This is a genomic window from Vibrio scophthalmi LMG 19158, from assembly GCF_000222585.1.
GTDB classification, from domain to species: domain Bacteria; phylum Pseudomonadota; class Gammaproteobacteria; order Enterobacterales; family Vibrionaceae; genus Vibrio; species Vibrio scophthalmi.
The window spans coordinates 1-57671 of the sequence record NZ_AFWE01000210.1 but is presented as its reverse complement, the minus strand read 5'-3'; the positions used below and the strand labels follow the sequence as shown (position 1 = coordinate 57671).

Genomic DNA, 57671 nt, shown 5'->3' with positions numbered 1-57671 from the left:
CTCCAGCTACCAAAAAGTGATCTCTCATCTGCGAGAACTAAATCCCGGGATGAAGGTGCTTGGTTTAACGGCGACGCCATACCGCTTAGGCGTAGGCTGGATCTATCAATATCACACCCGTGGTCAAGTACGCAGTGAAGAACCACGCTTCTTTCGTGATTGTATTTTCGAGTTACCCATTCGTTACTTGCTTGATGAAGAATTCCTCACGCCCGCGAAAATGATGGATGCGCCCGTTTTAAGTTACGACTTTTCACAGTTAAAACCCGCTAGCACGGGGCGCTATAAAGAAGCGGAAATGGACATGGTTATTGACCAAGCTAAGCGTGCCACACCGCAGATCGTCCAACAAATCATACAGTTTTCCGCCGATAAACAAGGCATCATGATCTTCGCTGCAACGGTGCGTCACGCACAAGAAATCTTCGGTTTATTGCCACAAGGACAAACCGCGATTGTGATTGGTGACACCCCGACACCAGAGCGCGATGCGATTATTCAACGCTTTAAGCAGCGTGAGATTAAATTCTTAGTCAACGTGTCGGTATTAACCACTGGCTTTGATGCGCCACATGTTGATCTGATTGCTATCTTACGCCCGACCGAATCTGTTAGTTTATATCAACAAATTGTTGGCCGAGGTTTGCGTTTGTCACCGGGAAAAACAGAATGCTTGGTGCTTGACTACGCGGGTAACAGCTACGATTTGTATCAGCCAGAGGTGGGCAATCCTAAACCAGATTCCGACAGTGAAATCATCACCATTCCCTGCCCTGCCTGTGGTTTTAATAACAACTTTTGGGGCAAGTTGGATAACAACGGCTTTTTAATTGAGCATTTTGGCCGCCGTTGCCAAGGCTATTTTGAAGACGACGACACTGGAGAGCGTGAGCATTGCGGGTACCGCTTCCGCGCCAAATATTGCGGCGAATGTGGCGCAGACAATGATATCGCCGCGCGCATTTGCCACGAGTGTGATGCTACCTTAGTTGACCCAGATAAAAAGCTTAAAGAGGCGCTGAACCTAAAAGATGCCTTAGTATACGAATGCCTTGAAATGGACTTTAATCTATTTAAAGACGACAAAGGTAAGAACCAACTCAAAGTGACCTACCGTGGTGAAAACCAAGCTGCGGTGCACGAGTTTTGGTCACTCAATACGCCGAAGCAGAAACAGACATTTTTAGCGCAGTTTGTTCGCCCTCATCTCGCGGATAAACATCGCCCCTTTACCGAATCATCACCGAGCAAAGTCATCGCCAATCAGCACCGTTTCCGCCCGCCACAGTTCGTGATCGCGCGTAAAGTGGGACGTTTTTGGAAAATGCGCGATAAAATCTTTGCCGATGAGCTCACTGACGGTTAATACTGACAGTGGAAGGCTGCACGCAGTGGATCTTGATGATTCACTTTGTGTTCATGTTGCATTATTTATCATACCCAGAAGAATTTGCGCAAAGGTAACGCTATGTTTAAAAAGCTCATTGTCGGCTTAATTACCGTGACAGGATGCAGCCTGCTCTCGCTACCCAGCTATGCCGATTGGCACAGTGGTGACAGTAATCACGGCGACAAACATAATGATGGCCATGCACTGGTACGTGACGTCGAAAAGCCCGGCGCAAAGATTGAATTTGAAGAAGACCAAGACGAAGTCTACGAAGCGGTGCAAAAAGGCTATATTCGCCCTTTCTCTGAAATGTATGCCGCAGTCGAACGCGACCTGCGTGGCCGCATTATTAAGGTTGAGTTAGAGGAAGATGATGATATTTGGATTTATGAACTCAAGATCAATTACAACAATAATATCATCAAGGTTGAGTACAACGCGCAAACGTTAGACATGATCGAAATCAGTGGTCGACATTTGAAGAAAGCCCTCAAAAACACAGAAGAATAAAATAATGAAAATATTAGTAGTGGAAGACGAACCTCGTCTTGGCGAACAGATTATTGAAGCATTAGAACAAACGGGCTGGGTGCCAGAGCTGTCGACCGATGGCATCGATGCACTCTACCGTGCCACTTCTGAACAGTGGGATGTGATAGTGCTTGATTTAGGTTTACCAAAAATTGATGGTTTAACGGTATTAAAAGGTATTCGCGACGAGAATATCAATACGCCAGTGGTCATTTTGAGTGCGCGTGATACCCTGACACAACGTGTAGAAGGCTTAAATGCTGGTGCTGATGACTACCTAACCAAGCCATTTGAAATGGTTGAGTTAACCGCACGTATTCGTGCTCAACTGCGCCGAGCTTCAGGTAACGCATCACCAGTTATGCAAGTGGGTAACCTAAGCCTTGATACCCGAACATCAAAAGTGATGTGGCAAGGCTCAGCAGTAAGCTTAACTGCGTTGGAATATAAAGTGGTTGCCTACTTTATGCATAACGCTGAAAAAGTCATTTCACGAACCGAATTAGTTGAGCATATTTACAAGCAAGATTTCGACCGCGACTCCAACACCATCGAAGTATTCATTGGTCGTATCCGCAAAAAAATCGCTCCGAATGTCATCAAAACCGTGCGCGGTTTAGGGTACCAGTTGAATGCGGATTAATAAGCTACCGTTTATTAAACGCCTTAGTCTCAAAAGCCGCCTTGTATTGGCGGCGGTTGTTTGGCTTACCGCGATGATCATTGCCGCTGGCGTGACGGTTCCTTCGCAAGTGTTCAACTACATGGTTACCGACACCAAATCTCAGCTTTCTCTGTATATGGATGAGATCTCGGGCAATTTAGAGGTCGATAAAGCGGGGAAACTCACTCTTTCAGCACAACTCTCCGATCCGCGCTTCTCTCAACCTTATAGTGGTCTCTATTGGTACGCATCTACTGCAGACAATGAACTGCGTTCGCGCTCGCTGTGGGATCGAAATATCGAGTTAAAGGATAAACAAACCGAAGCGCTCGGCGCTCGCGGTGAAAAGCTCATTTTTGTTCACTCTAATCTCTATTTTCCTGAATACGATGGCCCAATTACCGTTTTAGTCGGGGTCGATGAACAGCCAATCGAAGATACGGTACAAAAATTGATGGGTGAGCTTTGGGTGATTCTCGTCCTACTCTATCTTGGCGTGTTAGCCGTGATCTTAATTCAGATCGCTTGGTCTTTAAGCCCATTGACCAAAATGCATAAAGAACTCAGCGAATTGCGCAGTGGTTACAAAACCAGTCTAAGTGGTGATTATCCCAAAGATATCTCGCCATTGGTGTACGATTTGAATGCGTTGTTATTCCACTATCAAGAATTGTTAGAACGCGCTCGCCACCATGCCGGCAATCTTTCTCACGCACTAAAAACGCCTTTATCAGTACTCAAAAACGAAGTGCAACACTGTGAACCAGAGTTAAAAGCCAAGTTGCAACCACCTGTTGATCAAATTCAAACCCAGATTGACTACCATCTTGGCCGCGCCCGCATGGCGGGCGCAAAAAACATCTTGTCAGTTAAAGCCTCACCGGCCGAGCGAATTGATGCGATTTCAATGGCCTTTGATAAAGTCTATGCCGCTCGTGAGATCACGTTGATCAATGAGATTGATGACGCACTCGACGTCTCCGTTGATCCGACGGATCTGGATGAAATGGTGGGTAACTTGCTCGAAAATGGCTATAAGTGGGCGAATTCAATTATTCGTGTTCACGCCAGTCTGATCGACAAAGAAAATGTCTGCATCATTGTGGAAGATGATGGCCCAGGTATTCCTGACGATCAACTCGAACATGTCGTAAAACGGGGAGTTCGCTTAGATGAAACCACGCCAGGAACAGGACTGGGGCTGAATATCGTCAGTGAAATGGTTCACAGCTATCGGGGTAACCTCTCACTCACTCATAGTGCTATGGGTGGTGTAAAAGCGATGTTAACCATGAAGCTGAGCCATTAGACTCTTGTCTTGCGCCCATTGATGGTGTGTCTAACCACACAACGCCAATAACAAAAAAAGGCTTGCCACAATAATGGCAAGCCTTTGTTTTTCATCCTTTACCGATTCAAGTCATGCAAGGATTAGCTAGCTTGTTGCGCTAGCTTCAACTTATCTGCTCGCGCTTCGTTTAAGACGAAATAACTCAGCAGTACCAACGAACACAGCGCGGAAGTAAGGCAGATATAAAACGCCCAGTAGTAGCTGTACAGTTCACCGACAAAACCGACAGACAAACTGGCAAACAACATGCTCACTTGCATTAGGTTAGAGAACAACGTAGACGCCGTCCCTAATCGATCGTGCATCATATCTTGAATAGCGACCATACCCAGAGTTGCCGTGACACCGATAAAGACACCGTTCAACAACTGAATCGAAAGTAATTGCCAAAACTCGGTCACATTCAACATCGCAACAAAGAATAAGCAACCGCTGACTAAAGACAATGCCAGTAGTTTCATTGTGCCAAACTTGGCGGCCATTCTTCCGACTTTAAGCATGATTGGAATTTCACACAACGCAGCAAAACCAAACATATAACCCACCCAACTGGCATTTACCTTTAGCTCTTGCGTCAAATAAAGCGGCATCGTAGTGACATATAAGTTATTGGCACTAAACATGAAAACCAAGGCTATCGAGAATAAAATCACGGTACGGCTAAAAGGCCCTTTGCTCTCTTCGACGACTTTCTTTGCTTTCATGACGCTGCTTGGCAAATACATAAATGCCAGAATAATGCTCAATAGTGTCGCGACAGCAGCCGCAGCAAACGAAGCACTAAAACCAAAAGAGGCTTTTAAGATAAAGGCAATGGGCGGCCCAACCACCCAGGCAATGGCAATACCCGCACGCATCACCGCCAAAAACGTCGTACTGTCTTCAATATGTTCGTCGGCATATTCACGCCCAAGGGCAAATAATTGGCCAAAAATCGAGCCACTTAAACTACCAAATATCACTGCAATACCGACAGCTAAGTAGTAATTGCGGATAACACTGAACGCTAATACCGTGATTAAGTAACAGCTCAATGCCACCAATAATACAGTTTTACGATTCCAACCTTTATCTGACTTGACCGCCATAAACTGAGACACCACAACGGCGGAGCATATCGACAAAATCATATACGCGCTTAGCATCGCAGGACTCGCGCCCAATGCTTCTATAATAAATAAACTCGATAACGGGTAAAAAAATGAACCACATAATCCCGAAACAAAAGTCATAATCAAAAAAATCAAGGCTGTTTTTTCCTTGAACATACACCACTCCTAACCTGTTTTAATTGTTGTCTGGCCAGACCTAACTCAATGCCCTCAGTCTACTCAAAATAGAACAAATCAATTAATAACTTGCCGCCGACTAATAATACTTTCCCTTCATTTCTAGGTTTTTTTTTGACTGATTTTACCTAGCCAAGTAATCTAGTCATCAGCACAGAAAGGAATCATGCGATGAAGCCAACAATAGAAAATGTATTAAATAACAATCAGTTCAACTGGCAATTCAAAGAATATCATTGTAAAAAAAAGACTGAGCACTTCTCTTGCCCCTGGCACTACCATTCTGAGTATGAGTTGGTGCTTTATCGCGATCCAAATCATGTCTTTCAAGGCACTTGCTTTGCAGGTGACAGCGTGACGACCATCCGACGCAATAGCTTATTTTTGTTTGGTCCGGGCTTACCTCATATGGTCTCTGGTACCATTCATGATGATAAAGACCAAGGCCACTATTCGATGATTTTGTGGTTTCGTCATCAATGGATTGAGTCATTGGTTGAAAGCATGCCTGAACTTAAATCCATTAAGAAATTTCTCCATAGAGCAGATCATGGGGTGATATTTAGTGACGAGACCACTGAGAAAATTTTTCATACCCTCAATGATCTTGAAAGCTATGAACCACATCATCAGCTGCTGCGCGTATTGCAATCGCTCAGTTTGCTTGCTGATGATGTAAACGCCAGTAAACTCTCGGTTAATCCCTATGGTTTACACGTTAGAAATAGCGATGAAGAATCAAGTAAGCGAGTTGAAGCGGCAAAAAACTTCATTGAACAGCGCTACGCAGAACCCATTAAGATCAGTGATTTGTGCCGCTCCCTGCACATTAGTGAGAGCTCCGCCTATCGACTGTTTGAGCGACATTTTGTCGAAAGTTTTTCTGATCATTTAAAACGATTTCGCATAGGTAAGGCATGTGAAATGCTGCTCAACTCAGAACTTTCAGTGGCTGTTATTGCGGAACTGAGCGGCTTTAATAATCTGTCTAATTTTAATCGTCAGTTTAAAACCGTGAAAAACATGACCCCTTCCGATTTTAGGTCCCAATACAATTAGACTGCAGCTACCCACCTATGGCCGAGATAAGCTAACAACAACTCACTTGTTCTCAAGAGCGATGAGATTGGATGGAAAGCAAGCTCTGCTCTTGAATCATCAAAATTCGACCGTCGGTAGAATAGTCATGCTCATCATCTTGTCGACGCGGCTTTGATAGCGGTTGTAATAAGGTGAGATGGTGAGGCAATAATCGAGTTATTTGTGCCGCTAAACGATCACGCTCTGTGTCCACATTAGGATCAATACTGTGCAAGACCGTAAAAATGCCCGAATACGGTGTGAATTGTAATCCATTATCATAACTTAATGCCCCAACCCACATCGGTTTTTCCGTGGAGCCATCAATCCCTACTTGCCACCAACGAATATGGCTACGATGCATTAAGTCCCCCGGCAATTGAAAAGCCATTTCTTGCGGTAACCCGTGCCAAAACAAATCAGATACAGGTGGTTTTTTGTCCCGTAGCAAACGTAAGTAGTCTTTAAATTCGATGTCATTACGTGAAAAAGTTTGATTTTCTATCCAACCCAACTTCTTCATCAAGCTACGGGGGTTTTCACCAATATAGACAACGTTGATCGCCTGAGCATCAAATACGCCGGATTTACCCGGGTAGGCTTTGAACAGCAATTGATTGGCATCCACCACAACCTGCTTATAGCTTTCGTCTTTAGACTGCTTTTGAAAATCATCAGCAAACCAGAAAAAATGACTGTAATTTGCCAATAACATCAGTGAAAAGGCAAATAGGGTTGATTTAGCGAAGAAAAATCGCCAACGTAACTTGCGACCAAAATAGAGAAAAACAATGCAACAAATCAAGATGAGGAGCAAATATTGATGTTCAACCAATACTGCCTGAGCTTGTGTTAAAAGAGGGAACTGATCAACACCAATGGCCAGAAGATAACCCCACATGACGAACTGCCCTCCCCCCAGAAGAACACCAACGAGATCAAACGCTGCAAAACGTCGCCATGAAATTTTGTTACTGCCGGCCATAAAAGGGACGACCCAAGCAATTGGACCAAGTAAACGAGCGAACGTTAATACATAATTGCCTTTCTGGTGCATTAACCGGCGGCAACGGGCGATAGGTCGACGTGTTTTTGGCAGCCACGCACTCAGCTTTCTTTGAGCGCGCCCCCCTAAATAACGACCAATAAAATAGCTAATATGATCGCCTAGTATTGCGCCTACGAATACCGCAATAAGCCCGCTCCACACACCTTGCTGCAATTGATACCCTGCAGCGAGCAAAAATGGCTCGCCAGGAACAAACAAATTGGGGCCAATCAGCGCATCCAGCAATGCGCCGATAAATAGAGCCTCTCCTGTCAACAACATCCTCTAACGTACCGCCTTCTTATTGCTGCGGTTCGTTATAGTGACCGAATTTATATTCCATCTCGTTGTTACGCATCTCACCAAAAAAGAAGCGGCGCACATTCGCTTTTAGGTAAGTGGCCCCCATTTTAAAGATGCCATCTTGATCAAGGCGACGCGGATCAAAACCAAACGTCAGATTTAAAAAACGAAAGCGCCAAGTTTTACTCGCACGTTTCACATAGTCACAATCTTCGCAAAGAGTAATGTGTTCATCAAAACCACCAATACGTTGGTGTACCAGTTTGGTGGAAAAAATACACGCCCCCACTGCAGTCGGAAAAGTAAATTGGGTCACAAACAAACCTAGGTTAAACAGGCCATAACCAAGTTTATGGATCAGAGGTAATGATTGAGCGCCCATATAAACACCGGCAACTTCGAGCTGTTTTTGCTCTAACTGCTCAAGCGCGCAAGTTAAAAAGGTAGGGCTAAGACGAACATCGGCATCGAGAAACAGCAAACGCTCATGCTGAGCTAAACTGGCTCCGGTATTGCGGCCTAAACTCACTCCGCGTTGTTCCATTTTATGGACGGTTAAAGCAGGCAACGCACTCTGATATGCTTGCGCGACCTCAATCGTATTATCATCACTACTTGAATCGACGACGATAACTTCAAACTGTTGGTGTGTTTGTTGGCTAAGATCTTCTAATAAACGGCCAATGCGTTTTTCTTCATTCAACGTAATTACAACAATGCTTACTGGGCTCATAACTTACTCCTAAATCAGTCACGTATTTTGGAGCTAGATTACGATTGTAATGCTTAACCTATCGTGACATATTCGTTCAGATAGCGTTCATATAAACCTGATGTTGTTCGGCTATTTTAAATCAACAACAAATAAGAGATTACCGTTGATTGTCGGTTAACTAACCAATTCACCCAAAAGCCTTTTTTAACGCTTAGAATCTCACCACATAGACGCCAAAGGTATTGCTCAAATTGGGATAGAGTGCTAGTATCCGCGCTCGCTGTTAGAGTTACCATTTGGTTTCCCGCAGCGTATACCACGACACGAGGTCGCATCGTGTTGTGAAATCTATATTAATTTTACGAGAGTAATACTATGAAATTTGAAGCAGTAGTACGTACTGAACTAGGTAAAGGTGCGAGCCGCCGCCTACGTCACGCTGGTAAATTCCCTGCTATCGTTTACGGTGGTTCTGAAGCTCCAGTATCAATCGTTCTTAACCACAACGACATCGTTAACCAAATGGACAAGCCTGAGTTCTACGAAGGTATCGTTCTAGTGATCGATGGCGCTGAAGTTAAAGTTAAGCCTCAAGACGTTCAACGTCACGCTTTCAAGCCAAAAGTTGAGCACATGGACTTCATCCGTATCTAATTTCCTTTACCGAGGAATTAGTTGGATTAAAAGCCAACCTTTTGCATATAAGAATATCGGCCTTACCATCCGAAAATTCTAAAAATTCGAAACCCCAGAGACTTACCACCTCTGGGGTTTCACCGTTTTTGGAGACAAAAAAAGCGAGAAGCGAGAAGCGAGAAGCGAGAAGCGAGAAGCGAGAAGCGAGAAGCGAGAAGCGAGAAGCGAGAAGCGAGAAGCGAGAAGCGAGAAGCGAGAAGCGAGAAGCGAGAAGCGAGAAGCGAGAAGCGAGAAAAGTTTGGCTTGATGGCTGCGGGTTGTCAACGCCCCAGAGGCATACTACTGCTCAGCCATAAAATGGTGAAATGAAAATGTTAGAGGAGAACGATTGGTGTACTACGCGGCGTTAGCCCGTAGACGAGCAAAATAAGCTGGGTACTTATTGCGAATATGACGCTGCTGCTCAACCATATGTTTAAACGATGGACCTTTATAAAGCTGAATAATCACTTCGTTTTTATCGAAACGCAAAATTGCTCCTTCTATCGGCACTTTGCAATCCACACTCAAACTCAGCGTTCCCGTTAGAGAAAGCCCTTTGTATAACGTGGTGAGATTATTCATGATCACACGAATACCCTTTTCCGACACTTCGCTAACATGAAATAATTCATCTTGTATACGAACAACTGGCATCGCTCGGCTAGGATACCTCAATCGGTAATACTTGCGCTTCTGCACTTCGTCGTTCATAACATCGATCCTTTGCTCTTATTCATCGCGAGAGCGACTTTGCTACTTATGGTTTGCCTAATTATAACCATCGGCTATAGAAAACAAAACTTTAGCGTTCATTTTTGAATAAATCAATCCACATCCAGTAAATAATTGAGCCACATTCACTTTCTATCCAACTGTTTTTATTGATAAAAGTTTTCTTCTGTCGGTAGAAAAATCTATTGCTTTACTTCGGATTAATTAGGCATAAAATTGCCGCCTGTTCTACACACTCATCAACCAATATGAACGATTCTCGCTTCGGTAATAGCATGGCTGCACTCTCATTTGCGCTATGGGGCTTACTACCGCTTTACTATCAGTTCCTACCTAATGCCGCGATGGATGAGCTACTCGCCTTTCGCTTAATGGCATCAGTGCCTTTTGCTGCACTGATGATCATCTTTACCCAGCGTAAACGGATCGACTTGAAAACGATTTTCGCCGATAGAGCCTCACTATCTCGCGCATTTATTGCTAGTACACTGATGTGTATCTCTTGGACTGCTTTTACATGGGCAATGACCAACGATCGTGTCATCGACGCCAGTTTAGGCTTTTTTATTAGCCCGCTCACGATGGCAGCTTTAGGCGTATTTGTTCTCAAAGAACAAATTAGTGCCGGTAAAAAAGTCGCTCTAGTTCTTGCGACTGCTGGCCTCAGTTATCAAGTAATGCAATATGGACAAGTCCCTTATATCGCACTAACCATGGCCATCTTTTTTACTCTTTATGGTTGGTTTAAAAAGAAAATCAATTACGACTGGGCAACCTGTCTTTTTGTTGAAGTGCTGCTGCTTACCCCCTTTGCGCTGAGCTATTTGATCATCAAACAAGCCACCGTAGGAACGGTATCGTTAGAATCAGGCTGGCAAACGCTACTGCTTTATATCGGCTCGGCACCAATAACATTACTACCTTTGATTTTTTATTCCATGGCGATTAGATTAACATCGATGTCTAACGTTGCTTTGATGCAATATATTGAACCGAGTTTACAATTTGTTTTGGCCGTATTCCTCTTCGGTGAAGTATTTGATGAAGTGAAATTGGTAAGCTTTAGCCTGATCTGGGCGGGGTTATTGTTCATCATTATCGAGACATTAGTAAAACGCAGACCACTTGCGAAACCTTGATTCGGCAGTCGAAGCAACGTCCAAAGCAAACTAACAAAAGCCCCAGCCATCGTGCCGGGGCTTTTCGTAACACAGGGTTCAACCTAGATGAATGGTGAATAGAGCGGAACTAATTGAGCTCTAGTGAATAGAACAACTCAGTGCTCACGCCCTGATGGATTAGAACCAAAATCGACTTGTTGATAAATGTCAGCTAATTTCTTCGGCGATTTCACGCCACTCTTAGGTGTTGAATTAGGACTAGAATAGGATTGCGCTTGTAGCGCCTTTTGATGTGCTTTAGCGGATTGTAAATATGCAGAGTCGGCCATCGCCTGTTGGCGTGCATGGTTTACGCGTTCGAGAGTTTCCCACAACATACCTCACCTCCAGTTACTGTGTTTATACACAGCATAGCTTTCGTAACGAGAATGTCAACAAAATTACTGTATAAACACACAGCTCTTTTTTGGGTAAGTTAACTCACTGTGGTTTGCCAGCCTCTAATGTTTGCGTTAAGTGTCACCCCTAGAGTAATTAGCCTAAGCACAAAATTCCGTGCGCGAGGTCAATAATCGGATGTGAATTAGCTCGAATAACATTTTTAAAATCGTACAAAGCGATAAATTCTTAATCAAGCCATGGTAGTGTCTTCTGACACATTTATAAGTAGTTTGAGAGCCCAAAGGATAGCTTGTTAAGTTAACAAGTTACCGAGATGCTAAATGAATAACATCGCGCATAAAATAGTCGAAAGAGTAGACATCAAGATTCTGATTCGTATTGGTTATATTATTGCGATCAGCCTGATTTCATATACATTGATCATGGAGCATGGCGCCGTCGGTTGGTCATATGTGTTATTTCCGATTGGCATGATCACCGCCCTATTTACTCAATCATTAAGACGCCGAAAAATATTAGCTTTTCTCTCCTTCACTCATATTCTTGTCGGTGGATTAATTGAGCCTTTAGAACTCGACGCAATTGAAGAAGCTTTCCTGCTTCTTCCTTTATGCTATTTAGTGTTATTCCCAGCGACGATCTGGCCAGTATTTATCGTTCTTTCACTCGTCGCCCACTATTTTTTTACCACCCCAACCGAATTACTGCCTGAACTAATAGAAGACGCTATCGAACTATTACTGATCACCGTCTTTGCCACCATAATGACCTATTACAAGCGCAAGTTTGATGAACAACTCAAAGTCTATCGTAAAGAAAGCTTAAGTGATTTTTTAACCCAATTACCCAATAGGCGAGCATTTTATGAATATGTAAACGCTTACGCTGATACCAGTGTCCATAATCGTGATTTTGTATTATTAAAGATCGATGTCGACAACTTTAAAGATGTTAACGACTCTTTTGGCCAACATCAGGCGGATAAGCTGTTAAAGTCCATCGCTGAAAAACTCAAATATATCGTAATTGATCGGGCACAATTGTTCCGTTTAGAAGGCGATGAATTTGTTATTCTTCTCTGCGAACGAGCCAATATCGAACATCAAGTCAGCGGTATGGTTCGCGAGTTGATGCGTTCCGAGCAGTTTCAATTTGAGCTCGAGCGTGGCTCATATCAAGTGACCTTTTCTGTTGGGGTATCCTCACTGAAAAAAGCAGCGAACAATCATGATATTTGGCTGAAAAACGTTGATGTCGCAACGCTCAAAGCGAAAACAACCGGTAAAAACCGCGTACGTTGGTATGATGAGTCGTTATTAGATGAGACCATTCGTAGCCATCAAATTGAAGCGGAGCTAGAACAAGCCATCAAGTTGGCTCAATTTGCTTTGGTCTATCAACCTAAGGTGTGTGTCGAAACACAGTGCGTGACTGGCGCAGAAGCGCTGATTCGGTGGGAGCACCCTAACTTAGGCACAATAAGCCCATTTGAGTTCATTTCCATTGCCGAGCAAACCAAGCAAATTATTGCGATTGGCCGCTGGGTGATTCGAACCGCTTGTCAGCAAGCAAAACAATGGGCAGACGCCGGCACGCCAATTACCATTTCCGTCAACGTTTCAACGGTTCAGTTTGCCCACGACGACCTTTTCCCTTATATCCGCCATATACTGCGTCAAACAGGCTTAGCTCCGAACTTATTGCAAATCGAAATTACCGAAACCACCTTAATGAAAGATACTGAGCGCGTGACCAAGATCTGCCGTCGTTTGCAAAATGAAGGGGTGACTATCGCGATTGATGATTTTGGTGTCGCCTATTCGTCGCTCAATTATCTGAAACACTTGCCGATTGATGTATTGAAGATCGATAAATCGTTTGTTGATGATTGTGTTAACGAGCATAACGACCACATGTTAGTCAGAACCATTATCCAGCTTGGTCATAACATGGGTAAAAAAGTGATTGCCGAAGGCGTAGAGTATGAAGAGCAACGACTATTATTGCATAAAGAAGAGTGTGATGATTTTCAAGGCTATCTGTTTTCTAAACCGATTTCGGCCAATGAATTTACTCACCGTTTTGTCGAGCAGCGTTGCCCTGCCTAACATTTAGTGACGTATCCTCATCTCATTAAAAACATAAAGGGAGCTAAAGCTCCCTTTATGACCAATGATTGAGTGTTCAATCGTGTAGCCACTATCTATTATTGTAAGTAAGCATTGAGCATCCACATTAGCTTTTCTTGCTCACGAATATAATCCCCCATCAAGGCCGCAGTACCTTCATCTTGTGCTTCACCAGCAAAGGTAAGAATTTCACGCTGTTTAAGGAGTAATAAACTAAAACCGTTAACGAGACCTTGGACACACTCCTGACCATTACTGGCATTCACATGCTCTTTTAGCTCACTTAATTCAAGGTAACGCGTAAAGCTATGATTGGGTGTTTCACCCAAAGTTAGAATGCGCTCGGCAAGTTCATCGATCTTTGTTTGCAGATCAGTGTAAATTTCTTCGAATTTCACATGCAGTTCAAAGAACTGCTGCCCTTTAATATTCCAGTGATAGCCACGAGTGTTCATATACAACACTTGATAATGAGCCAACAATTGATTGAGTTGCTGAGAGATCTGTACAGATTGTTCGTGATTTAAGCCGATAAGATTAACTTGATTAGACATAATGCAATTCCTATTAAACTGAGTAATGAATCGTGCGCATAAATCGCGATATTGCGCTCTTTCGTTTCAATTGTTTCGTTTCGATAAGGCTAGATTACCCCTCTAACGCTAATCAGGATATTTGCTTAAATCTATTATTTTAATCGATGTCACCTATCAAAATGGGGTAGTTCGTAGTTCTAATCAACACTAAATAGCGTTAAATCCAATGCTATCGGCTCACCAAGCCAGTAAACATATTCAGTGTGATCACGATAGTCATCTTCGGTAACGGCATGCACCAAAACCGAGTGACCTTGACGTGCGTTATCCAGCCAATCAATCACCTTATCAAACTGCTCGCGGTCGAAATCAATCTCAAAACTCCACTGAGTATGTGGGCCAACTAAACGTTGGTTGAAACGACCGACAAACAAACCTAACGTTTGATGGATTTCTTCACGGATTTTGGCCGCATAGTCACTGCTTAATTGATCAAAATAGAAATGCGCGTGATAGTTTTGATGCTGATTAATGGGAAAGGTCATAATTTTTCTGCTGCTGTAATTAATGCGCTTATTCTATCCTTTTCTAGGTCACACCTCAGCCATACTTACATAGCTTACATTTGTGTGACCTGACTCTCTGAACGTTCGCTAAACCCAAGGCGCTTGGGTATATCACTATTCAAAAATCGCATTTTTATGGTATTAATCGACAATAAACGTCATTTTAGAGGTATCAATGGCAACAATAAACGATGTGTGCCGGATCGCTGGGGTTTCAAAAGCGACGGTATCACGAGTGATTAATGGCACCGGTCAAGTACGGCAGAGCACCCAAGATAAAGTTAAAGCGGTCATGAAAGAGCTTAATTATCGACCAAGCTCTGTCGCTCAAGCACTGGCAAGCCAAAGCAGTAATAGCATTGGTTTGGTGATTTCTGACTTTACCGGCGGCTATTTTGGTAGCCTTTTGAAGCAAGCGTCGGTCAGCGCAGAACAAATGGGTAAACAGCTCCTGTTTGCTGATGGCCATAACAATGCCGAAGATGAACTCAAAGCGGTTTACTCTCTGGTTGAAAAAAAGTGCTCACTAATCATTCTTTATAGCCGTAAACTCTCATGTGAACAGGTGATTGAGCTAAGCCAATTAATCTCGATACCAATTGTTAACGTTGGTCGCTCTCTGCCTGCAGAAGCTGGGTTTTCCATTACCTTCGACCAAGGTAACGCTGTCGAACTTGCTGCCCAGCATTTAATTGAATTGGGTCATCAACACCTAACCTATATCGGTCCAAAAGCCACTACTCCCACGTCTCGTCTTCGTCGTCAGGGCTTCGATGACCTGATCGCCGCCAATCAAATGAAGGGCGTCATTGGCGACTATTGTGAATCAGACTTTGGCTTTGAAGAAGGCTACCAAGCCACCAAGCAGTTTCTTCGTCAACAACCTTTTGGCAGTGCCATCGTTGCCGCGGCCGATGATATCGCCATTGGTTGCATTAAAGCACTCAATGAGCAAGGGATTCGTGTGCCGCAAGAGGTCTCCGTAGTCAGTATTGATAACGACCCTTGTTCAGCCTTTGTTTCACCGCCGTTGACGACCGTTAACATTCCAATTAAAGCGATAACGAAACGCGCAATGGACGTGGCGAAACATTTGATTGAAACCGGTATTGCCCCGAAACCCGAAGTCGTCCAAGGCGAATTACTGATCCGTCAATCTACCCAACGTATTTAATCCTCCTCACCTTCTCTATGTCGCCAGTCATTCAATACCTCAATGACTGACGACATCGATAGCAGTTTCAAACACGACCTCCCCTAAGACACACAAATAACGCATCTGAGTCGTACGGATAAACACTGAACAAAATTTGACCTAAACAACACTAATGACTCCCAATTCCCTAATTCTGTGAACTCATGCGCAGCAATGTAACCGGTTACAGAAACCGGTTTCTTTTTTGTCTACATTGGTTATTAACTAATCAACACACTTTCAAACAAGGAACAAGAATATGAAAATTTTTCTTTGTTGTGCTGCTGGAATGTCGACCAGCATGCTTGTCACCAAAATGGAAAAAGCGGCGGAAAATAACGATATACCATGCCAAATCTCGGCGCACTCAGTCTCTGAATTTGAAGAGTGCCTTGCAGAATGTGATGTCTGCTTGGTCGCGCCTCAGGTCAAATTTAAATATGAAGAGTTCAAACGTGAAGCTGATGCGGTTGGCAAAGGCTGCGGCCTTATCGACATGATGAATTACGGAATGCTCAATGGTGAAGCGGTACTAAACCAAGCTATCTCACTGTACGAGTCGCGTTAAACAAGGATAGAGGAATAACCATGTCTATATTCGATACTACTATGCGCTTCGTCGAAAACGTCGTAGCACCCATTGCGGGAAAAATATCCGCGCAAAAACATGTCATTGCGGTGAAAGATGGTTTCGTGGCAACCATGCCCTTTTTAATTGTTGGTTCACTGCTGTTAGTACTGGCCTTTCCGCCATCTGACTCCGGTTTTTTCTTTGAAGGTTGGCATTCTCTGATTAATTCAATCGGCCAAGATAATATCCTCGCCCCTTTCAACGTCAGTATGGGTATCTTTGCTGTTTATGCCGCATTTGGAATTGGATTTAGCTTGGCAGAATCATACAAGCTACGACCGATGAACACCGGTATGTTATCGATGTTTGCTTTTGTGCTAGCTGCCGCCCCCATGACTACAGTTGAAATAGGTGGCGTATTACCGGGAGCATTTCTAGGTGGTGCCGGCGCATTTACAGCCATTCTTTGTGGTTTATTAGTGCCCGAAATGCAGCGTTTACTGATCAAGTACAACATTCGCATAAAGATGCCAGAAGCAGTGCCGCCTAAAATTTCAGCTTCGTTTGATTTACTGATCCCAATCGTGTTTATCTCCGTGATCATAATGGTTATGAACACCTTGTTGGCGCAACACGGCCTCAAAATTCCTTCTGCCATTATGGAATTGTTCAAACCATTGGTTTTAGCGTCGGATTCCTACTTTGCTGCCCTACTCGCCGTGATGCTGATTCAACTACTGTGGTTTAGCGGCATTCATGGTGGCTCGGTGGTGGGTGGCATTATCGCGCCAATGCTGCTGGTCAACCTTGGTCTGAACCAAGAAGCACTCGCAGCCGGCGAAGCACTACCAAAAATTTTTGTGAATCCATTGGTCGACTTCTTTGTTTTCGTCGGCGGCGCTGGCGGTACATTTGGCTTGGTACTGCTTATGATGCGTTCTAAAGCAACCCAACTCAAAACCATTGGCAAAATGTCGATTGTCCCAGGCATGTTTAACATTAATGAGCCGGTGATCTTCGGTACCCCAATCGTCATGAACCCAATCTATTTCATTCCTTGGATTGTCGCGCCATTTATTAACACCACAATTGTGTGGATGGCTTTCAAAACGGGCTTTGTCGCAAAAATCATTGCTCTACCACCGTGGACAATGCCTGCACCAATTGGCGCAGTGATGTCGACCAACTCAATCACCGCAGCCGTTGTCGTCTTAGCCTGTCTTACCGTCAGTATGGTGGTGTTCTATCCATTTATGAAAATTCATGAAAAACAGTTATTGGCCGAAGAAAAGGCAGCTGAACAAGCTTCTTCCCCAAAACCAGCAAAGCAAGGAGAACTCAATGCCGCACGTAACTAAGCAAGATGAAGCTAAGCCAGATGAAGCTGTGTTTGGCTCAACGGAAAACACCAACGAGTTTTCAAGCTGCGATCCAGAACTGGAAATCACCGAAGAGTTCCTGATGACCCTACTCTGCTATGTTGGCGCTGCACGATCTGCTTTTATTTCAGCAATGCGCTCCGCTCGCAGCGGTAACTTTGAGCTCGCCACGCAGCAAATTGCCGAAGGTGATCAAGCATTAAAAGATGTCCATAAGTCACAAACTGAGCTTATCGGTTATGACCAAGGCTCTGGTAAGGTGCAGATGACACTAATACTGACGCATATTCAAGACCATATAATGACCACCATGCTATGTCGCGAAGTCACTGAAGAAGTGATCGCGATTCATCAAGAGTTAAAAGGACTGAAATCGTGAATAAACGTATTTTTGATTACACTGCGGAAGACTTTCGTTTAGCAAATCGCGAACAGCTAGTGCAAGCGATACGCCAATCCGAAGGGCGTACTCTCATGGTAGAGAACGTTGTCGCACTCACACCGCCGATTGATATGGTGTCAGGCCCAGAATTAGCTGCTGCGTTTGGCGCGGATATGATCACCCTCAACTGCTTAGACGTGTTTAATCCTAAGATCCGTATTCTATCTGAAGATCCTGATGAGTTCATGACGGTCGAGCAAGTCAAAAAGTACACTGGTCGATTAGTGGGATGCAACCTTGAGCCAATTCCTGAAGGTATCACTCACCTCGCGGTTGGGCGCACCGTGACGCAAGAAACCATTAGGCGGGCGGTAGAAATTGGTCTTGATTATGTCATGTTGACCGGCAATCCAGGTAATTGTGTCTCGCAAGAAACCATCCTAAAGGCGATTGGTTTGGTACGCAGTATTGCCCCTGAAATGCTTATCGTCGCAGGAAAAATGCATGCTGGTGGTGTTGGTAATGACTACAACCTCAACATTGTGCCCGCCTTCGCCGAAGCAGGTGCTGATATCATGATGTTTCCTGCTGCCTATACAACGCCAGGCGTAAGCCCTGAGCTTGCACAGCAGATGATGGCAGCGGTTCATCAAACCAACATGCTGGGCATGTTAGCGATTGGTACATCACAAGAGGGCGCCAGTGAGAGCTATATCGAACAGGTGGCTATCACAGCTAAAGCGGCAGGAGCTGATATCGTACATATTGGCGATGGCGGCTACAGTGGCATCGCACCACTCGAAAATATTATGCGTTTAGGTTTAACGCTGCGCGGGCGACGCCATCAATTTAAGCGAATGGCCAATCGCCGCTAAAAATATCACCTTTGGATTGAGCATAATAAACACGTGTTATCGCTCAATCCTTTTCCTTTGTTATCAAGAGTCAACCCAACTGAGATAACAAACTTGTCCTCCTTACAGAAGCGGATTTAGCTGTGCCTCTCATCGAATAGATAGAGGCTTTTTTTCAACTTGCATTGATTAAATAATCCCCCTTTCCACCGCGTATTTTGCCAGTTCAGCAATGCTGCTCAATTCAAGTTTGTGTTTGATATTTTGCCGATGAGTTTCTACCGTTCGATAACTAATATCGAGCAGTGAAGCGACCTTTTTACTACTGTGCCCTTGCGCCACCAGCTTTAGCACCGCCTCTTCACGACGGCTAAGTGGATTCGGTTTATTCGCCACCGGAATTTCACCATGAGAAAACAGTGTTTGTGTTACTGACTCACAAAAATAAGTCGATCCCTGTTCAACCGTTTTGATCGCTTGCACCATTTTTTCCGAAGAAATTTCTTTTAGCATGTATCCGACCGCGCCTGACTGCATTACCTTCATGATGTACTCTCGATTATCATGCATGGTGAGCATCAACACTTTAACATCGGCAATTTCATCTTTGATAACTCGCGTTGCATCGATACCATTCATCACTGGCATGCTTACATCCATGAGTACCACATCTGGCTGGAGGTTTTTCACTACTTCGATCGCTTCAACGCCATTACTTGCCGTACCGATCACTTCAATATTGGGCTCTAGGCTCAAACGCGCCATAAACCCATCCAGCACCACTTGGTGATCATCGACAATCACCACTTTGATTGGTCTATCCATACACTAACTCATCCAATTGCAGTAAGACGGTGATTTCCGTACCTAAACCCGGTTCACTTTCCAATTCAAACTCACCGCCAATAAATTCAACTCGCTCACGCATATTGCGCAGACCGATGCCGGTTTTACGTAACGTGGTAGCGACCTCAAACCCGACTCCATCATCACGAATGATCAGCTGCAAGCAACTGCCCATCTGTTGCAAAATCACGTTAACCGTCTTAGCCTGTGCGTGCTTTTCAATATTGGTTAATGACTCTTGCGCGACGCGATAGAGTGTTGTAGCAATTTCTGACTTCAGCTTCACATCCTGCCGATTAAAGACAACTTCCACTTGTATACCCGAGTGAGAACGAAAGTCTTGCAACAGTGTATTAAGAGCCGCTTCTAACCCGATGTCATCCAATGCACTTGGTCTTAGTTTGTGCGAGATATGACGCACCTCATTAATCGCCATCATGATTGACTGCTGTGATTGGCTCAAATGCTGCTTTTGCGTCTCATCATCCAGCTTGTTACCCAGTAATTCCAAATGACATTTACTCGATACCAACAACTGATTGATGCCATCATGCAGCTCACGTGCAAGATGCTTTTTCTCATCTTCTTGGAACATCACCGTTTTATGCGCCAGCTCTTTTAAACTTCGGTCGGCAATTCGGTGTTCATGTAAGTTAACCGCTAAAGTCACCACGACAATCACCGCAACCGTAATGACCACAATCACCATCATCGAGAAGAAGGTGGTTTCGATGTTCTTATCGACCGCCCGTTTAAGATTCGTCACTTCATTGCTGATATCTTCAATATACAAACCGGTGCCAATCATCCAACCCCATTTATCCAGCCAAGCGGCATAACTCAGTTTCGGGACGGTTTCTCCACTGGAAGGTTTTTGCCACAAATATTGGTGAAATCCACCACCTTGCTGGGCTTTTTCCAACAACGTTTTAATCAGAAAGTCGCCATTCTCATCTTGAATATGGCGTAAGTTCTGCCCTTGTAATTCAGGCATAATCGGATGAACTAAATTGGTACCATCGCGATAATAAACAAAGAAGTAACCATCTTTGCCATAGCGCAGTTTGGCGATGATCTGCTTCACTTGCGTTTGAGCGGTTGACTCATCAAGACTGGCGTCGTTGTATACATGACGAATCGCATCGAAGGCCAAATCGACGCTGTCTTTTAAGGCGGTTTCTTTTGATTGGATGAGGCTCGAACGAATGATCTCGACCTCTTTATCACGCAGCGCTTGAGATTGATGAACTGAAATCCAGCTGATGCTCACCGTAACCAAGAGTAACGGCAGTAAGCTCAGTAGTATCAATTTGACTTTAAGAGGCATCCTTGCTCCCACGCAAATTAGGCAGATTGCTTTGCCTGCAATTAAATACAAGGCAGACAAATAAAAACGGCTTACCTGAGTAAGCCGTTCACTGTAACATTTACACCACGTTAACAAAAATCACATGATCACATTCCGTAAAATTCTGGGAAAACCAGTAACGAAGCGAGCACCACTATCTGTATCGCGATAAATGGCATAACCCCTCGATAAATATCTCGCGTCGTGACACCGTTTGGTGCGACACCTTTCAAATAGAACAAGCTAAAGCCAAATGGGGGTGTTAAGAAGGAGGTTTGCAAATTCATCGCGATCAAGATGGCAAACCACGTCATGTTGATCCCCATCAGTTCTGCCACCGGAGCAAGGATAGGAACAATGATGAAACAGATTTCAACGAAGTCGATGAAGAAACCCAGCACCAAAATGACCAGCATAGTAATGATCAAGAAGCCCCATTTTTCACCCGGTATTTGCAGCATCCACTGCTCAACAAGGTGGTCGCCACCTGTATAAGTGAACGCCATTGAGAATGCCGTCGCACCCAGTAAGATAGCAAACACCATTGCCGTGACTTTGACGGTCTCTTTAGAAGCGTCGTAGACCATTCTCCAGCTAAATTGTTTGTACAGCACAGCCAATACAATCGCACCCGCACCACCTAAGGCCGCAGATTCAGTGGGTGTTGCAACACCTGCGAAGATGGAACCTAATACAACCACAATCAGAGCAAGTGGTGGAATAACCGCTTTGAGCGCTTTGAACACTTCCTCAGAGCGACTCACATTTTCATCTCGTTCGATAGGTTGCGCTGCGTCCGGATTCATCTTGGCATAGATAAGGATATACACCACATAGGCTCCCACGAGCACTAATCCCGGCCAAATCGCAGCTTGGAATAAGTCGCCAACGGGAACACCCAGCACATCACCCAGCAATATCAAAACGATAGATGGTGGAATGATCTGCCCTAAAGTACCTGATGCACAGATGGTGCCACAGGCTAAACCTTTATCGTAATTGTATTTCAGCATGACTGGCAGTGAGATTAGCCCCATCGCCACCACTGAAGCCCCAACCACACCGGTTGAAGCGGCAAGCAATGCACCTACCAGTACCGTCGAAATCGCGATACCGCCACGCACACCACCAAATAATTTGCCCATAGACTCAAGCAATTGCTCAGCTAAACGGGTTTTTTGTAACACTAACCCCATAAAGACAAACAGCGGCACCGCCATAAGAACGGTATTTTCCATGATTGACTGTATGCGATATGGCATAAAGGCAAACATGTCAAAACCTTCGGCCCAAACACCAAAAATTAGTGCGATACCACCAAAGGTAAAGGCCACTGGGAAGCCTACTAGCAACGCAAGTAAGGCAACAAAAAACATAACTATACCGACCATTTTTCGTCTCCTACTTATTCGCTTGGGCGTGCATCAGATGCGGGTTAACAATTCTATTTAGCGAGTGCAGCATCAGGCCAATGCCACTCACCGCCATAAAGAGAAATGAAAGCGGGATCATACCTTTAATGATCCAACGGTAAGACAGACCACCGGGATCACCCGATGTCTCGCCAAGCACATAGCTTTCTTTGGCGAAATCAATGCCATACCATGCAACTAACAAGCAGAAAGGAAGGAGGAAAAATACCGTACCAAGCAAATCAATAATGGCTTGAGCTTTGTTAGATAGACGTTCGTAGAACAGGTCAACTCGCACATGACCGCCCGCTTTTATCGCGTACGGCACACCAATGAGAAATACCGCCGAAAATAAGTGCCATTCCATTTCTTGAAAAGCAATCGACACATCATTGAAGGCATAACGCATCACGACGTCATACACGACGTTGATCAGCAGTAGAATAAACAAAATACTGGATAACCAGCCAAGCCAATCGCCAAAACGATTGAATAGCCGCTCGATATAGATCAGTCTTCTCATTCCTAACTCCGTGGAACTTTAAAGGTGCTCCGCTCGACAATGCCGGCGGAGCTTATTGTTGTAATATTTAAGGGGGACTTGGGCTTCCAGTGACAGAGTCACTGTTATTTTTCATACACAATCTTATTTTGACGCTTGGGTTTTATTGATCCGTACATCGCGATTGCGCTTAATTTTTATGACTAACTACTGTGCTTGGCTGTTTAGGTATGCACGATGAGAAATATTTGACCATGGACGAACTTGCTCAATGTAAGCCGCTTGTGAAGCTTGAATTTTCTTCGCCAGATCATCCTTTGCTGCATGATCACTGAGCAAACGGTCGTTAGCTTCACGCAATGCCGCAATGACTTCTACAGGGAAATCTTTGACTTGAACATTTGGGTACTCAGATTGAATCGATGCCCAGTTCTTGCCACTTTCGTGCTTAGATTGTGTGTACATATCGTAGGCTGCTGTCTTCATCGCCGTTTGCAGAATCGATTGTAGGTCAGCGGGTAGGCTATCCCAGGTACGTTGGTTAACTAGGAACTGAAGCTCGGTCCCTGGCTCATGCCAACCGGTGTAGTAGTAAGGGGCAATTTTATGGAAACCCATGCGTAAGTCTAGTGAAGGACCCACCCACTCTAGCGCATCGATCGTGCGACGCTCTAGCGAGGTGTATAGCTCACCTGGGGCAATATTGGTTGGCTTAGCGCCAATCTCCGCTAGAATTTCTCCCGCGAAACCCGGAATACGCATTTTCAGGCCTTGCAGATCATCAACTGAGTTGATCTCTTTTTGGAACCAGCCACCCATCTGCGTATCGGTGTTACCACCAGGAAACGACAGTAGGTTATGAGCTGAATACACCTCTTCCATCAACTCCATACCACCACCGTAGTAGAACCACGCATATTGCTCTGTCGGCAGCATGCCAAATGGCATGGACGTGAAGTAAAGCGTATTAGGCACTTTACCTTTCCAGTAGTATGACGCCGAGTGACCCAGATCATACTGACCCGATTTCACCATATCGAACACACCTAATGGTGCTTTGTGCTTGTTTGAGGAGTCAATTGTGATCACCAGACGACCGTTCGACATCTCTTCTGCCATCTTCGCCATGTTTTTCGTCGCATCACCAAAAATTGGGAAGTTTGGTCCCCAAGTTTCAGCCAGCTTTAACTTATAGACTTTTTCAGGTTCGGCTTGCTTGGCGGTATCCGCTTGCTTCTCTTCACCACAGCCCACTAGCGCAACCGATGCGGCTAATGTCGCGATGCCTAACTTCAATTTTCCATCAAAAAATGAATGTAATGCTCTCATTATCAGGTCCTTTGTTTCATGGTGCGTCTGAATGTGACACTTCCTGTTTCGAGGACAGCATGCAGGATCCAGCAACCGTAAAATATCAGCGAGAACACGGAGAAATTAACAATACGGTTGGAGCTTCCATAAAACCCACTACGTATAAGTACGTAGGAGATCAATTAGAGCAATATAAAAGACATTTAAATTAAGAGAATTAGTATTTGACTGAACAGAGCAAGGGGCTGATCTATACGTACGTAGTAACGCGGCGAGGATTTTGAGGTTATTTTAATTTTTGTGATACAACCGTTTCTATTCTGTATCATTTTATCGTTACAACAAAAAAGACCTCGACATAGTCGAGGCCTCAAAAACAACGTTTGCGAACTCTTTAAAGAGCTTTATAGATAACTTTGTTGCCCGCTAATTGTTCTTTTACTACTAGGTTTTCGTCTAATAGTTTTTTCAGTGCGCCCGTTGCCCAAGATGCAGCTTTAGCTTCTTCTTGACCAGCGGCAAGGCCGATACCTTTAGGGTTGATACCGTCAGCATTGCTCACAACGATATCAAGAACTTGTTGTTGCTTAGGAGTCAGTGCAACGTCAACTTGTTTTGCTACAACTTGTTCTTGTGCAACTACTTTCTCCGCAGCTGGTGCTACAGCGACTGTCTTCTCAACTACAGGCTTAGCTTTTTTAGTTGCTGGTACATTTGCAACTGCCGCTTTGATGTGCTTTTGTAGTTTCTGTTGCACTTTGCGCTTATGAGCAAGTCTCATCGAGTATTTCTCCATTTCACTGCATACGGAGCAGTGGTGAAAATTTGAAGCGCGTTTTATACCAAAAATTTGCCATTAATGACAGGGTATCTCGGTGTTTCTGCGACAAAAATAAGCGAACGGTTGCTATAAGTCTACAATTTAGACAATCTTAGATATTTGCAATTTTGCGACTACTGAATATATACACAGATATTGAAACCAACAGGAGCGTTAACTAACGCAAAGAGTTTGATATGCCCATGAGATTTGATATGCCAACTCGCCACCTTTCAAATCAACCGACTGCTCTACTGGCGTATGCCAATGTATGGAAGGGAGCAATCGTGTGTGTCGCATTGGGAGGATTGATCTGGTTTACCAATCAATGGCAACAATTTGTGGTGGGCTTATTAGTGCTAATCGCCCTATTTTATGCCGCTCAGTGGCTACTCAAAACCAGCATCGTCGCTTACACTTTAACGGCAACTCATTTTCAACAGCATTTCTATAAAGGTGGTTGGGTCTTAAAATGGCGTAACATCAGTAAAATAGATATTTGCCAATGCCAACACGAAGGCTGGTATCAGCCCCTACCCTGGGTCGGGATTCGGCTCAAAGATTATTCGCCCTATCTCGACAGCATCTGCCCCCGTATTACCACTGAGATATTGCTTAGCCAACGACCGCTACTTTATGTCGGCTTACAACAGCAACACAAAACCACCCAATTTGAAGAGATGGTTTTAGACCCTAAACCTTACACAACGGCTGATGGTAAACAATACACTGGCCTACAAGCCATGCTGGCAAATAGGATGCACTATCAAAGGCAACTCTTTGGCTATGACGTATTCATCTCCACCAATGATCTAGACCGCCCACCCGATGAGTTTGTTGGGTTAATGCGCCGCTATTTAGCTGCATCACAAGAGGTCGAGCATGCTCCGATAGCAAGCAAAGAGCGATGTACAGATAGGGAATCTGATCGCGACTAGCTCTCCTTACCAACGACTATTTCGCACCGCGTTCCCAAAAAACGGATACAAAAAAAGGTCGCTATCCGCGACCTTATTTATCAATACCAAATTGATAGCAACTTGTTTTAATAGTGCTTAGTAAAGGGGCATTTCATCGGCAACAAATGGATTACTTGCTCTTTCACGGCCAAAAGTTGACTCAGGGCCATGACCAGGAACAAAACGCACATCATTGCCAAGTGGCCACAATTTGTTTTTGATCGAGCTAATTAAGGTATTGAAATCACCTTTAGGGAAATCGGTACGACCAATAGCGCCGTTAAACAAGACATCCCCTACAAAAGCAAGTTGAGCTTCTTTACTGAATAAAACCACATGACCAGGCGTGTGGCCTGGAGTATGGATTACATCCATCGTTTGGTTGCCGAAAGTGATCACATCACCGTCATTTAGCCACTGATCAGGTTCAAATGCTTCTGTTAACGGAAACCCGAACATTTGGCTTTGACCTTCAAGGCCTTGTAACCAGAAGTTATCTTCTTTATGTGGGCCTACAATCGCTTTGCCACCTAATAATCGCGCTAAAGCTTCGGTGCCACCAACGTGGTCTAGGTGACCATGTGTCAGTACGAGGCTTTCAACATCAACACCGAGTTCTTTGATCAGCATCGCCAGTTGTTTTTCATCACCACCGGGATCGATCACAATGCCTTTCATCGTTTCATCGCACCATACGATAGAACAGTTTTGAGAGAACGAGGTGACAGGCACAACCTGATACTTCAGAGACATAGCTAAACCTTTTAAATATCGAAACTGGCCGAACTATGACACGATAGCCAACTAAGCTCAAGTGAGTTAGCTATCGTGAAAAAGCCTATGACCAGTAGCGTGCAGGGCCTGTATCAATGTGGACAAAATTACTACTTGGGTAGTAACCAACACCACCGACTTTCATCTCTCTTGCGATATCACGAACTTTCTTTAGTGACACACCATCGAGACGGAAATCAATCGCTTGACCAAGCATATGGTAGCTCTTCTTGGCTACGCCGCTAGAACTTGCTCGCAACGCTTCATTGGTCGCAGGCGAACGATAACCCGAGATAATCTGCACCTCAGCTTCTACGCCTAATTCTGATTGAATAAGAGAGATCTGATCGAACAAATGCTTGTCCATTTTGTGTGTTTCATTACGTCTGAAATCACGACAAATTTGATCAATTCGGCCCAGTTCTCTTGGAATATACTCGCTGCCATCGAAATAACGTGTTTCGAGTGCTTCGCCAGTATGGACATTGCTCATCGCTAATGAGCGTGAAAGATCGGGATAAGAAGCCAGTGCCACACTCGGGGCGCAACTCGCAACTACCAAACCACTTCCTGCCAACTTAAAAAAATGTCTACGTGTAACTTGCACTCTATAAACCCTTCACAATCCGATACGATTATCGTGTCGAAGCCGACACTACCTAACTCTTTTGTGAAGTGCAAATGCATAAAGCGTGCTAGAAATGTGACAAATTATTTCCGCCATAGATTAATTATTGAACTAATTAACAATTTTATTTCATAAGGCAAATTGCAAATTTTTCGTAAAGATCACGCTTTGCCGTTTAATTGCCGCCTCTAGCGATCAAAACGGTAAATATCGTCCCGATATTGCACCACGCCATCCTCTGCCCATGCGGTTTGGTAGATGATATGCACGGGAATGCGCTTGCGTAATGAAACCGCTTTATTGGCTTCATCAGGGGATACATCCAACTTTTCTAAATCGACACCTTGGTTCTCTAACAGCAAAGAGGCAAAGGCATCGGCGTGCTTAACCCGAATACAACCGGAACTAAATGCTCGGCTTTCTTTACTAAACAAATGCTTACTTGGCGTATCATGCAAGAAAATTGCGCGCTTATTCGGCGTGTTAAATTTATACAGGCCTAACGCGTTATAATTACCCGACATTTGGCGCATTCGATAGGGAAACGCTTTAGGGTTAAGTGTTGCCCAATCAATTTCTGATGGGTCAATTACCTGATTTGATTGCCAATTTGCAATTATATCGATGTTTTGTCGACTGAGGTAGTTAGGATCTGATTGCATATGTGGAATAATATCCTCTACCATGATTTTCCATGGCACATTCCACGTCGGATTGAGGATAACTGAGTCCAATTTAGTCGACATCACTGGCGTTTTGCGAGCCTCACGGCCGACGACAACGCGAGATTGAAACATCGATTCGCCACCATACCAATACTCCATTTCAAAGCTAGGCACATTAACGACAATAATCGTATCACGTTGCTGTGGCCACATTCGTTCACGCTCAGCATTCACAGCAAGCATGGTTAAACGTTCGCGATTAGCGACATTCAACCATTGAATAGTTCTAGGTCCAATAACGCCATCAGGCTTTAATCCATGCATTGCTTGAAACTGCTTAACCGCTTTTTCAAGTCGCCCATCATAATAGCCTATATTAAATTTAACGTTTGAGAGATCAACGTCAACGACTTCTAATCGGTCAAGCAATGCAGGACGTGCCTCTAACAGATCGCCTACTCGTTTCAACTGGGTATCTTGATGATATTTCGGCAGCTCTTCCTCATGCGAATTAGCAAGGTGAAGATAGGCACGAACAAGCGACTGGTAGTTTTCGTTATCCGGCGTATAAGTCTCAATTAACTCACCCAGTTGTTGTGATTCAATCGAAGCGTGTAAGGCATCAAGCGCGGATAAAGTCGGGGGGGATAAAGGCTGAGTGAGTTTCGTCTCAAAATACCACTCTTTACCCATATGCTTCGCTTGTTCTGCATAACTCATGTAGGTAATCATGGCATCGGTAGCTAGGATATCGTATTCAAACCAACGATTACTATTGCGATAAAAACGCAACTGCTTGAGCTGGCGCGACAGAAATGGACTGACATTCGCTTGCTGAATCAACTCGAGTTGAAACTCCAACTGACTACTTTGTTGAAGATCGAACCAAATCAGCTGTTCACCGTTATCACGGTAAATATCCTCAACTAATGACGGGTATTGCAGTTGGGTGACCGCTTGGCTATTGGGGCTAACCCAACCAATATCTTCAAAATATGATAATGCCCATGAAGGCATGGGCATTAATACTAGTGTTAGCAGCGCTGCATTGAATTTTAACATTTATTGACACACTTATTACGCTCTCTTTGCAATAAGTATGGCAGAATTTTCACTCAACGGCCGACTTGTTTTTGAGAAATTATATCAATAACTTAATGATATACTGAGAATTTACACAATAGCAGACCAGTGGTTATCCCATTGTATTGTCGAACGAATCGAACTTTTTTGCTGTGGTTTTATTTGAGTGATCACCGAACCAGAACCTGAACTGATACGAAACCCATCATCGAACACCACCACACCTGATGCATCAGGCAAGGGTGACAACTCCACCAACTCCAAGCTATTTTTTGACCAAATGCCAAAGCAATTACCCCTTGGTGAGGTGGCTAAAATCCAATCTTCAGTCGCCGCAATACTGGCAATATAGTGGTCAAATCGAGCCCACTGCTCAGGCTCAGCTTGCAACTCAATCAACCCACCTCCTTGAGTATGCATCGCTAACAGTGCTGGGTTATCTTCAACCTCGCCACGATACTGTTGACCACAAAGCACGGTTTTCTCGCCATCATGTGCCAAGTGGCGAATGCTGAGCTTCTTATCGACCAACTCTACTTGATCAATTAATTGCCCTTGCGGTGACAAATAGCTCAGACTTGGCTGCATGCTCTCAAGATTCACCGGCTTCCGGCCTTGGGTATGAACACCACCAACACCGATTGCAAGCGAGCCATCTGGCATCATAATGACTTCATGGGGACCTAAGCCAAACCCGCTGAATTCATCTCGCTTTTGATAGCCAGTAGCAACCTCATAGACGCCGATAATGCCACGGCTGCTGTTTCGCTCACCTTCGGTCGCATAGAGCCATTGCCCATCCGGTGAATACACGCCATGACCATAGTAATGACGCTGACGATCCGCTTGCCTCAATTGAATCATGGCACCGCGTTGATAATCAAACACCATAAAATAATCCCCCGGACGACGGGCAAAGGCTACCGCATGGTCAAGCACAGGGTGAATCGCTACCCCGTGTCCACGTGTAGGCAAAGGCAGTACTGAAATGGGTAAGCCTTGCTGATCGGCAACCACAACATTAAAGCGTTTACGACCAGACAATGAGCAGCCAATCAGAGCTGGCGAACGAGATTGAGATGAGGCGATGGAACTGCAACCAAAAGGCAGTATGGGAGCCGTAGCACCAAATAACGCCGCCTTAAGCAGCGTTCGTCTTGTTTGATCAGTCACCATCGGTTGCGTTAAATCCTATCACTACACCAAGTTCAATCGCGACTTCTTCATGGATGAGATAATTGAGATGTTCTAGCTTATTGAACTGTGCTGTAACCAATTGATAACCCGCTTTGCTCTGCAACAGTTCAAACAGACTGCTTTGTTCTGGCCAAGTTTCCAGAGTCATATCAAACTGATAAACAATGCGATCCGCTAGTGACTCTCTCCCCCGCTGACGCAACAGATGATCTAAACCATCACCATTGGCGAGATAGAGCGCTTTTAGCGCAGCCACATTGTGCTTCAGATTCGCCATCGATGTTTGCGAGCGCCATGACTCAGCGAAATACGCTCGAGGTTGGCCGACTTTTGCCATCGGACGAGAGAGCTTCTTCATACTGTAATCAAGTTGATTAGACAACAGAGCAATGTACTCCGCGTTCCAAGCGCTTTGATCTAACGTCAGCCAAGGATTCGTTTGCCATGCCGCAACAATCTCGGCTGCGTTGTTGGCTAAATTATCGCTGATTGCTGCTCCTAATTGGCAACTGTTTGATGCTGTTTTGAAATCAGACTTCGGATCATAAAGTAACCATTCAATCGCGCCTAATCCCTGCACGGTAACACTCTGCTGCGAAATTTCAGCGGCCGTCCAAGGCTTCTCTTGTTTGACTAAGCCACTCATCTTACGACCAGTGGTGTTTTTTTTATCTGGCCAAAATTGAACATTCCAACTCTGTTCAAGTGCAGACTGTGGGCCACGTTCTTGCCCCTGCAACGCCATCCATGCCTGCATCGTGAGTTGCCAATTTTGATCTAATTCAACGGTACTCTCACCCACTTGACAGTAACGAGACATCGCCTGATTTAACCACTGCGCCTGTTGATGAAATTGTGCTGCCGATGCAAACTCAAGCTGATAAACCGCCGCACTAATATGGCTTGATGTATCGGCTGAATAATCGGAATTTGTCTGACCTTGGCAACCTAATAACAATGCCGTTGCGGTAACGGCCAATAAAGCTTTATTCATTCGCTTAATCATGAACACCACCGTTATAAAGAGTTCAAGAAGGCAATCAATGCCTCACGCTCATTAACATTCAGCTTAAGCACTTTCTGCTTGCTCATTTCTGCTTCACCACCATGCCACAGAACTGCTTCCATCACATTACGAGCACGCCCATCATGCAATAAATAGGTATGTCCATTGACCTCTTCGGTGTAACCGAGCCCCCACAGCGGTGTGGTGCGCCATTCTTGCCCATTGGCAAGATATTCAGAACGACTATCGGCCAATCCTTCGCCCATATCGTGCAGTAACATATCACTGTATGGATGAATTATTTGATTGGATAACGCTGGCAACCCTTCACGTTGCGCCGTTTGAATATTGGTTTTATGACAGCTCTGACAACCAATATCGTTGAATAGCGTTTGACCTAATTTTACTTGTGGGTCTTGGACGTTACGGCGTACCGGAACCGCGAGGTGCTGAGAGTAAAATTCAACAAATTTCAGAATGTTATCACTGACTTCATGCTTGCCACCGTTAGGTAATTCATCACACAGTGTTTGTGCACTGGTACAGTTTTCGTTTGGAAATAGACGACTGGTTAAACCGACATCGCCATTAAAAGCGGCGGCATTTTGCTGCATCAGTGTCGGTTGGCCCGCTTTCCAGCCGAATCGACCAATCGCAAAATCCTGCTTTTGCACGTCCCATACTTTATTTACTTTGCCTGAAATGCCATCATTATCTTGATCCGCTTCGTCACTCCATGCTTGTAAGGTTTCATCGGGAATGCTTTCCAATAAGCCCAACCCAATCATAGGGGGCGCTACGCGGGCAGATAACATGGTATCTGGATGCATAGGCCCGTAACCCAAATCCGTAATTTCCACTTTTGGTTTGCGCAGCACGACTTTTGTGCCATCAGCAAACGTTACTGGGACATCACTGTAGGTAATTTTAATCGTTCCCTCTGGGGTTTGATCTTGCAGGGCGAAATCTTGTAGCTGACCACCGTAAGTGGGTTCAGGGATCACGCCATCTTTAATGTAAGCTTTTTTCTGCTCTGCGCTCATTGCCGGAATGCTCAAGCGCACCAGCATTGACACTGCATGCAAATCATTTCCTTCCGGTGGATGACCCCGACCATCTTTGACGTGGCAATTTTGGCAACCGTTGGTATTGAACAGCGGCCCTAGCCCATCGCGTGCATCGGTCGACGCAGGCGCTTGTACCCAAGGATTACGGAAAAAACTATTGCCGACACTAAAATCAAGTCGCTTTGACATCGGTAGATTAGCGGCAGGTAAAGAAAACGCGTTTGCGCCCTCTTTTTTAACGGATGTGTTGCCACCCGATTTAACATCGCTAGCCACAACAGCGAAAGAAAAAAATGAGATTAGCAACCATGCTAGAGAGGATTTTAAGTACAGCTTCATTCCAGTGCATCCTACAACAACCGAGGCTTTTAAAATTAGTTATGTTTACGCTCGGGGAGATTGAAAAACAAAGGGCTCTTAGTCACCGAGCCCTTGCAACAACTCATATCAGATCAAATTCATGTTTAGAATTCGTGATCAGCGGTGTCTGGATTTAGGCTGGTAATCCCAATCACGTTCGCTGCACGTTCAATTGATGCTGTTTGCGCAACCAGTGAAAGGATCGTTTCATTGACCAAAGCGTTACCCTGAGTGTTACCTGCAGCAATCAATTGATCGAAGTGCTGATTGTCTTTCTCAGCAGATGTCACTAACTGACCCACTTGAGCGCGTGTAGCGTCAAATTGCTTCTGAATTTCGTCCGCGGCTTTTTGATCTTTCTGTGCAACTAGATTATAGATGCTTGGACCTTCTACTTTACCGCCATCAACTTTTTGGTAGCTACCGGTGTAAACGTTGTAGATGCCTTGCTCGTTATAGAAATGAGAGTTATGTGTGTTGTCAGAGAAACAGTCATGCTCATCTTCCGTTGAGTTGGCTTCAAGTGCCACTTTCATGCGCTCACCAGCCAATTCGCCTAAAGACAATGAGCCCATACCAAACATCATTTTACGCAGACCATTTTCCGCTGAATCGTTGAGCAACACTTGGCGATAATTGTCTGTTTGCTCTGAGGACCACTGCTTTTCCATCCACTCAAGATCTTGCACTAGCAGATCCGCAGCGGCGCGAAGATAATCACCACGACGATCACAATTGCCGTTTGTGCACTCTTTACCAACCACAAAGTCGGTATAGGCACGTTCACCGGCACCAGCGTTAGTGCCGTTCAAATCTTGGCCCCAAAGTAAAAACTCAATGGCGTGGTAACCCGATGCCACATTCGCTTCAGAACCGCCAACTTCGTTAAGATCCGCAATCAGTTTTGGGGTAATTTTTGCAACATTAAGCTTATTCGCACCGATAGTAAGCTCTTTGTTCGCCACGATATTAGCAATCGCTCCTTCGTTACCCAACTCGTATTGATAATCCGCATCAACGTAGTCAATCAAACCTTCATCCAAAGGCCATGCGTTCAGCTGCCCTTCCCAATCATCAACGATTGCGTTACCAAAACGGAATACTTCAGACTGTTGGTATGGTACGCGAGAGTCGAGCCAAGCTTGTTTTACATCAGCGAGTGTTTTTTCTGATGGCGTGTTGAGAAATGATTCGATAGACGTATCGAGTGCTTGTGCTGTAGTCAAAGCATCAGAAAATACCGCGTGGGCGATGTCGGCATAATGTTCTACCACTTGCTGCTTGGTGACGTCCGCAGCGAAAACTGAACCACTTGCGAACACAAGAGTGGCGGCAATGGAGCGCGCCAAAGCTGATTTTACCTTCATGATTAAAGTCCTTGTTGAGCTTGAAGTTACCTTACTTAATTAACTTACGTATCTATTTTATAATTGGTAGTGCTAATTATTATCATTAACACTTAGATTGCGAATAATACAAAGTTACATTTTTTTTGCAAGGTAAAAACAAAAAAACCTCATAAAGATGAGGTTTTTATCGCGTCATGTTAACAAGGCTTTAGAATTTCAGCAGATGTTTACCGTGTGAGACCTTGGCTTTAAGGTAACTTTCATTACCCTCTTTAATATGCGCTAAGGTGTTCACTACTTCGGCAATCTCAATTCCGTGCTCTTTAAGTTCTTTGACTTTCTTCGGATTGTTGGTCACTAAGCGAATTTTGCCAACACCCAATGCTAATAACATTTGTGCCGCTTCTGAAAAATCACGCAGATCATCGCCAAAGCCGAGGTGATTATTGGCTTCGTAGGTGTTCATACCCTGACTTTGTAGACGATAAGCATCAATCTTATTGTACAAACCAATGCCACGTCCTTCTTGACGTAGGTATAGGATGATACCGCCGGACTCCCCCATACGCTCAACCGTTTCATCAAGTTGCTCGCCACAATCACAACGAGAAGAATGGAATACATCGCCAGTCAGGCACTCTGAATGCATGCGCACAAGTGGGATATCTTGGCTTTGATCGGCTTGCTTAAAGATAACCGCAACATGCTCTTTGTCCGTATTTAATCCCTTAAAAGACAAGATCTCTGCGTCAATTTTACTTCCAACACCGACTTTAAATTCTACTCTGGCACGTACTTCCGCCATATCAATACTCACTCGAACTCTTTTAATATTTATTGACTATCGCAATCAAACGACCGTCCTTTGTAACTAACTATGAGGACTCTTACTCAAGAATTCAATGGTTAGATCACTATTGTTATAATATAACAATTATAGTTCATAAAGATAGAGGTTGCTCGTCGAGGATTTTGTTAAAGATTTGTCCTGGTTTAAGACGTGACGAAATGACATGACTAGAGACTAAACCGGCAAAGGAACTGATGGCGTCGATAAAGATTCGATAATGAAATAAACAATGAAAGGGTATGATTGTGTTCAATAAAGAGAACAATGACACAACGTGGGCATTTGCCCCGGGTTGTGGGATTACCGAGGCGATATAGTAGCAGGATGCAGCTTAAATTAGGTCGGTTAATGCGCTTGTGAGCGCTGCCAAACAGAAAGCTCAACCCAGACGTGCTCAAGCTCTTTTAACTCGTCATCGGTAAGAACGCTTAATGTTGGTTTACTTTGCGGAAGCGTATGAGCTTGCAACGAACTAATGTGTGAGTAAAAGTCCTTTCTTAATTGTAGTAGCATCGTTTCCACAGCGCATTCCTAATATTCTAACTAAAACAAAAGTTTAGCCATGACCGTATATGGCATCCATGTCCTTATGATAACAAAAGCTTCATTTTGCGCACAATTTAATCAATTATTTTGGAGTAATATCACACAAAATAGAGTTGCTTTGATTTTAATTTTAAGATCCATTTTTTGATCATTTTGTACAAAATAAAACGGGTTGATCATTTGACCAACCCGTTTGTCTAATTTTTGCGTGGAAACTAATCGCGTTTGCCCAATTTTACCTGACCTTTGTCATCAAACCACAGTGCTTCTGTACGGCGGCGGCCAATCAAAAAAGGACCGTCATCGTAGAATAAGAAGTTCTTCCAATATTTCTTGAAGATACTCCACTTGGTTTCGAGGATGTTGTACTTTTCATAACAAAAATAAACAGTTACATCATCTTGCCAGTCGATAAACTCTAAAATTTCAGCGGGCAATTCTTCTTCATCAGATTCCCAAGCCGTCATCCAATCAACACTATTACTCCAATTTGGCGCTTTCATTGGCCAATCACTAGAGGCGAGTCGGTCAGCATCTGGACTCTGCGCGCTGATGTTATCTTTCCACAACTGGGCGGCACGGGCTTGATCCATTGGTTTGATCGCTTCAAGATCTTGCTCTGCTACCGGCATCGACTGATGGGTAAAAATCCATTTTCTTTGGTACTGGTCCAAAGGTAAATAAGACATCTATGTTCCTCAATTAAGACTTCAACCAACCCTTTTCGCTGGCTTCTTCAATTAGTTGCTGGGCTTTATGCCACAAAGTAGATGAACCATCTTCAATTCTACGATTCACCGTTAATGCTTGCTGCTTAGTTACATTGTGTTCTTGCCAACTTTGACCACCATTATGGTAGTTCAAAAGCATCGGAATAATCCGATCGAGTGCCTTAGCGTATTTTGCTTCGGCGGTTTGGGCCTGTTCAAACTCTAACCAAATATTTTTTAACTCTGTCGCCTGATCGCTCGGTAGCAAACCAAACAATCGCTCTGCGGCGGCACGTTCTTTTTCTTCTTGCTGCGCTGATGCAGCGACATCGTAAACAAAGGTGTCACCAGCGTCGATTTCAACAATATCGTGCAACAGCAGCATTTTCATTACCTTGCTGATATCAACCGGTTGATTGGCATGCTCTTGCATTAGCACTGCCATCAAAGCGACATGCCAACTATGCTCCGCACTGTTTTCCAATCGACCATCAGCACTTTTAACCCGAGTACGGCGAAGTACGCTTTTGAGCTGATCTAATTCGATGATCAAATTCAATTGCTGCTCTAATCGTTGCATTACTTCTTTACCTCACGCCATTCAGAATTGATCAGCGCCGTCAGAACGTGGTCTCGCCATTGGCCATCAATCAATAAATAATCCTTAGCGTAGCCTTCTCGCTCAAAACCTAATCGCGTTAATACCGCTTCACTGCGTTGGTTGTGAGGCATGTAGCTGGCCATAATTCGATGCATGTTTTGCTTAGTAAACATGTAGTCGAGAGCCATTTTTAGCGCTCGCCCCATCACTCCTCTTCCCTGTGCTTGTTCAGCCAGTGAATAACCAACATGACAAGCATGAACTGGAAAGCGGGTTAAATTACTAAAGGATATCGTACCCAACATTTGATCGCTGTGACGATCAATAATCAGTAAATAATACCCTAACCCGAGCCGATGCAGATCACTGAGTTTGATCAGGCGTTGTGTCCAGCCTGGTAACGTAAAAAATTCCGCTTCCCGTTCGGGCTCCCACTGCTTTAAGTGACTTCGGTTAGTAATAAAATACTGACTAATTTTATACGCGTCCGTTGGCTCAGCGGTACGCAAAACGATATCCTTATCCACCTCATACACTTGTAGAGGGGTACTCACTTTCGACATCAACTTTTACGAATTCCATATTCACGTAGTTTGTTCGCGACCGAGGTATGCGAAACGTTCAGGCGCTTAGCGAGCTTACGGCTTGATGGGAACGATTGATAGAGTCTATCCAACACTTTGGATTCGTAATCTTTCATAATGTCATCAAGCGAACCATCAAGGTTGATCGAGCCCCCACTTGAAACCGAGGCTTCAACCTGAGGTAGATGGAATAGCTCAACTGTCAGTCGCTCACTTTCCAATTCAGTGAGAGCACGTAGAACCATGTTCTCTAACTGGCGCATGTTACCCGGCCAGTTGTATGATGCTAACTGATCAACAAGATTGTCATCAATTTCAGGCTTCATCATACCCAACTGATTAATGTACTTGGCGACAAACAGTTCAAGTAATGGTGCTATATCATTGGAACGATCGCGTAACGATGGAATATTGAGCGTCAGTACATTCAAACGATAGAAAAGATCTTCTCGAAACGCGCCCGATTCAGCTAAATCGGCCAAGTTATGGCGAGTTGACGCAATGACGCGCACATTAACATGTACTTCGTGCTCTTCACCAACACGGCGGAAGGTGCCATCTTGCAATAAACGTAGCAATTTGATTTGCAAATGCGGGCTCATCTCGCCGATTTCATCGAGAAATACCGTCCCGCCGTTGGCTTGTTCAAAGATCCCTTTATTGCCTTCTTGATGATTAAAACTGCCCGGAGCATGACCGAACAATTCGGTTTCCGCCACGTCATCAGGCATAGAAGCACAACTTAATACTAAAAATGGAGCACCCGCTCGATGTGAGCGGCTATGGCAAGCGCGTGCCAACATCTCTTTACCTGTGCCCGTTTCGCCTTGAATTAGCAATGGTTGTTCAAGATTCGCCAGCTTTTTCGCTTGCGTAATAAGCGCTTTATGACGATTGGAGACACCGACAAAATGCTCAAAGCCAAGATTGTTCTGTAAAGGGAGAGTTTCTTTAAGCAGCGGCTTATCTTGCGCTGAACGGATAATCATCACCGTACTGGCTAAGATCGATTCTTTACTCTCAGTCGTGATGTAAACCGGCATGATTTCCATGACGTAATCAAGACCGCTGATAACGATATTTTCACGCTGGCGAGTAATTTGCCCTTCAGCCCATTTACTGAAGTTAAAACTTGGAATCAGCTGACCAATTTGATGAGCGATCACTTCCTGTTCGTCACGCTTAAATAGATTCAACGCAGCATGGTTGGCCATGTCGACGTTGCCTTTTAGGTCTATCGCTAATACCGGTTCTGGAAGATTGTTGAGTAACGAAATAAGCTCGGTGTTATGCCTTTCCATCGGCATAAACTGAATTTTTCGAACATCTTTTACACCCGATATACGGCGAATCTCCGCCATTAATTCACTGAAGGTATCGAAATCGATGTCCGGACAATTTAGATAAATAATCCCAGAAATATCAATTTCGATGCCTCGTAAATCAATGCTTTTAGAGGCAAGGATATCGAGTAGCTCGCGTGTTAAGCCGAGTCGGTCTTCGCAAAAAACTTCTAGACGCACTGAGAGAGTCCTAAGTTAAGGTGTCAGGAAAAGTTGACAGTAGTTTCCCCTAAGCCTAGATCCTCGTCAAGCAAAGCGATATCACTTGCTTCACATTCACGCTATTTGACCGAGATAGACGCGACTTTCGCCACAATTTGCTTGCGAATTGATGACAGTTTAACCGCTCGCTCTGCTTGCCAAGGCATTGGGCGCAATAAAGATATTGCCTTAATGCCTAATCGAGCCGTCAGAATCCCAACTCCAAGCCCCTGCCCTGCCCGTGCTGACAGTTTGCCAGCCAGATCCATCGAGAGTAAATCCATACTCGCATCAATCGCTAACTCACTCGCGCCTGCTGCCGCCATATTGACCAATGTCGATTTGAACAGTTGTAAACGCGACCAGTAACCCAGTTCAATACCGTATACTTGAGCCAAACTATCAATCATTTTGAAATTGCGCCAAGCCACCAGCAACATGTCTGCCACTGCCAGTGGACTAATGGCCACTAATGCCGCCGACTCTGTTGCGTGTTTCGACACGATCTGAGTCGCGAGTTTGTCTTGTTCCGCTATCACCATGGCATCATACATATCCAGCACTTCAGCATCACTGTGAGAGCCATTGACGGAATTAACCCAACGGTCATAACTCGGTGAGTGCGGTTGAATTCCACCTTGTTTCGCTAGCTGCTGACAAAATGCTTTCCCTTGCCCCACACTGTCACTGGCCAACAAAGATTCACTCTGTTCTTGCACTGAAAAGTGATTGCGTAAGCGACGCAGCTTCCACAACTCTTTCGCCATGGCACCAATGCCCAATGCCGCCAACGTTGAGACAAAGCCAGCCCAACCGAGTGCCAGCCAATCTGCGGTTTGAATTGCGGTAATAACTGTATCGATTGCTTGCCAGCCGACCAAGGCAGAAAACACACTGAGTAAGCCAGCACTTAACCACTTTCGGCCGGACTTTGGACGAATCACATGATCAAGCTGTTGCTCTACATCCGCGCCTTGCGGCTCTTCTATCTCGCTAGGCACAAACTTTTCTGATGGTTGGAATTGAATTTGCGCCGTTAATTCTTGTTCTGGCTTTGATGCTTGGTTTAATGGTTGATCAAAGAGCTGTTTAGATTTGAATTCGCTCATTTTAGTTTGTCTCCAATCAGCAATTCTAATGCTTTATCAATGCGAATATGCGGCAGTGGCTCATCTTGATGCGTGACCAATGGTTTAAAGGCGGTAAACTCAAACCCCTTTTGTTGCCAATACGATGCCGACGGCAGTTTTCGCGGTACTTCGCCGGGATAAACCGTGATGGCTTGGTCATTCATTGTTGTCCCTTGAATCGCGGGGATTGATTGTTCCCCTTGATTGATAAAACCCGTTTGTGTCGCTTGTATCGATGCCATGCTGATACAGCTCATTTCAATATTCTCAAATGAGGCGGTTTGCCACGCTGGGTGAACCATCTGTTGTAGCAATGACACTAAGTTTGGATGCTGATCAGGGGTAATATGATCGGCCTTAGTGGCTGCAAACAAGATTTTATCAATACGCGGCGCGAACAGACGCTTTAGCAACGAACTGCGCCCATAACGAAAACTGTGCATGATCTGCTCGAGGGCATTACGCATGTCCATAAAGGATTCGTAGCCAGCATTCAGTGGCTGTAAACAATCCACCAAGACAATTTGGCGATCAAATGTAGCAAAGTGATGTTTATAAAACGCTTTAACCACTTTGGTTTGGTATTCATGATAACGCGCTTTTAGCATCGCCAAATTACTGTGCTTGTCTGCTTTTACATCGGCATCAAAGCGACATGGAAAAAACTGCAACACTGGTGCGCCTTCCAGTTCACCCGGTAAGACAAATCGTCCCGGCTGGACCCAATGCAAACCATTGTCTTTACAATCATGCAGATATTGAGTGTAAGTTTGTGCAATCGACGCTAATTGACTTTCGCTCACTTCAGCACTTAAATCGAGCGTTTCCAATTGTTCTAACCATGGTTTAGCTAACTCTAAACGCAACCCTTTTAAAGCACTAAATTGGCTTTGACACCAAGCCGAAAAGTCCATATCCAGTAAGGGAAGATCAAGCAGCCATTCGCCCGGATAATCAATAATATCGAGGTTTAATGTCGCGGTATTGCCGAACAATCTTTTGGTCTTCTTACTTGGCTTATATTTGAGTGCTAGGCGAATTTCACTGACATCGCGAGTCGGTTCAGGCCAATTAGGTTGTTCACCTTGTAATTGCTGCATTGCCTCATCGTAGGCAAAACGTGGCACCATCATGTTAGATTGTGGTTCGCGCTTAGCGCCTACTAAACGCTTATCGCGACTGGCACTGAGTAAAGGTAATTGGCTGTGAGTCGAGGTATGAAGTAACTGATTAACCAGTGAGGTGATAAACGCCGTTTTCCCCGCGCGCGATAAACCCGTGACAGCAATGCGCACATGCGAGTCCATACTACGGTGTAAAAAATCGTTCACTTCTTGCTGAATATTCTTCATTGAATCTCTCGTTAACGGATAACCGTACCTAGGGTAACCAATACAACATTAATCTTGGATGAACAAAAAAACCTCTGAGGTTCATCAGAGGTTTAATGTATATCATAGTCGCCCGAAAGGCGCAGTGTTGTTGACTAATTCTAGAGCGGATTAATCATCTTCAATCAGTTTATAAATGACAAACAGTGCGATTTCGAGCAAGACAAACAACACACAAGTGATGGTGACGTACTTAACGTCGAAGATGCTGATGCCATGAAGGATCAAATCGTAACCAACAAACGCACCCACCACGGCTGCAATGATGATTTGTAGAATTTGGATAAAGCGAGGCATTGCGCTCCCCCTGTTATTTTGTCTTATGAATGTTGATTCCCAAGTAGCTTCGAGATGCTTGGTTGGTGAAAAGTTTCACCGACTTGCCTCTTGGAGTTACTTGGTCATAGATAGTATATAGACAAAAAGTGCAGCTTTCGCGGCACTTTTGTCATTTTTTGGCAACTTATTCAGTGTCTTGACTTAATCAAGTTCCATTTCTTGGATTTTTACTTTCCAAGTGTCAGGGCCAATCTGGTGTGCATTGGCACCATTTGAGTCCACAGCAACCGTTACCGGCATATCTTCTACTTCAAACTCGTAGATCGCTTCCATACCCAAATCTTCAAACGCTACTACGCGGGCTTTTTTGATCGCTTTCGCCACTAAGTAGGCCGCACCACCAACTGCCATTAGATAAACCGCTTTATGCTGTTTAATCGATTCCACGGTTGCTGGCCCACGTTCCGCTTTACCAATCATACCCATAATGCCCGTTTCATTAAGCATCATGTCGGTGAACTTATCCATGCGTGTCGAGGTTGTAGGGCCAGCTGGACCCACCGCTTCATCGCCTACTGCGTCAACAGGACCAACGTAGTAAATAAATTTACCTTTAAAATCGACACCTTTCGGTAAACCTTCACCGTTTTCTAGCATGCCCTGAATGCGTTTATGCGCCGCGTCACGTCCGGTTAGAATTTTACCTGAGAGCAAGACGGTCTCGCCGGTTTTCCATTCTTCTACATCCGCTTGCGTCACTTCATCAAGATTGACACGACGGGTGTTGGCGCCCGCTTCCCAAGTGATGTCTGGCCACTCTTCAAGTTTTGGTGGTGTTAATTCTGCAGGGCCGCTACCGTCGAGCGTAAAATGAACGTGGCGCGTAGCTGCACAGTTTGGAATTAAGCACACCGGCTTAGAGGCTGCGTGTGTTGGTGCGGTTTTGATCTTCACATCCACCACGGTCGTCAACCCGCCTAAACCTTGTGCACCAATGCCAAGTTTGTTCACACGATTGAAAATATCTAAACGCAGCTCTTCTTCCGCATTTTGTGGACCACGATCGATAAGCTCTTGAATATCGATATGTTCCATCAATGATTCTTTGGCCAGCACAGCAGCTTTTTCCGCCGTCCCACCAATACCAATACCCAGCATGCCCGGAGGACACCAACCTGCTCCCATTAACGGCAAGGTTTTTTCTACCCATTCAGCCACATCATCTGATGGGTTGAGCATCACCATTTTGGTTTTATTTTCGCTACCGCCGCCTTTAGCCGCTATTTGAATCTCAACATTATTCCCCGGCACCATATTAATGTGCACAACCGCAGGCGTGTTGTCTTTGGTGTTAATACGTTTACCCGCTGGATCCATTAAAACAGAAGCTCGTAATGGGTTATCTGGATTGGTGTACGCTTCACGTACGCCCGCATCCACCATCTGCTGAACCGTCATATCGGTGGAGTCCCATTGAACGCCCATACCAATATTCACAAAGCAAGTAACGATGCCTGTATCCTGGCAAATTGGTCGATGACCTTCCGCCGACATACGAGAGTTAATCAAAATCTGGGCGATCGCATCCTTTGCCGCCTGACTTTCTTCACGATGATAAGCTTTTTCCAGCGCTTGAACGAAATCGAGCGGATGGTAGTAAGAAATATATTGCAGCGCATCAGCAACACTGCTGATCACATCCTGTTTGCGGATTATAGTCATTACTTGCCTCTTATTTGCTTCCGTTTATTCCCACTTTATTTAAACGTTTGCTATCGCGCTCTGAGTACGCTTCGCCATCAACCTTTATTCAAAGTAGCGGGTTATGATTTGGTTATGATACTCTTGCTTTCCTCAACGCGCCACGAAGTGAACGATCTCTTTGTCACAAATTAAACAAATGAATAACAGTCAATCAAATTGCTTACAAATCAAACAGATTTCCTACTCTTCTGATCTAGCTTGCCGCCTGTTCGCCCCTATTGCCCAGCAACATTGGGTGATGTTACTGCGCTCAGCATCTTCGCAACATGTCGACAGCCGATACGATATCTTAGTGGCGAATCCTCTGGTGACATTGACCACCTTTGGAGAGACAACAGTAATCACTGAGCAAGATGAACAAACTCGTTCTGAACAAGACCCATTTCGTTTGATTGAGCAAATACAGCAAACGCATTTGGGCGCTTGTGATTATGAGGGTGATTTACCATTTGTTGGCGGCGCGTTAGGTTATTTTTCTTATGATTTAGGTCGTCGAGTTGAATCAATTCCGGCGTTAGCCGAGCACGATATCTCTTCGCCAGATATGGCGGTGGGTATTTATGATTGGGCCGTTGTTATTGACCATCTACAGCAACAAGCTTGGGTCGTAGGTAACAATACCGACCAGCATTGGCAATGGCTACAGCAACAAGCGCAGCAGTATGATGAGCAACGGTGTACGCCATTTGCACTGCAAAGCCCATGGCAGTCAAACCTGACCAAAACTCAGTACCAAACTCGCTTTGAACAAGTGCAGCAATACCTTCTTTCTGGCGACTGCTACCAAATTAACCTTGCTCAACGTTTCAGTGCACAATACCAAGGTGATGAATGGCAAGCGTACCAAAAACTAGAGCAAGTAAACCAAGCGCCGTTTTCTGCCTTTATTCGTACCGAGCACAGCGCCATTTTGAGTGTCTCCCCTGAACGATTCTTGCAAGTGAATGACAACGTCATTGAAACCAAACCTATTAAGGGTACACGTCCGCGTTTTGTCGATGAAACTCTCGATAGAGCCTCTGCTCTCGAGCTCTCCTTAGCCGAGAAAGACCAAGCCGAAAACTTGATGATTGTCGATTTGCTGCGTAATGACGTCGGTCGCGTAGCAAAACCCGGGACCGTGCATGTACCAAAGCTATTTGATATCGAAAGCTTCCCTGCCGTTCATCACTTAGTCAGTACCATCAAAGCAGAATTAGATGAAAACTATACTGCCGTTGATTTGTTGCGCGCCAGTTTCCCCGGCGGCTCCATTACAGGAGCACCAAAAGTGCGCGCGATGGAAATTATCGAAGAGCTAGAGCCACACCGACGCAATGCCTATTGCGGTAGTATTGGTTATATCAGCCGTCATGGGCGTATGGATACCAGCATTACCATTCGCACTCTGGTGGCGGAGAAAGGTCAATTGTACGTCTGGGCAGGCGGAGGCTTAGTCGCAGATAGTTTGTGTGATGCGGAATATCAAGAAACCTTCGATAAATTGAGCCGCATTTTACCGGTGCTAGAAAACGCGTAACGGCTTATTTCTGCTCTTGACCGCGAAACATAAATAACAATTAGTAAGTAGCGAGAAACGTAAGTCGCGACAAACAAAGCAATGGATCTGACGCTCGTTAGATCCATTTTTCTATCATCAATTTCAAATCTGCAGCGGTATAGGGCTTGGTGAGGATATCGTCCATACCACTCTCAATGCAGCGCTCGCGTTCTTCAAGCGTTGTTCCTGCGGTTAACGCAATAATGGGACGTGAATAATGATGAGTGCGTAAGTAACTCGCCGCCTCAAAACCATCCATTTCAGGCATGCGGCAGTCCATAAAGATCAAATCGTACTGGCCTTGTTCTGCGGCTTTAATTGCTTCAAGGCCGTTTTCGGCAAGATCTGGTTCAATCGCAAATTTTTTCAGCATTTGATTGATGATCACTTGGTTCATACGAATATCATCAACCACCAAAACAGCTAAACTCTCCAGAGTCTTGTGTACTCGTTGTGTCTGCAAGGCTTCGGTATTTTGAGCAGGTTGATGCGCAACACTCAACGGTAATTGAATTGAGAACGTACTGCCCTCGCCAACATCGCTTTCAAAGCCGATCTGCCCATCCATTAATTCAACCAAATTTTTACAAATCGCTAAACCAAGCCCGGTCCCTTCAAAACTTCGTTTGGTCGTTCGATCAGCCTGAACGAAGGGATCGAACAACTCTGCTTGAGCTTGTTGTGGAATACCACACCCAGTATCCGAAACCAACACGTGTAAATTATCCTCTTGCCACGACGCCGACACTTCCACTTTCCCCTCAGAGGTAAACTTAATCGCGTTACCAATCAAATTGACCAAAATCTGACTGATGCGCTCGAAGTCAGCATAAAACGCCGCTGGCATATTGGGCGATTCCTCGATGATAAAGAAAATGCGTTTCTCTTGGGCTCGGGGAGAAAAAATGCCATTGAGCATGCTTTTCAAATCATGCCAACTGAAATGGGTGGGAAACAATTCCATCATTCCCGCACTCATTTTACTGTAATCGAGCAAGTCATTGATGATGTGTCTTAAAAGGTCACCAGAGTGCGTTAAATTGGTCAGCAATTGCATTTGCTGGTTATTCAACGGCGTGTCCGACAATAACTCCGCACTGCCAAGTAAGCCATTAAGCGGGGTTCTCAACTCATGGTTAATCATCGCCACAAACTCTTTGGTGGCTCGTTCAGATTCTTCAGCTTGTTTGCGGGCCTGCTGAGTTTTTTCCACCATCAATTGGCGGCTAATCGCGCTGCAAAGTAACTCAACCACCAAAGTTAGCTGACTGGAAATAAAACGCGGTTCAATATCACTAAGATCAACATCAACACACAACTGCCCGATCAACTTATGATCGACTTCGAGTGGTAAGTGAAGAATATTGCCTTGCCAATATTCATTCTTTTTGGGTTCCGAAACGAATGACTGCATGACGCCAAATTCACTGCCGAGCACTGTCGATAACGTTGCTGGCACAAGGTGAAATTGGATACCGTAAATGACAGAGCAAGCAGATAAACGCTCGAGAAAGCTCGATAACAAACCATCATCCAACGTCCGTGTTAAAAACGCGCGACCAAAGTGAATAAGGGTTTCGCTGATATGACCTTCAAACTCGAGTTTTTGTAACCCTTGTAAGTTTTGGCTTTCTAACTGACCAAGCACTAATTTGAGCTGCTGATTTGCCTCATAAAGCTCAAGGCTTTTTTGCTCGAGCAAAGACTCAGCCGCTTTTCTCGCCGCCCTTTCTCGGGCGACTTTGCGTTCTAATGCACTACTGCTATCCATCGCGTTCATTCAACCAGTGAGAGATAAAAACGCACATGGCTATTATCGGCCGTTTCACTGGTCATGGTGATTTCAAGGATTTCATTAAAATGCTCGGCACAACCTTTGACTAAGCCAAGACAAACATGAGACATGCAACGAGCGCTTTTATAGTCGAACACCATTTCGGTTTCCGTTTCGGAAATAAATTCAAATTTAGGTGGATTCGCCTCTGCGTAGAGCTTTTTCACTTCTATATGAATGTAATCTTCTACTAAACGTACAAATTGAAAAGAGTTTTTGCATTCGCCTAAACTGGCTTTATTCGGTAGGGATGCGTATAGATTGAGGAAAACAGACTGACCAAACACTTGCTGTAGATCTTCCGCGGAAATTCCCGTCTTTTGACTCAGTAGCACGATCAGTTTGACCAAATTGCGATGGTCGTAACTGCCAATAGAGGTATAGATACCCTCGTCATTCGCTTCAAGTAATAACTCATCCAATAATTCCAGCCCAAATTTCTGCTCCACAAGATCCAGAAATTCAGTAAATATGATTCCTTTCATGCCCAGCCCTTTATCGTGGTTTTCTACTAATCTCTTTTCAACTACTTACCTTTCGATATATAGAGCACCTTGAGGTAGAGTGACGAGTTCGCTAACCTTTTATATATTATTCAAAGCATGATCTATAAAACTGGCTTTTTCAAATACCTATAGGAAGTTAATGTGCATATCCCCCCGAGCAGGCAACAACTCATTCAGCGCTTTTCGTTACAGCAGCCGGCCGCCTATCATCGGGAATCGCTTAAACGACTCGATCATTTGCAAGATCAGACTTTGCGCAAAGCGGCGGTATTGATTGGATTTGTTGAACGAGAGAACGGATTAAATGTGCTCTTTACCAAACGTGCAGCGCATTTAAAGCACCATCCGGGGCAAGTGAGCTTTCCTGGCGGAAAATATGAACTCGAGGATGGCTCACTACGTGCAACCGCATTGCGAGAAACGCATGAAGAGATCGGGGTCTTTGCACAGCAAATTGAGATATTTGGACAGATGCCCGAACTGCCAACAATTAGCCAGTTTTCGGTAACGCCGTACCTTGCTTTCATTGATGCAAATTATTTTGCAGCAATCGATCATAACGAGGTGGAATCGGTTTTCGAGGTACCTGTCGAAATCGTACTCGACCCGAAACATCTCTACAGCGACACTTTTTGCGTAAAACAGCAACACCACCGTGTATTTGCCATCAACTATCAAGGGCAATTTATTTGGGGAATGACCGCGCAAATCATCCACGCATTGCAAAATCATATTATGCATCAATGTTAATAAAAGCAACGATTGGTCAACAAACGCTCACATTAGTGAAATCAACGCTCAACCCCGCAAACGTTTCCCTTGCGCAAAATAACGTCAGCTTATCCAGTTGATAAGTTTTTCTAATGCGTCACATTAAGATAAATCAGGTGTGGCACGTCATTTTCGTGACAATAAACTCCTTTTTGGAATATCATATTATCAGTCCCATCAATTTGTGATTTAGATCTAATAATTGTGCAATCCTTTTGTGCAGAATTGCACGCAACTTATTACCTGTTCCCAAAAAATGAGTATCCCAATATGAGTTCTACTACTTCAACGGCATCTACGGTGCAATCATCGAGTAAGTTTACTTACAAAGATTTCACATGGTGTCTATCACTTTTCGGTACTGCTGTAGGTGCTGGCGTACTATTTCTTCCAATTAAAGCGGGTGCTGGCGGTTTCTGGCCATTAGTTATGCTAGCCCTAATCGCAGCTCCTATGACTTGGTTTGCTCACAAGTCTCTAGCTCGTTTTGTACTTTCTGCTAAAAACCCTGAATCAGATATCACTGATACTGTTGAAGAACACTTTGGTAAAACTGGCGCAAACCTTATTACTTTCGCCTACTTCTTCGCCATTTACCCTATCGTTCTGATCTACGGTGTTGGTATCACAAACACAGTCGACTCTTTCCTAGTTAACCAAATGGGCATGGAATCTATTCCTCGCTGGTTACTGTCTGGTGCGCTTATTGCGGCTATGACTATGGGTGTAGTATTTGGTAAAGACCTAATGCTTAAGGCAACTTCTGCAATGGTTTACCCATTGGTTATTATCCTACTAGCACTGTCTGTATTCCTTATCCCTGATTGGAATACATCAATGGTTGAAGTTGCTCCTGATTTCAGCACAATGCCTATCGTTGTATGGTTAGCGATTCCAATCATCGTATTCTCATTCAACCACAGCCCTGTTATTTCTCAGTTTGCTAAAGAACAACGCATGAACTTTGGTGATGACGCAGTTAAGAAAACTGACGCAATCACTGGCGGTGCGGCAATGATGCTAATGGGCTTCGTTATGTTCTTCGTATTCTCTGTTGTTCTGTCTCTATCTCCAGAGCAGCTAGCAATGGCACAAGAGCAAAACATCTCTGTACTTTCATACCTTGCAAACGTACACGACAACCCAATCATCTCTTACATGGGTCCTGTTGTTGCTTTCGCTGCGATTACTTCTAGCTACTTCGGTCACTTCCTAGGTGCTCACGAAGGTCTAGTTGGTCTAATCAAATCTCGTGCTTCTACTCCAGTAAGCACTATTGAGAAAGGTTCACTAATCTTCATCGTAATCACTACTTGGATTGTTGCAATCATCAACCCAAGCATCCTAGGTATGATTGAAACAATGGGCGCACCAATGATCGCGGCTATCTTGTTCCTTCTACCTGTGTTCGCAATGAAGAAAGTTCCTGCGATGGCGAAGTACAAAACTTCTGCACCTGTACAGATTTTCACAGTTATCTGTGGTCTTGCAGCGATTACTTCTGTAATCTACGGCGCTCTTTAATTACCCCTGTAAACTTGGGTAGTTAAAACAAAAATATAATGATAATTCTAAGCCTCCCTCTCTAGGGAGGCTTGCTTTTGAGGTAATCGATATGATTAGTGTTTTTGACATCTATAAGATCGGTGTTGGTCCTTCTAGTTCTCACACTGTAGGCCCAATGAAAGCGGGTAAAGAATTTATTGATGATCTTCGTTCAATGGGAAAATTGCGCGACATCACTAAAATCACCGTGGACGTTTATGGATCACTATCACTGACAGGGAAAGGTCACCACACCGATATCGCTATCATCATGGGTCTTGCTGGCAACACCCCTGAAAAAGTCGACATCGATTCTATTGCAAGCTTCATTGCACGCGTAGAAGAAACTGAACGCCTTCCTGTTGGCATGCACTGTCACACAGTATCGTTCCCTAAAGATGGCGGTATGAACTTCCATACTTCTAACTTATCGCTACACGAAAACGGCATGCAGATCCACGCTTGGATCGATGACGAAGTCGCGTACTCGAAAACGTATTACTCTATCGGTGGTGGTTTCATCGTCGATGAAGAAAACTTTGGTAAAGAAGAAGAAAACCCAATCAAGGTTCCTTTCCCGTTCACAACCGCTGAAGAGCTTGTGGATCAATGTAAAGAGCATGGGCTTTCTATCAGCGCTTTGGTTATGAAAAACCAAGCGGCTCTACACTCAGATGAAGAGTCTCGCACTTACTTTGCTAACATCTGGAAAACCATGCGTGAAGGTATGGATCGTGGTATGAATACTGAAGGTATTCTTCCTGGTCCACTACGCGTACCTCGCCGTGCAGCAGCACTGCGTCAACAGTTGCTAACGTCAGAGAAAACCTCTAACGATCCAATGGCTGTGGTTGACTGGGTAAACATGTTTGCTTTCGCAGTAAACGAAGAGAACGCAGCTGGTGGCCGTGTTGTTACCGCGCCAACCAATGGTGCATGTGGCATCATCCCTGCTGTACTTGCGTACTACGACAAGTTCATTCAAACCGTGACAGAGAAAGATTACATCCGTTACTTCGCCGCTTCTGGCGCGATCGGTGGTCTTTACAAGCGTAACGCTTCTATCTCTGGTGCGGAAGTAGGCTGTCAGGGCGAAGTTGGCGTAGCATGTTCTATGGCAGCAGCTGGCCTTGCAGAGCTTATGGGCGGTAGTCCTGAGCAAGTCTGTATGGCAGCTGAAATCGGCATGGAACACAACCTAGGTCTAACATGTGACCCTGTTGCGGGCCAAGTACAAGTACCATGTATCGAGCGTAACGGTATTGCTGCAGTAAAAGCAATCAACTCAACTCGTATGGCACTACGTCGTTCTTCAGCTCCAACCGTTTCTCTAGACAAAGTTATCGAAACAATGCTAGAAACCGGTAAAGATATGAACGCAAAATACCGCGAAACGTCTCAAGGCGGCCTAGCAATTAAAGTTATCTGCTAACTTTAGTAGTGAACAGCGGTCAAATTATTAGTAAAAGCATATTTTATTGATAATTAAGACGATATAATGGCGACTGTAATGGTCGCCATTTTTGTATGACCAATTTGAGAATCAGCCCCTGCTGAATCCCCCGTTGGTTACCGTAGTATTAATGAGGCAATATGATTGCGATAAAACCGGCCAAGCTGAAAGATTTCGCCAGTTTAATGCAGCTTGAAGTGCATCAAGAGCAGAAAGAAAACCACCTCCCCTTTGAAGAGGTGTACCACAATCGTTCTAAATATGAAGTGATTCTTGCGCTGTATTCTGAGCGCCAACCGATTGGTTATCTCGTATTAGACAAAGCCTTTTCTCACTATGCGACGTTTGCTCGTCGTAACGAGCTTGGCCTGAAATACATCGTCTTGGATAAGCACTATCAGCGCCAAGGCTTTGGTCGAGAAGCAATGCAGAAATTGTTTGTCTACGCCTATGCCGTCAATGGTGATAGTGACTCGCTGTGTGTCACTCTACCCGCAAAAGATGAAGCCTCACGCACCTTCTTCTCTCGCATTGGTTTTAGTGATACCGATAGTTTTTTCTATGGTAAAAGTGGCAAAGAGCGCATTATGCGCCATAGACTCTAGCGACATTAGATGTACGAATGCAAAAAAAGCCAATCTATTGATTGGCTTTTTTATGTATGCTCAACGCTGATTGACTCACATTAAATCGAGTCAAGTGATCACTCACCCTTATAAATACATCCAGCGGTGCACGTTTCTTTAATTTCTACTTTACTCAGCAAAGGTAACGCAGGCTTTAACTGTTGCCAAATCCATTTTGCTAGCACTTCACTGGTTGGGTTTTCTAACCCTTCAATATCATTTAAGTAGTAGTGGTCAAGACGATTGTAGATTGGTTTAAAAGCCGCTTTAATTTCGGCGAAATCAACCACCCAACCAGTATACGGGTCCACTTCCCCTTCAACATAAAGACGAACTAAAAAAGAGTGCCCGTGTAAACGACCACATTTGTGACCCTCTGGGACATGAGGCAAATGGTGTGCGGCCTCAAACATAAACTCTTTGTACAACTCTGTTTTCATCATTTTTCTCAGGCTTTCGTCAAGAAGCCGTCATACTAAAGCCTTGTAAGCAGAGTGACAAGCTCACATCTATCGCGATGGTCACTTTTCTTTTTCCCACAACATTGTTAGACCTTCCTCGCACACCCATTCACTAAGAAACATAACGGACACATGTTACTTACATCACAGTTACAGATGGAAGTTTTTGGTAATGGTCACATTCAAACCAGTTTCCTATGACATACGGTAATAAATATCCATAAAATTGTTACGTCTATTCTAGTAAAATGTAAAATAATAATGCGCTCTACAATAACTTTTAAACTCCTCGTCACGTTGGTCATGGTGTTTGGTTGTGTCCTTGCGATCTCGACTATCTATCAATATCAGCAGCAAAAACAACTTATCCACGACGTTCTCAGTCAACAGTTACATGATAAAGCCAGTAACTACTTTGATAGCCTGAATATGATGATGCTCACGGGCACCATGTCGCAAAAAGAAACACTGCGCGATAAAGCCTTAGCCCAAGATGGCATTGAACAAGTTCGTGTTCTCCGAGCTCCCGCCGTCGATAAGCTCTATGGCCCGGGCAATCCAAACCAAGCCGTACAAGATGATATCGATCAGCGTGCACTCAGCGGAGAGTTAGTTATCGAACCGATCAGTGCCGATTGGGGCAACGGACTGGTCGTCGCACTACCGATGAAATCGAGCCTTGATTACCGCGGCACCAACTGCGTTGGTTGCCATGCCGCACAAGAGGGCGAAGTGCTGGGAGCGATCCGCCTTGAATATAATATGAGTCATGTTAATTCTATGGTCAGCAAACAAGCGATGTTCGCCATGGGCATCATGGCTTCTATCACCTTTATCGGCTTTCTCTTTACGATGGGGCTAACCCGAAAAATTCTTGTACGACCTTTACAAAAAACCTCACGCTTTATGCTGCAAGTTGCCGAATCAAAAAATCTACTCGAGCGACTGCCAAGCAAACAAAATGATGAAATTGGCGTGTTGGCAAACTCGATTAACTCATTTATGGATACCGTCAGCGACAGCTTGCACAAAGTGCAACAAACCAGCCACTCACTGGCAGATTCCGCAGGCCAACTGACTGATGTGGCTCAATCTACCGATGATGCTGCCAACAATCAGCAAACTGAAACCAATGATGTACAGAGCAACATCAATAACATGTTGACTCAACAAGAGCAGACAGAACAAGCAACATTGGAGGCCTCGACATTAGTGAACCACACGGTGGATATCGTTACCCAAAGTGCAAGTAATGCACATAATGCCAGCGACGATATTAAGCTTTTAGTCGGTTCAATTGAGCAGGTAAAACAAAAGATCACAGCTCTGAATGATCAAACGACAGAAGTATCATCGATTCTTGAAGTCATTAGCGGCATAGCCGATCAAACCAATTTACTCGCATTGAATGCAGCTATTGAAGCAGCGCGCGCAGGTGAGCAAGGCCGTGGCTTTGCTGTGGTTGCAGAAGAAGTTCGTAACCTTGCAGGTCGCACCGCAGAAGCCACCAGCAATATTGAAACCATCATCGACCAATTCCAGCAAGGCAGTCGAGAATCTCTCATTTCAGTCGATAACGTATGCCAACAAGCCCATCAACGCTCGGAGGATGTAGAGTCTCTCTCCACCGCAATGCATAGCGTCGTAGATGAAATGCATCAAGTGCTTAACCATACGCAAAACATTGAGCAGCAAGCTCAGACCACCTCCTCGGTTGGTCATCACATTCAAAGCAAAATCGACACCATCACCGCTCACGCCAATGGGACCTCTCAATTGGCATCACAGACTCGAGACATCAGTTTAGATCTGGAAAACCTCTCCGAACGCTTGGAGCAATTGCTTAACCAATTCTCTTTAGAACAGCAGAAAAATAGCTGATCCCTGATGAGTCAATAGAGAGGTAATAACGGCGTTAACTGCCATCGCTGATATCGCAAGATCAAGGGTAAGTGTTTTTAATCGAACAAAATGAGGAAAACACTTACCTTATCCGCCCCCTTTCGCAATCTACCCGAATAGCGACTTTACACGTTTATCCCAACTCGATTATCAGATAGTATTGCGCGCTGTTTTTCACGCGTTAAGGTTAGCGTTTTGCATACTATTGAGCAGTTACAATCAGGTAAATTACACGGCATCACTCGTCTAGAGTTAAAACTAGGGTTAACTGAGTTTCCACTCGAAATCATCGAACTGGCTGACAGCTTAGAAATCCTCGATTTGTCAGATAATCAATTACATGATTTGCCAGATTGCTTGGCTCAATTACACCAGCTTAAAATCCTATTTCTAACCAACAACTGCTTTGAAACCATTCCAAGTGTATTAGCTCAATGCCCTAAATTGGAAATGATCAGTTTCAAATCGAATAAGTTGCAGCACATCTCTGCTGGCGCCCTACCCGACGATACCCGTTGGTTAATTTTAACTGACAACAAACTCACGCAACTGCCTGAAGATATGGGCCGTTTACATCGCCTGCAAAAGCTCGCATTGGCAGGAAACATGCTAACGGCACTGCCAGCATCAATGGCAGATTGCCAAAGCTTGGAGCTAGCCAGATTATCAGCCAACGCACTGAGTGCGCTGCCAGATTGGTTGTTCCAATTACCAAAGCTGAGCTGGCTCGCAATTGATGGCAACCCACTAAGCAGCGAGCAATCAAACCTCGACCGCGCGGACACATCATCACTAGCAATGATTCCGCAGGTGGCATTGGCCGACATTGAATTACTCGAGGTTATCGGTCAAGGTGCGTCTGGTGTGATTTACCGTGCGAAATGGCTTAAACAACCAACGGAACTGAGTGGCACTGATGCGTATATCGCAGTCAAGATTTTCAAAGGCGAAGTCACCAGTGATGGCTACCCACAAGATGAGCTACTCAACTGCTTACAAGCCGGTCATCACAGCAACTTAATCAAGGTCATCGCACAAATCAATCAAGCAGAAAAACTCGGTTTGGTGATGGAGTTGATCCCAAGAAACTTTGCCAACTTGGGGTTACCACCCTCGCTACAAACGTGCACTCGCGATACTTTCACGCCGAACTCTCACCATAAGTTAAGTGTGATTGTGACAATGCTGCAACAGATGGCTTCAGCGCTTGAGCATTTACATCGTCAGCAAGTGAGTCATGGTGATATCTACGCCCACAACACCATGTTTAACCACTCTGCTGAGATCCTTTTTGGTGATTTTGGCGCCGCAACCAATCTGGCTAAATTACCTGCGCAGCAGAGAGAGGCGATGCAAAGTATTGAGGTACGTGCACTGGGCTGTTTGATGGCTGATCTACTGACGCAGTTAGATCATACCACTCAACCAAATCAAGACGTGTTGGCTAAGTTGAGCGCACTCAGCGAAGATTGCATGCAATACACCGTCAAACAGCGACCGACATTTTCAGCGATTAACCACCAGCTACAACAACTTGCACCGCTCGCTTAGAGCTCGCCTTAGAGAGCATCTCGCCCCCATAGAGAGAAGCGCAGCGATACTGTTGCGCTCTTAGGTTGCAATGGCAAACCGACAAAGGCCTCCTTGTGTCGAGGGCACTGCTGGAGCAAGAAGCAGCACTTCTTGAACAATTTTCATCACCGCGCGAGACGGTACAATAAAATTAGTGCAATTATCTCTGTCAAAACGATAATAAAGGTTGAAGCGAACGATTTGACAGGTAATATGTCATTTCGATAAAAAAGTAATATCAACCTAATGTTTAGGCGTTTTTTTGGCCAAAATAGCCTTTATTAACGCTCAATGACCTTAGGTTTAATTTTTACCTCAATGGAGATTATTTTAAACATGACTTACGCGCCTGTTAAAGACGTATTGAGCGGTAAGCTAGCAGTAGACAGTCAAGTAACTGTTCGCGGCTGGATCCGTTCGCGTCGTGATTCCAAAGCTGGAATTTCATTCCTTGCCATCTATGACGGCTCTTGTTTCGACCCGATTCAGGCCGTGGTCCCAAATAATCTCAATAATTACAACGACGAAGTCCTTAAGCTAACGACTGGCTGTTCTGTTGAAGTTACGGGTACCATCGTTGCATCTCCTGCTGCAGGTCAAGCATTTGAACTTGCTGCAACGGAAGTAAAAGTGGTTGGTTGGGTTGAAGACGCAGAAACTTACCCGATGGCGAAAACTCGCCACTCGATCGAGTACCTACGTGAAGTTGCTCACCTACGCCCACGTACTAACGTGATCGGCGCAGTAGCACGTGTACGTAACTGCCTGTCGCAAGCTATTCACCGCTTCTACCACGAGCAAGGCTACTTCTGGGTTTCAGCACCACTGATCACTGCATCTGATGCAGAAGGTGCTGGTGAAATGTTCCGCGTATCAACGCTAGACATGGAAAACCTACCTCGCACAGACGCAGGTAAAGTAGATTACAACGAAGATTTCTTCGGCAAAGAAACGTTCCTAACCGTTTCTGGCCAGCTAAACGCTGAAGCTTACGCTTGTGCACTAAGCAAAGTTTACACCTTCGGTCCTACTTTCCGTGCTGAAAACTCAAACACCAGCCGCCACCTAGCGGAATTCTGGATGGTTGAGCCTGAAGTGGCTTTTGCGGATCTAAACGATGTGGCAAAACTGGCTGAAGACATGCTTAAGTTCGTATTCAAAGCTGTACTTGAAGAGTGCCGCGACGACCTTGAGTTCTTTGCATCTCGCATTGATAAAGAAGCGATTACTCGTCTAGAGCAATTCGTTTCTTCTGATTTCGCACAAGTTGATTACACTGACGCAATCCAAATCCTACTAGATTCTGGTAAGAAATTTGAATTTGACGTTGAGTGGGGCATCGACATGTCTTCTGAGCATGAACGATTCCTAGCTGAAGAGCACTTCAAAGCGCCAGTAATCGTGAAGAACTACCCGAAAGACATCAAAGCATTCTACATGCGTGCTAATGATGACGGTAAAACAGTTGCGGCGATGGACGTACTTGCACCAGGCATCGGTGAAATCATCGGTGGTTCTCAACGTGAAGAACGTCTAGAAATCCTAGATGAGCGTATGCGTGAAGTAGGTATCGACCCAGAGCATATGAGCTGGTATCGCGATCTACGTAAATACGGCACAGTACCTCACGCAGGCTTCGGTCTTGGTTTTGAGCGTCTAGTTTCTTACGTAACTGGTATGGGCAACGTTCGTGACGTGATCCCATTCCCACGTACTCCACGTTCAGCTAACTTCTAATTTGAAGTAAGTAGGAACGCAAAAAACCTCCGCATTGTCGGAGGTTTTTTTATATTGGCGCGAATCTTCTCTTGTTTATACC

The 57671-nt window shown here is 44.6% G+C and carries 55 protein-coding genes (1 of these 55 running past the window's edge); 22 read left to right on the top strand and 33 right to left on the bottom strand.

The features are described 5' to 3' along the window. The 4 genes from radD to RH88_RS18420 all read left to right on the top strand — a co-directional run. Positions 1-1366, top strand: partial view of a DNA repair helicase RadD gene (radD, locus tag RH88_RS18435; protein WP_005598849.1) — the 3' portion only. It extends 377 nt beyond the left edge of the window; 1366 of the gene's 1743 nt are visible here — the last part of the coding sequence; its start codon lies off the left edge, out of view; it ends in the stop codon at positions 1364-1366. A 102-nt stretch (positions 1367-1468) separates the two neighbouring features. Further along, positions 1469-1900, top strand: coding sequence for a PepSY domain-containing protein (locus RH88_RS18430; RefSeq protein ID WP_005598847.1), 432 nt, complete (start codon positions 1469-1471; stop codon positions 1898-1900). Between the two features lie 4 nt (positions 1901-1904). Continuing rightward, positions 1905-2564: a response regulator transcription factor gene (locus RH88_RS18425; protein ID WP_005598845.1), complete on the top strand. Its 660-nt coding sequence runs from the start codon at positions 1905-1907 to the stop codon at positions 2562-2564. Beyond that, complete coding sequence (locus RH88_RS18420) at positions 2554-3894, top strand: ATP-binding protein (RefSeq protein ID WP_005598843.1); 1341 nt, start codon at positions 2554-2556, stop codon at positions 3892-3894. The genes RH88_RS18425 and RH88_RS18420 overlap by 11 nt, the downstream gene beginning before the upstream one ends. Positions 3895-4016: 122 nt before the next feature. Here the strand turns inward: RH88_RS18420 and RH88_RS18415 are convergent, their stop codons facing one another. Continuing rightward, a complete protein-coding gene (locus tag RH88_RS18415) occupies positions 4017-5204 on the bottom strand; it encodes a sugar efflux transporter (RefSeq protein ID WP_005598841.1) in 1188 nt (395 codons plus the stop codon). A 192-nt stretch (positions 5205-5396) separates the two neighbouring features. Here RH88_RS18415 and RH88_RS18410 point away from each other — a divergent pair, with 192 nt between their 5' ends. Further along, on the top strand, positions 5397-6284 hold the full coding sequence (locus tag RH88_RS18410) for an AraC family transcriptional regulator (protein ID WP_005598839.1): 888 nt from the start codon (positions 5397-5399) through the stop codon (positions 6282-6284). A 52-nt stretch (positions 6285-6336) separates the two neighbouring features. Here the strand turns inward: RH88_RS18410 and RH88_RS18405 are convergent, their stop codons facing one another. Continuing rightward, positions 6337-7635, bottom strand: a complete 1299-nt coding sequence (locus RH88_RS18405; protein WP_005598837.1) for an LssY C-terminal domain-containing protein — start codon at positions 7633-7635, stop codon at positions 6337-6339. Positions 7636-7654: 19 nt separating this feature from the next. Next, the gene (locus RH88_RS18400; RefSeq protein WP_005598835.1) at positions 7655-8389 is read right to left on the bottom strand and encodes a glycosyltransferase family 2 protein; all 735 of its coding nucleotides are present in this window, start codon (positions 8387-8389) and stop codon (positions 7655-7657) included. 357 nt (positions 8390-8746) lie between these two features. On the opposite strand from RH88_RS18400, the gene rplY reads away from it, so the two are divergent. After that, the gene (gene rplY / locus RH88_RS18390; RefSeq protein WP_005598831.1) at positions 8747-9025 is read left to right on the top strand and encodes a 50S ribosomal protein L25; all 279 of its coding nucleotides are present in this window, start codon (positions 8747-8749) and stop codon (positions 9023-9025) included. A gap of 378 nt (positions 9026-9403) precedes the next feature. Here rplY and RH88_RS18385 read toward each other — a convergent pair whose 3' ends face one another. Further along, positions 9404-9760, bottom strand: coding sequence for a PilZ domain-containing protein (locus tag RH88_RS18385; RefSeq protein WP_005598829.1), 357 nt, complete (start codon positions 9758-9760; stop codon positions 9404-9406). A 269-nt stretch (positions 9761-10029) separates the two neighbouring features. Here RH88_RS18385 and rarD point away from each other — a divergent pair, with 269 nt between their 5' ends. Beyond that, positions 10030-10920 (top strand): EamA family transporter RarD, encoded by an 891-nt coding sequence (gene rarD, locus RH88_RS18380; protein ID WP_040758027.1) that lies wholly within the window; start codon positions 10030-10032, stop codon positions 10918-10920. A gap of 137 nt (positions 10921-11057) precedes the next feature. On the opposite strand, the gene RH88_RS18375 is transcribed toward rarD, so the two are convergent. Further along, complete coding sequence (locus RH88_RS18375) at positions 11058-11279, bottom strand: hypothetical protein (RefSeq protein ID WP_005598825.1); 222 nt, start codon at positions 11277-11279, stop codon at positions 11058-11060. 345 nt (positions 11280-11624) lie between these two features. On the opposite strand from RH88_RS18375, the gene RH88_RS18370 reads away from it, so the two are divergent. Next, entirely contained in the window at positions 11625-13412 is a 1788-nt protein-coding gene (locus RH88_RS18370; protein WP_005598823.1) for a putative bifunctional diguanylate cyclase/phosphodiesterase, read from the top strand. Positions 13413-13510: 98 nt separating this feature from the next. Here RH88_RS18370 and RH88_RS18365 read toward each other — a convergent pair whose 3' ends face one another. Beyond that, a complete protein-coding gene (locus tag RH88_RS18365) occupies positions 13511-13987 on the bottom strand; it encodes a Dps family protein (RefSeq protein WP_005598821.1) in 477 nt (158 codons plus the stop codon). A gap of 179 nt (positions 13988-14166) precedes the next feature. Continuing rightward, positions 14167-14514 carry a DOPA 4,5-dioxygenase family protein gene (locus RH88_RS18360; RefSeq protein ID WP_005598819.1) on the bottom strand — a complete coding sequence of 116 codons (348 nt, stop codon included), beginning with the start codon at positions 14512-14514 and terminating at the stop codon, positions 14167-14169. A gap of 196 nt (positions 14515-14710) precedes the next feature. Here RH88_RS18360 and RH88_RS18355 point away from each other — a divergent pair, with 196 nt between their 5' ends. From RH88_RS18355 to RH88_RS18335, 5 genes are all read left to right on the top strand, one after another. Next, positions 14711-15709: a LacI family DNA-binding transcriptional regulator gene (locus tag RH88_RS18355; RefSeq protein ID WP_005598818.1), complete on the top strand. Its 999-nt coding sequence runs from the start codon at positions 14711-14713 to the stop codon at positions 15707-15709. Positions 15710-15989: 280 nt separating this feature from the next. After that, positions 15990-16298, top strand: coding sequence for a PTS sugar transporter subunit IIB (locus RH88_RS18350; protein WP_005598816.1), 309 nt, complete (start codon positions 15990-15992; stop codon positions 16296-16298). Positions 16299-16318: 20 nt separating this feature from the next. After that, positions 16319-17659, top strand: a complete 1341-nt coding sequence (locus RH88_RS18345) for a PTS cellobiose transporter subunit IIC (RefSeq protein WP_005598815.1) — start codon at positions 16319-16321, stop codon at positions 17657-17659. Beyond that, complete coding sequence (locus RH88_RS18340; RefSeq protein WP_005598813.1) at positions 17643-18059, top strand: PTS lactose/cellobiose transporter subunit IIA; 417 nt, start codon at positions 17643-17645, stop codon at positions 18057-18059. Before RH88_RS18345 ends, RH88_RS18340 begins: the two co-directional genes overlap by 17 nt. Continuing rightward, positions 18056-18937: a DUF7916 family protein gene (locus tag RH88_RS18335; RefSeq protein WP_005598811.1), complete on the top strand. Its 882-nt coding sequence runs from the start codon at positions 18056-18058 to the stop codon at positions 18935-18937. Before RH88_RS18340 ends, RH88_RS18335 begins: the two co-directional genes overlap by 4 nt. A gap of 168 nt (positions 18938-19105) precedes the next feature. Here RH88_RS18335 and RH88_RS18330 read toward each other — a convergent pair whose 3' ends face one another. The 6 genes from RH88_RS18330 to RH88_RS18305 form a co-directional block, all read right to left on the bottom strand. Next, positions 19106-19741 (bottom strand): response regulator transcription factor, encoded by a 636-nt coding sequence (locus tag RH88_RS18330; RefSeq protein ID WP_005598809.1) that lies wholly within the window; start codon positions 19739-19741, stop codon positions 19106-19108. Next, positions 19734-21089 carry a cache domain-containing protein gene (locus tag RH88_RS18325; RefSeq protein ID WP_005598807.1) on the bottom strand — a complete coding sequence of 452 codons (1356 nt, stop codon included), beginning with the start codon at positions 21087-21089 and terminating at the stop codon, positions 19734-19736. The genes RH88_RS18330 and RH88_RS18325 overlap by 8 nt, the downstream gene beginning before the upstream one ends. Positions 21090-21217: 128 nt before the next feature. Next, positions 21218-22501 carry a TRAP transporter large permease gene (locus RH88_RS18320; RefSeq protein ID WP_005598805.1) on the bottom strand — a complete coding sequence of 428 codons (1284 nt, stop codon included), beginning with the start codon at positions 22499-22501 and terminating at the stop codon, positions 21218-21220. Positions 22502-22511: 10 nt separating this feature from the next. Beyond that, positions 22512-23045 (bottom strand): TRAP transporter small permease subunit, encoded by a 534-nt coding sequence (locus RH88_RS18315; RefSeq protein WP_005598803.1) that lies wholly within the window; start codon positions 23043-23045, stop codon positions 22512-22514. A 186-nt stretch (positions 23046-23231) separates the two neighbouring features. Then, positions 23232-24353: a TRAP transporter substrate-binding protein gene (locus RH88_RS18310; RefSeq protein ID WP_005598801.1), complete on the bottom strand. Its 1122-nt coding sequence runs from the start codon at positions 24351-24353 to the stop codon at positions 23232-23234. A 376-nt stretch (positions 24354-24729) separates the two neighbouring features. Continuing rightward, a complete protein-coding gene (locus RH88_RS18305; protein WP_005598798.1) occupies positions 24730-25116 on the bottom strand; it encodes a hypothetical protein in 387 nt (128 codons plus the stop codon). Positions 25117-25370: 254 nt separating this feature from the next. On the opposite strand from RH88_RS18305, the gene RH88_RS18300 reads away from it, so the two are divergent. Further along, positions 25371-26093 (top strand): DUF2982 domain-containing protein, encoded by a 723-nt coding sequence (locus RH88_RS18300; RefSeq protein WP_418380865.1) that lies wholly within the window; start codon positions 25371-25373, stop codon positions 26091-26093. Between the two features lie 117 nt (positions 26094-26210). Here the strand turns inward: RH88_RS18300 and RH88_RS18295 are convergent, their stop codons facing one another. The 17 genes from RH88_RS18295 to RH88_RS18215 form a co-directional block, all read right to left on the bottom strand. Then, positions 26211-26867 carry an MBL fold metallo-hydrolase gene (locus tag RH88_RS18295; protein WP_005598794.1) on the bottom strand — a complete coding sequence of 219 codons (657 nt, stop codon included), beginning with the start codon at positions 26865-26867 and terminating at the stop codon, positions 26211-26213. Positions 26868-26952: 85 nt separating this feature from the next. Continuing rightward, a complete protein-coding gene (mepK, locus tag RH88_RS18290; protein ID WP_005598792.1) occupies positions 26953-27495 on the bottom strand; it encodes a peptidoglycan L,D-endopeptidase MepK in 543 nt (180 codons plus the stop codon). Between the two features lie 209 nt (positions 27496-27704). After that, complete coding sequence (locus RH88_RS18285) at positions 27705-29243, bottom strand: L,D-transpeptidase family protein (RefSeq protein WP_005598790.1); 1539 nt, start codon at positions 29241-29243, stop codon at positions 27705-27707. Between the two features lie 111 nt (positions 29244-29354). Further along, entirely contained in the window at positions 29355-30440 is a 1086-nt protein-coding gene (locus tag RH88_RS18280; protein WP_005598788.1) for a DUF1513 domain-containing protein, read from the bottom strand. Beyond that, entirely contained in the window at positions 30430-31455 is a 1026-nt protein-coding gene (locus tag RH88_RS18275; RefSeq protein WP_241212207.1) for an imelysin family protein, read from the bottom strand. The genes RH88_RS18280 and RH88_RS18275 overlap by 11 nt, the downstream gene beginning before the upstream one ends. Before the next feature lie 23 nt (positions 31456-31478). Beyond that, entirely contained in the window at positions 31479-32873 is a 1395-nt protein-coding gene (locus RH88_RS18270; protein WP_005598785.1) for a di-heme oxidoreductase family protein, read from the bottom strand. A 125-nt stretch (positions 32874-32998) separates the two neighbouring features. After that, the gene (locus RH88_RS18265; RefSeq protein WP_005598782.1) at positions 32999-34261 is read right to left on the bottom strand and encodes an imelysin family protein; all 1263 of its coding nucleotides are present in this window, start codon (positions 34259-34261) and stop codon (positions 32999-33001) included. Between the two features lie 190 nt (positions 34262-34451). Continuing rightward, positions 34452-35048, bottom strand: a complete 597-nt coding sequence (locus RH88_RS18260) for a GTP cyclohydrolase II (protein ID WP_005598781.1) — start codon at positions 35046-35048, stop codon at positions 34452-34454. A gap of 390 nt (positions 35049-35438) precedes the next feature. Continuing rightward, positions 35439-35615: a hypothetical protein gene (locus tag RH88_RS23760; RefSeq protein ID WP_005598780.1), complete on the bottom strand. Its 177-nt coding sequence runs from the start codon at positions 35613-35615 to the stop codon at positions 35439-35441. A gap of 239 nt (positions 35616-35854) precedes the next feature. After that, on the bottom strand, positions 35855-36328 hold the full coding sequence (locus RH88_RS18250; protein WP_005598779.1) for a DUF2947 domain-containing protein: 474 nt from the start codon (positions 36326-36328) through the stop codon (positions 35855-35857). Between the two features lie 13 nt (positions 36329-36341). Beyond that, positions 36342-36929, bottom strand: a complete 588-nt coding sequence (locus RH88_RS18245; RefSeq protein WP_005598778.1) for an HD domain-containing protein — start codon at positions 36927-36929, stop codon at positions 36342-36344. Next, positions 36929-37513, bottom strand: coding sequence for a ribosomal protein S5-alanine N-acetyltransferase (gene rimJ / locus RH88_RS18240; protein ID WP_005598777.1), 585 nt, complete (start codon positions 37511-37513; stop codon positions 36929-36931). The genes RH88_RS18245 and rimJ overlap by 1 nt, the downstream gene beginning before the upstream one ends. Beyond that, the gene (gene tyrR, locus RH88_RS18235; RefSeq protein WP_005598776.1) at positions 37513-39057 is read right to left on the bottom strand and encodes a transcriptional regulator TyrR; all 1545 of its coding nucleotides are present in this window, start codon (positions 39055-39057) and stop codon (positions 37513-37515) included. Before tyrR ends, rimJ begins: the two co-directional genes overlap by 1 nt. A 101-nt stretch (positions 39058-39158) precedes the next feature. Next, a complete protein-coding gene (locus RH88_RS18230) occupies positions 39159-40187 on the bottom strand; it encodes a YcjF family protein (RefSeq protein ID WP_005598775.1) in 1029 nt (342 codons plus the stop codon). Next, on the bottom strand, positions 40184-41560 hold the full coding sequence (locus RH88_RS18225) for a YcjX family GTP-binding protein (RefSeq protein WP_005598774.1): 1377 nt from the start codon (positions 41558-41560) through the stop codon (positions 40184-40186). The genes RH88_RS18230 and RH88_RS18225 overlap by 4 nt, the downstream gene beginning before the upstream one ends. A gap of 150 nt (positions 41561-41710) precedes the next feature. Further along, on the bottom strand, positions 41711-41896 hold the full coding sequence (locus RH88_RS18220) for a hypothetical protein (protein ID WP_005598773.1): 186 nt from the start codon (positions 41894-41896) through the stop codon (positions 41711-41713). 183 nt (positions 41897-42079) lie between these two features. Further along, positions 42080-43600 carry a fumarate hydratase gene (locus RH88_RS18215; protein ID WP_005598770.1) on the bottom strand — a complete coding sequence of 507 codons (1521 nt, stop codon included), beginning with the start codon at positions 43598-43600 and terminating at the stop codon, positions 42080-42082. A 178-nt stretch (positions 43601-43778) separates the two neighbouring features. Here RH88_RS18215 and pabB point away from each other — a divergent pair, with 178 nt between their 5' ends. Then, complete coding sequence (gene pabB, locus RH88_RS18210) at positions 43779-45161, top strand: aminodeoxychorismate synthase component 1 (protein ID WP_005598768.1); 1383 nt, start codon at positions 43779-43781, stop codon at positions 45159-45161. Positions 45162-45258: 97 nt separating this feature from the next. Here pabB and RH88_RS18205 read toward each other — a convergent pair whose 3' ends face one another. Beyond that, positions 45259-46953 (bottom strand): ATP-binding protein, encoded by a 1695-nt coding sequence (locus RH88_RS18205; protein WP_005598765.1) that lies wholly within the window; start codon positions 46951-46953, stop codon positions 45259-45261. A gap of 5 nt (positions 46954-46958) precedes the next feature. After that, positions 46959-47501: a heme NO-binding domain-containing protein gene (locus tag RH88_RS18200; RefSeq protein ID WP_005598763.1), complete on the bottom strand. Its 543-nt coding sequence runs from the start codon at positions 47499-47501 to the stop codon at positions 46959-46961. A gap of 162 nt (positions 47502-47663) precedes the next feature. Here RH88_RS18200 and RH88_RS18195 point away from each other — a divergent pair, with 162 nt between their 5' ends. The 4 genes from RH88_RS18195 to RH88_RS18180 all read left to right on the top strand — a co-directional run bounded on the left by RH88_RS18195 (position 47664) and on the right by RH88_RS18180 (position 51896). After that, positions 47664-48272 (top strand): CoA pyrophosphatase, encoded by a 609-nt coding sequence (locus RH88_RS18195; RefSeq protein ID WP_005598761.1) that lies wholly within the window; start codon positions 47664-47666, stop codon positions 48270-48272. A 291-nt stretch (positions 48273-48563) separates the two neighbouring features. Continuing rightward, positions 48564-49817: an aromatic amino acid transport family protein gene (locus tag RH88_RS18190; RefSeq protein ID WP_005598758.1), complete on the top strand. Its 1254-nt coding sequence runs from the start codon at positions 48564-48566 to the stop codon at positions 49815-49817. Between the two features lie 91 nt (positions 49818-49908). Then, the gene (locus RH88_RS18185; RefSeq protein WP_005598757.1) at positions 49909-51270 is read left to right on the top strand and encodes an L-serine ammonia-lyase; all 1362 of its coding nucleotides are present in this window, start codon (positions 49909-49911) and stop codon (positions 51268-51270) included. A gap of 161 nt (positions 51271-51431) precedes the next feature. Then, a complete protein-coding gene (locus tag RH88_RS18180) occupies positions 51432-51896 on the top strand; it encodes a GNAT family N-acetyltransferase (RefSeq protein ID WP_005598755.1) in 465 nt (154 codons plus the stop codon). A 98-nt stretch (positions 51897-51994) separates the two neighbouring features. Here RH88_RS18180 and queD read toward each other — a convergent pair whose 3' ends face one another. Beyond that, positions 51995-52357: a 6-carboxytetrahydropterin synthase QueD gene (gene queD / locus RH88_RS18175; protein ID WP_005598753.1), complete on the bottom strand. Its 363-nt coding sequence runs from the start codon at positions 52355-52357 to the stop codon at positions 51995-51997. Between the two features lie 282 nt (positions 52358-52639). Here queD and RH88_RS18170 point away from each other — a divergent pair, with 282 nt between their 5' ends. The 3 genes from RH88_RS18170 (at position 52640) to asnS (ending at position 57589) form a co-directional block, all read left to right on the top strand. Then, positions 52640-54259 (top strand): methyl-accepting chemotaxis protein, encoded by a 1620-nt coding sequence (locus RH88_RS18170; protein ID WP_005598752.1) that lies wholly within the window; start codon positions 52640-52642, stop codon positions 54257-54259. Positions 54260-54475: 216 nt separating this feature from the next. Further along, a complete protein-coding gene (locus RH88_RS18165; protein WP_005598751.1) occupies positions 54476-55831 on the top strand; it encodes a leucine-rich repeat-containing protein kinase family protein in 1356 nt (451 codons plus the stop codon). 357 nt (positions 55832-56188) lie between these two features. Continuing rightward, positions 56189-57589, top strand: a complete 1401-nt coding sequence (asnS, locus tag RH88_RS18160; RefSeq protein ID WP_005598750.1) for an asparagine--tRNA ligase — start codon at positions 56189-56191, stop codon at positions 57587-57589. The last annotated feature ends 82 nt before the right edge of the window (positions 57590-57671 follow it).

Excerpts from the sequence above, each read along its gene's own strand:
- RH88_RS18350 (WP_005598816.1), top strand. The coding sequence starts at position 15,990 with ATGAAAATTTTTCTTTGTTGTGCTGCTGGAATGTCGACCAGCATGCTT.
- RH88_RS18300 (WP_418380865.1), top strand. The coding sequence starts at position 25,371 with ATGCCAACTCGCCACCTTTCAAATCAACCGACTGCTCTACTGGCGTAT.
- rimJ (WP_005598777.1), bottom strand. The coding sequence starts at position 37,513 with ATGTCGAAAGTGAGTACCCCTCTACAAGTGTATGAGGTGGATAAGGAT.
- RH88_RS18185 (WP_005598757.1), top strand. The coding sequence starts at position 49,909 with ATGATTAGTGTTTTTGACATCTATAAGATCGGTGTTGGTCCTTCTAGT.
- RH88_RS18340 (WP_005598813.1), top strand. The coding sequence starts at position 17,643 with ATGCCGCACGTAACTAAGCAAGATGAAGCTAAGCCAGATGAAGCTGTG.
- RH88_RS18325 (WP_005598807.1), bottom strand. The coding sequence starts at position 21,089 with ATGCCTCTTAAAGTCAAATTGATACTACTGAGCTTACTGCCGTTACTC.
- RH88_RS18265 (WP_005598782.1), bottom strand. The coding sequence starts at position 34,261 with ATGAAGGTAAAATCAGCTTTGGCGCGCTCCATTGCCGCCACTCTTGTG.
- RH88_RS18260 (WP_005598781.1), bottom strand. The coding sequence starts at position 35,048 with ATGGCGGAAGTACGTGCCAGAGTAGAATTTAAAGTCGGTGTTGGAAGT.
- RH88_RS18205 (WP_005598765.1), bottom strand. The coding sequence starts at position 46,953 with ATGGATAGCAGTAGTGCATTAGAACGCAAAGTCGCCCGAGAAAGGGCG.
- RH88_RS18170 (WP_005598752.1), top strand. The coding sequence starts at position 52,640 with ATGCGCTCTACAATAACTTTTAAACTCCTCGTCACGTTGGTCATGGTG.
- rarD (WP_040758027.1), top strand. The coding sequence starts at position 10,030 with ATGAACGATTCTCGCTTCGGTAATAGCATGGCTGCACTCTCATTTGCG.
- RH88_RS18405 (WP_005598837.1), bottom strand. The coding sequence starts at position 7,635 with ATGTTGTTGACAGGAGAGGCTCTATTTATCGGCGCATTGCTGGATGCG.
- RH88_RS18425 (WP_005598845.1), top strand. The coding sequence starts at position 1,905 with ATGAAAATATTAGTAGTGGAAGACGAACCTCGTCTTGGCGAACAGATT.
- RH88_RS18180 (WP_005598755.1), top strand. The coding sequence starts at position 51,432 with ATGATTGCGATAAAACCGGCCAAGCTGAAAGATTTCGCCAGTTTAATG.
- RH88_RS18420 (WP_005598843.1), top strand. The coding sequence starts at position 2,554 with ATGCGGATTAATAAGCTACCGTTTATTAAACGCCTTAGTCTCAAAAGC.
- pabB (WP_005598768.1), top strand. The coding sequence starts at position 43,779 with ATGAATAACAGTCAATCAAATTGCTTACAAATCAAACAGATTTCCTAC.
- RH88_RS18215 (WP_005598770.1), bottom strand. The coding sequence starts at position 43,600 with ATGACTATAATCCGCAAACAGGATGTGATCAGCAGTGTTGCTGATGCG.
- RH88_RS18385 (WP_005598829.1), bottom strand. The coding sequence starts at position 9,760 with ATGAACGACGAAGTGCAGAAGCGCAAGTATTACCGATTGAGGTATCCT.
- RH88_RS18315 (WP_005598803.1), bottom strand. The coding sequence starts at position 23,045 with ATGAGAAGACTGATCTATATCGAGCGGCTATTCAATCGTTTTGGCGAT.
- rplY (WP_005598831.1), top strand. The coding sequence starts at position 8,747 with ATGAAATTTGAAGCAGTAGTACGTACTGAACTAGGTAAAGGTGCGAGC.
- RH88_RS18355 (WP_005598818.1), top strand. The coding sequence starts at position 14,711 with ATGGCAACAATAAACGATGTGTGCCGGATCGCTGGGGTTTCAAAAGCG.
- RH88_RS18430 (WP_005598847.1), top strand. The coding sequence starts at position 1,469 with ATGTTTAAAAAGCTCATTGTCGGCTTAATTACCGTGACAGGATGCAGC.
- RH88_RS18320 (WP_005598805.1), bottom strand. The coding sequence starts at position 22,501 with ATGGTCGGTATAGTTATGTTTTTTGTTGCCTTACTTGCGTTGCTAGTA.
- RH88_RS18270 (WP_005598785.1), bottom strand. The coding sequence starts at position 32,873 with ATGAAGCTGTACTTAAAATCCTCTCTAGCATGGTTGCTAATCTCATTT.
- RH88_RS18285 (WP_005598790.1), bottom strand. The coding sequence starts at position 29,243 with ATGTTAAAATTCAATGCAGCGCTGCTAACACTAGTATTAATGCCCATG.
- RH88_RS18295 (WP_005598794.1), bottom strand. The coding sequence starts at position 26,867 with ATGTCTCTGAAGTATCAGGTTGTGCCTGTCACCTCGTTCTCTCAAAAC.
- RH88_RS18230 (WP_005598775.1), bottom strand. The coding sequence starts at position 40,187 with ATGAGCGAATTCAAATCTAAACAGCTCTTTGATCAACCATTAAACCAA.
- RH88_RS18275 (WP_241212207.1), bottom strand. The coding sequence starts at position 31,455 with ATGAATAAAGCTTTATTGGCCGTTACCGCAACGGCATTGTTATTAGGT.
- RH88_RS18200 (WP_005598763.1), bottom strand. The coding sequence starts at position 47,501 with ATGAAAGGAATCATATTTACTGAATTTCTGGATCTTGTGGAGCAGAAA.
- RH88_RS18345 (WP_005598815.1), top strand. The coding sequence starts at position 16,319 with ATGTCTATATTCGATACTACTATGCGCTTCGTCGAAAACGTCGTAGCA.
- RH88_RS18360 (WP_005598819.1), bottom strand. The coding sequence starts at position 14,514 with ATGACCTTTCCCATTAATCAGCATCAAAACTATCACGCGCATTTCTAT.
- RH88_RS18365 (WP_005598821.1), bottom strand. The coding sequence starts at position 13,987 with ATGTCTAATCAAGTTAATCTTATCGGCTTAAATCACGAACAATCTGTA.
- RH88_RS18280 (WP_005598788.1), bottom strand. The coding sequence starts at position 30,440 with ATGGTGACTGATCAAACAAGACGAACGCTGCTTAAGGCGGCGTTATTT.
- RH88_RS18310 (WP_005598801.1), bottom strand. The coding sequence starts at position 24,353 with ATGAGAGCATTACATTCATTTTTTGATGGAAAATTGAAGTTAGGCATC.
- RH88_RS18245 (WP_005598778.1), bottom strand. The coding sequence starts at position 36,929 with ATGCAACGATTAGAGCAGCAATTGAATTTGATCATCGAATTAGATCAG.
- RH88_RS18225 (WP_005598774.1), bottom strand. The coding sequence starts at position 41,560 with ATGAAGAATATTCAGCAAGAAGTGAACGATTTTTTACACCGTAGTATG.
- RH88_RS18190 (WP_005598758.1), top strand. The coding sequence starts at position 48,564 with ATGAGTTCTACTACTTCAACGGCATCTACGGTGCAATCATCGAGTAAG.
- RH88_RS18250 (WP_005598779.1), bottom strand. The coding sequence starts at position 36,328 with ATGTCTTATTTACCTTTGGACCAGTACCAAAGAAAATGGATTTTTACC.
- RH88_RS18415 (WP_005598841.1), bottom strand. The coding sequence starts at position 5,204 with ATGTTCAAGGAAAAAACAGCCTTGATTTTTTTGATTATGACTTTTGTT.
- RH88_RS18330 (WP_005598809.1), bottom strand. The coding sequence starts at position 19,741 with ATGGATAGACCAATCAAAGTGGTGATTGTCGATGATCACCAAGTGGTG.
- RH88_RS18220 (WP_005598773.1), bottom strand. The coding sequence starts at position 41,896 with ATGCCTCGCTTTATCCAAATTCTACAAATCATCATTGCAGCCGTGGTG.
- asnS (WP_005598750.1), top strand. The coding sequence starts at position 56,189 with ATGACTTACGCGCCTGTTAAAGACGTATTGAGCGGTAAGCTAGCAGTA.
- RH88_RS18305 (WP_005598798.1), bottom strand. The coding sequence starts at position 25,116 with ATGAGACTTGCTCATAAGCGCAAAGTGCAACAGAAACTACAAAAGCAC.
- RH88_RS18370 (WP_005598823.1), top strand. The coding sequence starts at position 11,625 with ATGAATAACATCGCGCATAAAATAGTCGAAAGAGTAGACATCAAGATT.
- RH88_RS18375 (WP_005598825.1), bottom strand. The coding sequence starts at position 11,279 with ATGTTGTGGGAAACTCTCGAACGCGTAAACCATGCACGCCAACAGGCG.
- RH88_RS18410 (WP_005598839.1), top strand. The coding sequence starts at position 5,397 with ATGAAGCCAACAATAGAAAATGTATTAAATAACAATCAGTTCAACTGG.
- RH88_RS18400 (WP_005598835.1), bottom strand. The coding sequence starts at position 8,389 with ATGAGCCCAGTAAGCATTGTTGTAATTACGTTGAATGAAGAAAAACGC.
- queD (WP_005598753.1), bottom strand. The coding sequence starts at position 52,357 with ATGAAAACAGAGTTGTACAAAGAGTTTATGTTTGAGGCCGCACACCAT.